Raw genomic sequence first — 57,671 nt, 5'->3', positions numbered from 1 at the left:
TATACTTTTTCCAGCCCTTCACTTGCTGCAAGCTTCAATAAAGCAAACATATGATTGATATGACTGTGTACACCGCCGTCAGACAAAAGGCCAAACAAATGAAGGCTTGTTCCTTTTGACTTGGCATGATTAATTGCATTCAGGAAGGTTTCATTCTTTTCAAATTCACCTTCGCGAATGGAAATATTCACGCGTGTCAAGCTCTGGTAGACAATACGGCCAGCGCCAATATTCAAGTGGCCTACCTCGGAGTTTCCCATCTGGCCTTCAGGAAGGCCTACCGCTTCACCGCTTGCTGTTAATTGAGCATGCGGGTATTTGTTCCAGAAGCGGTCAAAATTTGGCTTGTTTGCCTGGGCTACGGCATTTCCCATCCGTTCGCCCCTTAGCGCAAAGCCATCAAGAATAATTAAAGCGGTTGGTGACTGCTTACTCATTACTACCTGCCTCCAATAATTGCAAGAAGGAATCAGTCTCTAGGCTCGCTCCGCCAACAAGCGCACCATCGATGTCAGGCTGAGCCATGTATTCCTTGATGTTTCCTGGCTTTACACTGCCGCCGTACTGAATGCGGACAGCTTCTGCCACTTCCTGTGAAAACTCTTCGCCAACAACCTGGCGGATATAGGCACAAACTTCATTTGCATCTTCAGCAGTTGAAGATTTGCCTGTACCGATTGCCCAGATAGGCTCATAAGCAATGACCGTCTGTTTTGCTTGTTCAGCAGTCAGGCCTGCAAGGGCTTTTTTCACTTGGGAGCCTACAAGTTCATTCGTCTCGCCATTTTCGCGCTGTTCAAGTGTTTCCCCGCAGCAGACGATTGGTACAAGGTTGTAGTTGAATGCAGCAAGTGTCTTCTTGTTGACAGACTCATCAGTTTCATTGAACATTTCGCGGCGTTCTGAATGTCCGATGATGACATAGGTTACTCCGATGTCCTGTAATGCTTTCGGGCTGATTTCACCTGTAAAAGCACCACTCTCTTCAAAATGCATGTTTTGAGCGCCAATTTTAACAGCGGAATTTCCAGCTGCTTCAACAAGCTGTCCTAAAAATAAGGCAGGTGCACAGACTACTGACTCAACTTTATCAGCTGAAGGAACAAGTCCGTTGACATCTTCTAGAAATTTTTTGGCTTCTGGCAATGTTTTATGCATTTTCCAGTTGCCGGCAATAATAGGCTTTCTCATGGCTAACTTCCTTTCCATGGTCAATGATTTTTATTCTGCTTTCGAATGGTTCAAAACCCTTCCCGGGTGTTCGGAACATCTCTGCGAAAGATTCGAACCCCTTTGAGCGGTTCGGAACCTTCATCCGAATACTGATTATTTATCGTTCAGAGCAACTACGCCAGGAAGAGCTTTTCCTTCCATAAATTCAAGGGAAGCACCGCCTCCAGTTGAAATATGGCTCATCTTGTCAGCAAGGTCGAATTTTTCAACCGCTGCAGCAGAGTCGCCGCCGCCGATGACGGAATATGTATCCGAAGCATCTGCAAGCGCCTGGGCAACCGCTTTTGTTCCCTGAGCGAATTTATCAAGCTCGAATACACCCATAGGTCCGTTCCAGATTACAAGCTTGGAATTTTGGATGACATCTTTGTAGATTTCGCGAGTCTTTGGTCCGATATCCAATGCTTCCCAGTCTGCAGGAATTTCTTCAATTGCTACTACCTTTGTATTTGCTTGCTCACCGAAATCATCGGCAACTACAACATCAACAGGCATATAGAAATTAACGCCTTTTTCCTTGGCTTTTTCGATATAGGATTTAGCAAGGTCAATCTTATCCTCTTCTAGAAGGGATTTCCCGATTTCGTGGCCTTGTGACTTAACAAATGTATAAGCCAGGCCTCCGCCGATGATCAAGTTGTCAACCTTCTCAAGAAGATTCTCTATTACACCGATTTTATCCTTAACTTTTGCTCCGCCAATGATCGCGGTGAATGGGCGCTCTGGATCGGAAAGAGCTTTCCCTAATACATCAAGCTCCTTTTCCATCAGCAAGCCCGAAACCGCTGGCAGATGATGCGCGATTCCTTCTGTTGACGCGTGAGCGCGATGAGCAGCACCAAATGCGTCATTGACATAAAGATCAGCCAGTTCAGCAAATGATTTAGCAAGCTCCGGATCATTCTTTTCTTCGCCTGCATAGAAGCGAACATTCTCAAGAAGGAGGACATCTCCCTCATTCATGGTTTCGATTTCGGCTTTTACAGCTTCGCCATACGCTTCGTCCGTTTTCTTGACATCTTTTCCGAGCAGCTCGGAAAGTCTCTTGGCTACCGGAGTCAGACGGAGTTCTTCTACAGCCTGGCCTTTTGGACGTCCAAGGTGGCTTGCAAGGATAACCTTGGCGCCTTGTTCAGTTAAATACTGGATGGTCGGCAATGCAGCACGGATTCTCGTTTCATCCGTAACCTGACCGTCCTTCATTGGCACGTTGAAATCAACGCGGCAAAACACTCGTTTCCCTTTTACATCGACATCTTTGACAGATTGTTTGTTCAAGACAAAAACCTCCTTATTTTACGGTCCTATCGAACGCGGAAGCGCCTTTTGTACATGCCAGCCGGAAACAATTCCATATAACAGGCAAAGGGAGAGGGGACTGGTCCCCACTCCCCTTTTTTAATAGCATGGAATTGTATGCTTGCCTGTACATCCTCCATTGTAATGGAGAACATTCATTTTTTGAAATTAAAGGCCTTTTTGAGCGATGTAATCAACAAGGTCAACTACACGGTTTGAGTATCCAGTTTCGTTATCATACCAAGAAATTACTTTTACCATGTTGCCTTCCATAACCATAGTGGAAAGAGCATCGATAGTAGAAGAGTTTGTGTTGCCATTGTAGTCGCCAGATACAAGCGGCTCTTCGCTGTAGCCAAGGATTCCTTTAAGGTCGCCTTCAGCAGCTTCTTTAAGAGCGTTGTTGATTTCTTCAACAGTTACTTCTTTGTCAAGCTCAGCTACAAGGTCAACAAGGGAAACGTTTGGAGTTGGAACACGCATTGCTCCACCGTTCAGCTTGCCTTTAAGTTCAGGCAATACAAGAGAAACTGCTTTTGCAGCACCTGTAGTTGTCGGGATGATGTTTTCTGCAGCTGCACGTGCACGACGGTAGTCTTTGTGCGGCAAGTCAAGAATTTGCTGGTCATTTGTATAAGAGTGAACAGTTGTCATCATACCGCGGCGGATTCCAAATTTGTCGTTAAGAACTTTTGCAAATGGAGCCAGGCAGTTAGTAGTACAAGATGCATTAGAGATAACATGGTGGTTAGCTGCATCGTACTTGTCATTGTTTACACCCATAACGATTGTGATGTCTTCGTCGTTAGCTGGAGCAGAGATGATAACTTTCTTCGCACCTGCTTCAAGGTGTTTCGCAGCGTCTGCACGCTTTGTGAAACGTCCAGTAGATTCAACAACTACTTCTACACCAAGGTCTCCCCAGCCAAGCTGTGCAGGATCTCTTTCAGCGATAACTTTTACACGTTGTCCAGCAACAACAAGGTATTCGCCGTCAACTGTTACTTCCTCATTAAGAGTTCCGTGAACAGAATCATATTTTAAAAGATGAGCAAGCATTTGTGCATCTGTAAGGTCGTTTACTGCCACTACTTCAACGTTAGGGTTGTTTAGTGCTGCGCGGAAAACTACGCGTCCAATTCGTCCAAATCCGTTAATACCAACTTTTACTGCCATGATTTTTCCTCCTTTTAATCCTGAAACTGTGGTTTTTATATAAAGGGTAACCTAGAACCAGCGTTAGTTCTGACTGGGGAAGGCTTTAAAACCCTTGTACCAAATTTTTTGCTGCTCCTTCATCCGTGATCAGGATGGTCGAGCGCGGGGCCTGTTTCATATATGCCCGGATTGCCTTTGCCTTGGATGCTCCCCCGGCTACTGCAATGATTGTGTCAACCTCGGTAAGATCATCGAGCTGAAGCCCTATCGTAAGTACCTTATGGACAATCTCTCCAGCTTCATTGAAATAGTAGCCAAAAGCTTCGCCAACTGCATTCCTGCGGATGATTTTTTCCATATCCTCCGGAGAGGTGCTTCGGCGTTCCGCCATTGTAATAGCATCTCCAATTCCATGTAAAACCATGCTTGCCGATTTAATAAGACCAAGCACTTCATAGATGAGGGGCTCTTTTATAAATGATTCATAAATCTCGCTGCTGACTTGATCGGGTACATAGAATACGCGATGCCTGGAATTGGTTTTGTCCGCCATGATCGCACAGACCGTATTTGCCTGATTGTTGACATCCTCACCCAAGCCGCCTCTCGCCGGAACAAACAGCAGGTTTTTCTCGCCAAATTCAGGGGTAAGTGTTTCAGCAACAGCTGCCATTGTCGTCCCGCCGGTCACTGCAATGATATTGTCACTGCTCAGGCGATGTTTCATGCTTGTGGCACAGGCGTTCCCGAGCTCATTTTTTACCCATGGCGACACATCGCTGTCCCCTGGGACCACTACCACCCGGGCAATGCCCATTTCGGACTTTAACCGGGATTCTAATGTGCTTATACCCGTTAAATCACGCATTACTCTCTCAAGTCTTTCCAGTATATCTTTTCCTTCTTTGGTCATGCTCATTCCTTGAGCAGACATTTGAATCAGATTCTGGCTTTTTAAAAATTCGACCTCGCTTCGCAAAACGCGTTCCGTCAGTCCAAGGCTCATGCTGAGGTTCCTGCGTCCTACCGGCTGCATAGCATTTATGTATTGTAAAATCTGATATCGCTTCTGCATAACCTCAACGAGATCGGGCAATATTCTTTTTTGAATATCAAGCAAATCATCCATGATGATATTCCCCTTCAGTCAAAATGGTCATTTTATGTCCCGGCGTGACATATTATGTCCCACTTGTTCCAAAAAAAATCACCCCTGATACAATTTTTATTCTAACAGGAGTGATAACCTAATTCAACCAATAAAGTCGACGTTTTTCACTGAAAACGCTTCAATAATGAAATTTATGTTAATAATCCCCGCCTGGATTTCTTCTCCATCCAGGACAACCACCGGAATGGTGATGCCGTACCGTTCTGTCAGGTCATCATCCTTGTCTATATCCACTTCCAATAAATCAAACTGCCAGTTCCTCTGAAGCTCTTCAAGAAGCTCTTTTGCCTCCTCACAAAGGTGGCAGCGCTGCCTCATATATAATGTAACAGTCTTTTTCAATTGTTATCACCCTTTTAATTCCTTGCTGAGCACATGCAATAACTCAATCAAATCGTTTTCGTTTAGATGATGAAGGGATTCCCAGCTGTTCCCTGTATTTAGCCACTGTCCTCCTGGAGATTACGATTCCGGACTTAGCGGCGAGGACCTGAACAATATTCTGATCGGACATTGGCTTCTTCTTATCTTCCATTTTGATTAACTGCCCAATGGCGACCTTCACATGGCTGGATGAAGTCTGATCTTGTTCAGTAGTTGACAGGGAGCTCGTAAAGAATGATTTTAGTTCGTATGTACCAACAGGAGTTTGTATATACTTCTCCCGAACCGCCCGGCTAACTGTTGATTCATGGATCCCAAGCTCTTCAGCAATTTCCTTCATCGTCATGGGGTGCTGCAAAGAAGGTCCTTGCTCAAAAAAGTGCGGCTGCTTCTCCACGATTTTCAAGGCGACCCTCATTAAAGTTTCCCGCCGCTGTTCAAGGCTTTTGATGATCCATTGATAATCACTCTGTTTTTCCTGAAGAAAACGGGCTACCTCAGAATCCTGGTAGGATGCCAGCCGGCTGTAATAACCTTCATTAAAAGTAATCCTCGGCATTGTATCGTCAAACAGTCCGACAGTCAAGGTCCCGTGCTCCCGTCTTACCACTACATCCGGTACGACATATAGCGCCCTGTCCTTCTGGAACGCAGCTCCCGGCCTTGGATCGAGACACTGAACAAAATCAAATGCTTTCTGGATCTCTTTTATATCCGTTTTCATAAGCTTTGCCAGTGACTTCCACCGTTTTTCGGCAAATAAAATAAAATGTTCCGTAAGAATCGAAGCTGCCAGGTCCATTATGCCCTGAGGGTATTCCCTTATAATTGACCCGTTCCTTCGCTCCGAACTTCTTTGCCGATGCTGGTGGTATTCACGCCTTTCGAGCTGGAGGAGAAGGCACTCCTGCAGGCTGCGGGCACCGACACCCGCTGGCTCCATTCCCTGAAGAATGTTCAGGCTGTTTTCCACCTCATCTAAACCAAGACCAAGTTTTTGAGCAGTTTCCTCAATGCCGGCACCTAAGTAACCGTTTTCATCAATATGTTTAATTAATAAAACGATAACCCTTCGCTGATTGGCGGTAATTTTTAGCGTATTAAGCTGGAACAGCAGGTGGTCATGCAAGGTATCCGATGTCTCGCCTATTTGCTCGATCCAGTTTTTCTGGTCCCGCTCCCTCACCGTACTAGCTTTGTTCCTGATCCCCACGCAAGGGTCGATCGAGCGGATATTTTTAAAGTCTACCTGGATCAGCGGATTTTCAATCGCTTTCTCTTCTAGAAAAGCAGCAAGCTCATGAGCAGAGTACTGCAGTAAGGCTATTGCCTGGGTAAGCTCCTGTGTCATTGCGAGCTTAAGCGTCTGCTTTTGGAATAACCCGGCATTAAACTCCATCACGATTCCCTCCCCCTATTCGATTTTACACGATAAGCTGGCGTTGCGAAATGACTTAAAAATTGGATGGTCACAACTGAACCTAAAAATATCTGAAATGTTCCAAAAAACTTTATTACTACAGTATAAGGTCGGGGCTTTTCCGATATAACTGTTTTTTCACTCTAATGAACGTTTTTTCACCATGATAAAGCCCGGCTGCCCCAGCAAATCTCTTGAAAAGTCTCACCGCTCTCCGAACAAGCTCCATTCTTCACGCTTGGCCGCTTTTTCGTCCCGTATAACTTCTTTTCTTTTCGATAGAAATAAAAAAACTCCCGATCTAATTGATCAGGAGTTTCTTGGCAGCGCCCTCGGCAGGAATCGAACCCACATCTCAAGAACCGGAATCTTACGTGCTATCCGTTGCACCACGAGGGCCTATTTACTGATTATTATTCTGCAAAAGCAGATGTGCGGTACGAATATTAATTATAGGGCATGTTCCCACAGATTGCAAGCGTAAATTTGTTTAAATTTAGAATGAATGGGTAAGATGGAAAGTAGGCTTGCCAGAGTGCCTTTTTTTATAAGCCTTCCTGCTATAATACATACGGATTTGCTTTTGCAAGGACAGATTTAAAAGTTGAGGCTTCGGTCCGCTGGAGATGCCGAACCAATAAAATTGTCGAACACTTCATTCAATTTCGCTGAGTGATTTGTTTGACCTTTATTGACCATCAGTGTATCATAAAATTACATAGTCTTTAGCTGGTAAAGGGGCCGTAATCTTACGGACACCTCCTTCCAGAATACTTATGTAAAAAGGAGGAAACATTATATGAACTTGATTCCTACAGTTATTGAACAAACCAACCGCGGGGAACGCGCCTATGATATTTACTCCCGCCTTTTAAAAGACCGCATTATCATGCTTGGCAGCGGAATTGATGATAATGTCGCCAACTCGATTGTTGCCCAGCTTCTATTCCTTGAAGCAGAAAATCCTGAAAAAGATATTTCCATCTACATTAACAGCCCGGGCGGAAGCATCACTGCAGGCATGGCGATTTACGATACCATGCAATTCATCAAGCCTGATGTTCAGACCATCTGTATCGGAATGGCTGCATCCATGGGTGCATTCCTTCTTGCAGCTGGGACAAAAGGCAAGCGTTATGCCCTTCCAAATGCAGAAGTCATGATTCACCAGCCACTTGGCGGTGCACAAGGACAGGCAACCGAAATTGAAATTGCCGCTAAACGTATTTTGTTCTTGCGCGATAAGCTGAATAATATTCTTGCTGAGCGTACAGGACAGCCGCTTGATATCATTGAGCGCGACACAGAACGTGATAACTTCATGACTGCAGATCGTGCAAAGGAATACGGTCTTGTCGACCATATTGTGAACCGCAATCCAAATGAACCAAGCAAGAAATAATAAAAAAACTCGCTCTTTTTTTGAAAAGGGGCGAGTTTTTTTATTGATGTTCTTTTAACCTTCCTGCTGGATATAATCTCCCAGTGCAGTAAGCGCTTCTTTTTCATCTGTTCCATCAGCAATCAGTGTGAGCTTCGTTCCAACACCAACCGCAAGGCTCATAAGGCCCATGATGCTTTTAGCATTGACTTTTTTCCCATCTTTCTCAAGGAAAATATCAGAAGAAAACCGGTTGGCTTCCTGAACAAACATTGCTGCCGGCCGGGCTTGCAAACCCGTTTTAAGCTTTACTTCTACTTCTTTCTCCACCATTTCTGTTCCTCCTCTATTCTTTTTTATTTTTGTTCCACCATGTCCCCTGAACGGAGCTTTTCTGCAATTTCATCTATTTTTCTTAAACGGTGATTGATTCCTGATTTGCTGATCGCCCCACCAGAAACCATTTCACCGAGCTCCTTTAACGTTACATCCTGGTAAGCTACCCGCAGTTCTGCGATTTCCCGAAGCTTCCCCGGAAGAATGTGAAGGCCGACTGTTTCTTCAATATACCGGATATTCTCGACTTGCCTTAAGGCTGCACCAATGGTCTTGTTCAAATTGGCGGTCTCACAGTTGACAAGCCTGTTTACGGAATTCCTCATATCACGGACAATCCGAATATCTTCAAAGCGAAGCAGCGCATTGTGTGCCCCGATTACATTCAGGTATTCGGTAATTTTTTCGGCTTCCTTTAGGTAAGTAATAAACCCTTTTTTTCTCTCAAGTGTCTTGCTGTTTAAATCAAACTTATTCATTAGTTCACATAGAGATTCATTATGTTCCTGGTACAAAGAAAATATTTCAAGATGGTAGGACGAAGTTTCGGGATTATTGACTGACCCGCCTGCAAGAAAAGCCCCCCTTAGATAAGAGCGCTTACAGCATTTCTTTTTAATAAGGTCCTCCGAAATATCGTGGATCAGCGAAAAGTCTTCACCCAGAATTCTTAAATCTTCCAGTATTTTTCTGGCAGAGTCCTTTAAACGGACAATATACACATTGTTCTTCTTAAGACGCATTTTTTTCCTGACAAGAAGTTCCACCTGACTATCGTAATTCTTTTTGATCAGGGTATAAATCCGCCTGGCGATTGCCGCGTTCTCAGTCTGAATGTCTACAACCAGCTCGCGGTTCGAGAAAGACAGTGAACCATTCATGCGGATAAGGGCAGATAATTCCGCTTTGCTGCAGCAGCCCTTGACTTCAAGATTGGTTAATTCTTTCTTCGTTTCCGAAGCGAAAGACATCCCCCTCACCTCCTATATCACAAAAAGCGGTCAGTGAAACAATTCCTGCGGATCTATTTTTTGCCCGCAAAAATAACTGGCCACTTTACTACGCGTTATACCTGTTTTTAGTTTCATTTATTATGAGTGAATATAAAATTTCCGCCACTTTTTTTGTATCATGGCGAATGACGTTATTCTCAAGAGTCGCTATTTCCTCCTGAAGGACTTCTACTCCCAGCTCTTTTAGGCGATCAAGATCGAACTGGACGGGCCTTGCAAGCTCTTCTTTATAGCGAAGCTCCACCTCTGGCGGAATGCTTTCGTTGTTTACCAGAATCGTATCCAGAAAGCCGCACCCCATATGTGCATAAATGGCCTTAACGTGGTCGCTCGCCGTAAAATTATGCGTTTCCCCCGCTTGCGTCATCAAATTACATATATAGACCTTTCTGGCTTTCGCCTTGCATACCTCTCTCCCCAGCTTTTTAACGAGAAGGTTTGGGAGGATGCTGGTATACAGGCTCCCTGGACCAATGACAATCAGGTCGGCCTCTTGAATTTCATGGATGGTCTCGGGAAGCGGGCGTACGTCTTCCGGATCGAGGAAGACTTTTTTTATGCGTTTCCCGGAGTATGGAATTTTGGATTCCCCGCTGACAATCGTTCCGTCCTCCATTTCGGCATTTAAAACAACACTGCGGTTGGCCGCCGGAAGTACTTTTCCCCGGACATTCAATACCCTGCTCATCTCCTGGATCGCATGTGAAAAGTTCCCAGTAATGGAGGTCATGGCTGCAAGGATCAGGTTGCCCAGAGAATGGCCGGAAAGCTCATTTGTGGTTTTAAACCGATGCTGGAACATTTCCTCAATCAGCGGTTCAACATCCGACAAAGCCGCGAGTACATTCCGGATGTCCCCTGGCGGAGGGATCTGCATTTCATCCCTCAGCCGCCCTGAGCTTCCGCCGTCATCAGCGACCGTTACGATCGCTGTAATATCCACATCGTATTTTTTCATCCCCCTGAGCAAAACAGGGAGCCCCGTACCGCCGCCGATAATTACAATACGCGGCTTTGCCTCCACAGTCATGATTGGTTCCCTTTCCGCTTCTCGATATCACGATGGGTCACACGTGTGTCATATTCGTCCTGAAAATGCCTGGCGATATGCTCGGCAAGTGCAACCGACCGGTGCTGGCCGCCGGTACAGCCAATGGCAATAATCAGCTGGGCTTTCCCTTCACGTTTATAATGAGGAAGCATAAAGCTTAACAGATCAGTGACCTTTTCAAGAAACTTATGCGTTTCATTCCACTTTAGAACATAAGTGGAGACCTCTTCATCCAGCCCCGTTTTTGGACGCATATGGTCAATATAGTGCGGATTGGGCAGGAATCTTACATCAAAAACCAGGTCCGCATCGATCGGCAGGCCATGCTTGAACCCAAAGGACATCACATTTACCGTAAACGTTGATTTCTTGTTGACGGAAAACTCTTCAAGAATCTTCTCGCGCAGTTCCTTCGGTTTAATTCCCGATGTATTATAAATGATTTGCGCTCTTCCTTTCAGCTCCTCCAGCAATTCCCGCTCAAGCTTAATTCCTTCCAGCGGCAGCCCGGATGGAGCAAGCGGATGGAAACGCCTTGTTTCTTTGTAGCGCCGTACGAGAGTCGAGTCGTCTGCATTTAGATACAGGATTTGAGGAGTGACCCAGGAAGTCTCAGCCAGGTCATCTAGCGCCTTGAAGAGGGAATCAAAAAATTCCCGTCCACGCAAATCCATGACTAAAGCCACTTTATTCATCTTATTTCCAGATTCCTTCATCAGCTCAAGGAATTTGGGAAGCAGAGTTGGAGGCAGGTTGTCTACACAAAAGAATCCCAGATCCTCAAAGCTTTGGATTGCGACTGTCTTCCCAGCTCCTGACATACCTGTGATAATTACCATCTGGGTATCGTTTGTTGAACCAATACTCATTTCTATTCCCCCTGAAATGATCTATTTTTAAAAGACCCAAGAGCATGGGTCCCCGGAGATCGCGGTTTTTAATTTGGATCGAGCCTGTAATTGATCAATTCAAAATCCGGTGTATAGGTAAACGTTCCATAAATGATGCCTTGGCCATGAACCATATAATCAAGGATATGGTAATCGCCTGCAGCCATTGGAAGGTTTTTAATATCGTCTACATCGTGCCAGGCAAGTTCCCCTTCTTCTGAACGTTCAAGATGCACACCGGTTGATTCAGTTGCATTAAAAGTAAACATCATCCACTCGGAAGTAACCTGGTCCCCCTCCTTGATGACGAACGTGAAGATTCCTTTTATTTTAGGATTCAGCAGATAAATGCCTGTTTCTTCACGGTATTCCCTTATGCAAGAATCCTTGGCCGTTTCACCAGGCTCCATTTTGCCGCCCGGCGCTACCCACCACCCGCGGCGGGGCTTTTGTAGCAATAATACTTTATTCCCTTTTACCAACAGACAGTTTGTGACCCGCTGCATTGAATTTCACCTGCTTTTTCCGTTGAATGTTCGATATATATGGAGATAAGCCCACTTGACATGCGAACTTTGATTATTTTTTATTATACTATTTTTAGAAACCCGCCACAATGAATCCAAATTTTAATCTTTTGCAAACAAATATCCAGCTGCCATTTAGGTCAAAAATACTAGTGTTATAGTCCATTTGGAGTGGCTGTACTATATGTGCTGCGATAAAAAAAAGAGCACAGGCAAGCCTGTGCTGTCAAAGGATTATATTTTTAAAAGGGGGTCAATTTCTATTTCTATAATACCCGATTTTTATTTCACTACTGTTACAGAAGGGTTAATAAATAATTACGTTTGAAATTTCTTCCTCCCAAACTGTATTTTCCCAATTATTCTACCGGGGAGGAAAAAATTCTTGCTTACGCTTTCGCTTTGAGCTCTTCTTTGAGCTCTTCCACATAATGCTGGGCCTGCTGGGCAGCAATGCTTCCATCACCCGTTGCCGTAACAATCTGGCGAAGGGATTTCTCCCTGATGTCGCCTGCTGCAAAGATGCCGGCCACTTTTGTCTCCATTTTTTCATTCGTTTCAATATAGCCGTTGCTGTTCGTAATTCCCAGTGACTCAAACGGCTTGGTCAGCGGCACCATTCCGATGTAAATGAAGACACCGTCCGCCTTGAACTCAGTTTCCTCGCCATTTTTTGTGGAAACAAGTGTCACACTGCCGACTTTTCCGTCTTTTTCGTTGATTTCTTTGACCGTATGGCTCCAAATAAAATCAATTTTGTCATTGGCAAACGCCCGGTCCTGCAGGATTGGCTGCGCACGCAGCTCGTCACGGCGGTGAACGATTGTCACTTTGGAGGCAAAGCGTGTTAAATAGACACCCTCTTCAACCGCTGAGTCCCCTCCTCCGACAACGACCAGCTCTTTCCCTTTAAAGAAAGCTCCATCACATACTGCACAGTACGACACTCCGCGGCCGCCAAGCTCCTGCTCTCCAGGGACACCAATTTTTTTGTACTCTGCCCCTGCGGAAATGATAATCGCACGGCCTTTGTACTGTTTTGATCCGGCAACAACTGTTTTATAGTCTTTGCCGTCAATGATTTCCTTTACATCCCCATACGCATATTCAGCACCAAACTTTTTCGCGTGGTCAAACATTTTTGTTGAAAGATCCGGTCCAAGAATGTGGTCAAAGCCAGGGTAATTTTCCACTTCTTCCGTATTTGCCATCTGTCCGCCTGGAACACCACGCTCAAGCATCAGCGTGGATAAGTTTGCCCTTGAAGTATAAACAGCTGCGGTCATCCCCGCTGGTCCAGCACCGATGATGATGACATCATACACTTTCTCTTCTGACATGGTTTCACTCCTCATTTATTGGAAATCTGCAGTGATCACTCTTTTATAATATTAGTATTTCCTGCCTACCCCTATCCTATAAAACAAAGGCCTTTCCGTCCAAAAATTTGCCTCATCCAATGTCTGTATTGTAATTTATGTAGGAAAACAAAAATGGCCAGCAGGAGTTCCCGCTGACCAAGTATATTCGTTTTCTAATCCAGACAGCTATGCACCATTTTGACATATTTGCTGAGGGTTGAAACGGACAATCCGTATTTCTTGGCAATCGACTGCTTGGTTATTTTGCCTTCACGAAGCTTTTCCCAAACAAACTCCACAGCTGCCGCCCAGGCACGGTTATTTCTAAAGTCGAGCCCTTCCTTGACTGCTTCTTCGAAAACAGCAAACCATACAAGGTAGATGCCTTCACGGTCCATATCGATCGGCTTATGGAAATCATACAGGACAAGAGCTGTCTCATGAGCACCAAGAATGGTTTCCATCCCGGGCTTTCCGACGCCTGATTTCACATAGTGCAGATAATTCTTCTCCAGCCCTGACATTTTGTCCGTAATTTTGCTCGCAGACAGAATTTCTTCCTTCTTATTTGATACCGATGCAAGAAACAAAGCAAATAGCCGCTCTTCCGGGTACTCACTTTGGAACTTTTTGATGATAGAAGAGACCTGGTCACTCAGGGAAGGCGAGGAAGCCCACGGCTCGGTGCCCTCTTTTTCCGGATTAAATTCGAGCACTCGTTTCCAATAGCTCTTTGCCGCCTGCTCACGGCCGGTGTGAAAGGCGGAATACGAGAGCCAATAGTAAAACGGGCCGTCGCCTTCATGGCCATTTTTATATAGCCGCTTAAGCCATCTGTATCCAAGCTCATATTCCCCAACAAGCGAAAGTGTTGCTCCGAGCTTAAACTGCTGTTCCCAAAGCAGGGGCTGGATTTTTGCCAGCGTCTCTGTTAATTCCTTCACTTCTCCGGCATGATTCTGGTAATAGGCGAACACAAGCCTGTTGCAAAGTGCATGAAGATTGCCCGGGTTTTGAACCAGCACCTTCTCGAGGATGTCATTCGCAACCTTTGTTTCCCCGAGATAGAAATAAGCCAGCGCCAGGTTATTGTAGGCTGACCAGTATTCAGGATACTCCTTGACGAGCTCCTCGAATATCTCGATTGCTTGCGGGAAGTCCCCCTGTTCAAGCAAGGTCCTTGCTTCCTCCTGCTTGATGATCAGGTCATCTTCCTCATAAATGTCTTCGTCGTTCTCCTCTGCCTCAAGCATAATGAGATCCAAAAGCTCTTCGGCATCGTCTGCAAATTCTCCGTCACGATTCTGTTCCAGATAGAGATTGGCATGGTGGTATGCATCTTTAAACAAGCCCAAATGGGCATAATTATTCGCTAAGAAATATTGGCACTCTGCCATTTCTTCATCCATTTCTTCGAGGATCATGTGCAAAAGACGGATCGACTGCTGGTAATCTCCCATCTCCGTAAGGACAATGGCCAGCTGGCAGACAATCATTGGTTCCCCCGGCTCCAGCTGCATGGCACGGCTAAAATACTTGTGCGCCCGCTGCAGATCGCGCCTGTGATATGCTTTAATCCCCTTGGTGAAATAATATTCACCCGTTGGGACAAATGACAGTAGTTGCCCTTTTTGTTTGATTGCTTTAGAGTCTTCTCCCATTTTGTCCTCCACTTAAGGTTTTTTCCCAATAGGTTTTTAACCCATGTATTATATCATAGGGGGGCTCTAAAGGAGAAGGAGAAAGTAGCCGTTTAAGCCGGAGATCTACAGAGATATTGTGGTATTTTCTGTAAACGAAGAGTGAAACATCCATTGTAAAGAGCGGGAGGTTGTTTTTTCGAAGAAGAAAGGAATTGACAAATCCTATTTTTGGAGATTAATTTCCACAGACAATTAGCGCGGTGGGCTCTCAGTAAAGAAGCAGCCAAGGGCAATTCCCGGCTGCTTCTGACTATGCTTTCTTTCCCTCATGGCGCTGTTCTAGAACGCCCAATACGTCTTTCAACGGCAACTCCTGCTCACGCAAGAGCACAAGCAGGTGGTAAAGCAGGTCGGCCGCTTCCCATTTGAGCTCTTCATGGTCACGGTTTTTGGCCGCAATGATGACCTCGGAGGCTTCCTCACCAACCTTTTTAAGGATTTTATCCACGCCTTTTTCGAAGAGGTAGGTTGTATAGGCCCCTTCAGGACGTTCTTTTTCCCGGTCGCGAATTACTTCTTCCAGCCTCTGGAGGATTTTCAGATCATTGACTCCTGCTCCATCTAAAAATGCTTGTGCATCAGCTTGCTTTTTCTCCAGGAGGCTTTCAGTAAAGCAGCTTACCGTCCCATTATGGCACGCTGGACCAGCCGGTTTTACCAGTACAACGAGGGAATCTGCATCACAGTCATACTTGATGTCAGCAACCTTTTGGTTATTCCCGCTGGTTTCCCCTTTATGCCACAGCTCCTGGCGAGAACGGCTGTAGAACCAGGTTTCTCCTGTCTGAATGGTTTTGCCGAGGGATTCACGATTCATATAGGCCACTGTCAACACTTCAAAGCTGTCAGCATCCTGCACTACAGCAGGAATCAGCCCTCTATCATCAAACTTCAGATCTTCAATATTCATCGAACTTCCACTCCTTTTTCCCGGAGGTAGGCTTTCACTTCTGCCACCGATGTTTCCTTATAATGAAAAATAGACGCTGCAAGGGCTGCATCCGCCTTTGCGTCCATAAATGCTTCTGCAAAATGCCCGGCGTTGCCTGCGCCGCCTGATGCAATGACAGGAACCGGCACAGCCTCGCTTACAGCCTTTGTCAGGTTTACGTCAAAGCCTTTCTTTTCACCGTCACTGTCCATGCTGGTCAGCAGCAGCTCCCCTGCACCAAGGCGGACTGCCTGCCTTGCCCATTCAATTACTTCAAGGTCGGTTGCATTTCGGCCGCCATGTGTATACACCCGCCAGGATCCCAGCTCGTGATCAAACTTGGCATCAATGGCTAAAACTATGCACTGGGTACCGAAGAAATCTGCGCCTTCTGTAATCAATCCCGGGTTCAGGACAGCTGCCGTGTTCAGGCTTACTTTATCTGCACCAGAGCGCAGAATTCGTTTCATATCTTCAAGGGAATTGATTCCCCCGCCGACCGTAAAGGGAATCGCCAGTTCCGAAGCAACGGCTTTTACGACTTCCACCATGGTTTTGCGCCCCTCACTGGAAGCTGAAATATCCAGAAAGACAAGTTCATCCGCCCCTTGCTCATCATAAAAGCGGGCGAGCTCCACCGGGTCGCCAGCATCTCTAAGCTGGACGAACTGGATTCCCTTCACCACACGCCCATCCTTGACATCCAGGCACGGAATGATCCGTTTTGTCAGCATTACTCGCTCACCGCCTTCAATGCCTCAGAAACTGTAAAGCGACCTTCGTACAGAGCCTTCCCGACAATCGCACCGCTGACGCCCGAAGACAAGAGTTTTTGAAGAGCTGACAGGTCTTCAAGCCTGCTCACACCGCCGGATGCTATTACACTCTTGCCTGTTTCCTCCGCCATTTGCTGGATCGCCTCCACGTTTGGCCCGGAAAGCATTCCATCCGTTGCAATATCTGTAAAAATAAAGATTTCGGCCCCTGCATCGGCAAAGCGTTTTCCAAGCTCGACAGCCCGCACTTCAGAGGTGGACAGCCAGCCATGCGTAGCAACATAGCCATTTTTCGCATCGATACCGATGGCAATCTGCCCTGGATATTTCCGGACCATTTTCTCCGCAAATTCCGGATTGGACACAGCAATGGAGCCAATAATGACACGGGAAATCCCATTTTCGAGGTAATGGGCAATATCCTCCTCACTTCGGATGCCGCCTCCTATTTGCACCTTCGCCTTTAGATCGCTTGCCGCCTGGATTACATATGTATCATTGACACGCCTGCCGTCACGTGCACCGTCAAGATCCACCATATGGATCCAGTCGGCACCTGCCTCCGCAAACGTTTTGGCCATTTCAAATGGAGAGTCCCCATAGACAGTTTCCTTATCGTAATCTCCCTGAAGAAGACGGACACATTTGCCGCCTCTCATATCAATTGCCGGGTAAATGGTAAAACTCATCTCTCTGCACCTCTTTTCATTTTGAGCAGGGAAGCGTTCTAGAATGAACGGCCAGCTCCTGCGAGTTTCGTAAAATTGCTCAGCAGCTGAATGCCAGGGGTGCTGCTTTTCTCGGGATGAAATTGCATTCCTAGTACATTCCCCTTGCCGACAACAGCGGGAACTTCGACATCATATTCACTCACTGCAATCAGCACATCTCTGTCATTGCTTTTAACATAATAGGAGTGAACAAAATAAACGTGCCCTTCGTCCACATCTTCCGTCAGCGGGGATGGGTTAATGAACCTCAGTTTGTTCCAGCCCATATGCGGGACCTTGTAGGATTCACCGCTTTCAGTAACTCCCGGGAAGCGTTCCACCCTTCCTTCCAGAAGGCCAAGCCCCTTCGTTACCCCGTTTTCCATGCTTTCTTCAAACAGCAGCTGCATCCCAAGACAAATGCCTAAAACAGGCTTTCCAGTCTGTGCAAACTCCCTGATCATTTCCGTCAGGCCGGAGGAATTCAGGAGCTCCATCGCATCACGGAAGGAACCAACCCCCGGAACCAGCAACGCATCGGCATTTCGCAGCTCCTCTTTGTTTTCGGAAATAAAATAAGGGGCCTCCAGTCTTTCGAGTGCCTTGCTGACACTGAATAAATTCCCCATGCCATAATCGACAATCCCAATCATTTACAGCATTCCTTTCGAGGATGGAATCCCTTTTACACGCGGGTCGATCGTCGTTGCTTCATCAAGGGCACGCGCCATTGCTTTAAAAATCGCTTCAATGATATGGTGCGTGTTTTTTCCATAGTGAACGACCACATGGAGGTTCATCCTTGCCTCAAGGGCAAATTTCCAAAGAAATTCATGTACGAGCTCCGTATCAAAGGTCCCTACCTTCTGGGAAGGAAATTCACCGCGAAGTTCAAGATGGGGGCGGTTGCTGAGATCGACAACAACTTGCGCCAAAGCCTCATCCATTGGCACAAAAGCATTTCCGTAGCGCTTGATTCCTCTTTTGTCCCCGAGCGCCTCACGCAGTGCCTGTCCGAGGCAGATGCCGATATCTTCGGTTGTATGGTGGTCATCCACCTCGATATCTCCTTTTGCATCGACTTTTAAATCAAATTGGCCATGTTTGGCAAATAAATCGAGCATATGGGTTAAAAACGGGACACCTGTTTCGAGTTCTGAAAACCCTTCTCCGTCAATGCCCAGACTCAGCTGAATATTTGTTTCGTTTGTTTTACGGTCAATTGTTGCAATTCTCTCCATCATCATTCCTCCATCCTATCTTCCTGCCGCAGTGGTTATCATCGTTATATGGTACCTGGTTTCACTGTTTCTTCAATCTTGACTCAACAGCCCTCGCATGAGCCTCAAGTCCTTCGAGCCGGGCAAACTCGGCAATTTTGCTTCCATTGTCCCGGAGAGCCTGCTCGCTGTAGGAAATGATGCTCGACTTCTTTTGGAAATCATCGACGCTTAGCGGGCTTGAAAAACGAGCGGTTCCGTTTGTCGGCAGCACATGATTGGGCCCTGCAAAATAATCACCGACAGGTTCCGAACTGTACCTTCCGATAAAAATGGCCCCTGCATGGCGGATTTTTCCAAGCAGTTCCATCCCATTCGCGGTCATGATTTCAAGATGCTCGGGTGCAAGCTGATTAACGGTCTCAACCACTTCCTCCATGTTTGCGGCAACATAAATGGCCCCAAAATCTCTAATGGACTGTTCTGCGATTTCCCTGCGAGGCAATGCGGCACACTGAACTTCCACTTCCCGTTGAACAGCCTCAGCAAGTGCCATTGACGGCGTCACCAGAACAGAGCTGGCACGAACATCATGTTCCGCCTGGGAAAGGAGGTCCGCAGCCACTTCGTCAGCTTTGGCGGTGTCATCGGCCAGTACCGCAATTTCACTTGGCCCTGCAATCATGTCGATATCAACGTCGCCAAACACTTCCCGCTTTGCCAGAGCAACGTATATATTTCCCGGACCGGTGATTTTATCAACCGGAGCAATGGTCTTCGTTCCATAGGCCAGTGCAGCGATTGCCTGCGCACCGCCAACTTTATAGATTTCCTTGACTCCCGCAAGATCGGCAGCCACCAATACTCCTGCAGGAATGCTTCCGTCCTCACCAGGAGGAGATACCATGACGATTCGTTTTACACCCGCCACTTTTGCAGGGATAACGTTCATCAGGACAGAAGAGGGATATGCCGCCGTTCCTCCAGGTACGTAGACCCCGACCGAATCAAGAGGCGTCACTTTCTGCCCGAGGATAGTTCCATTTTCTTCTGTAGTAAGCCAGGATGGCCTTAGCTGTTTCTCATGGTAGCTGCGAATATTCGCCGCGGCCTCCTTGATGATTTCAACCAGTTTGGAATCAACATGCTGATAGGCTTCCTTGATTTCTTCCTGCTCGACCTGCAATGCCTCTAGCATTACAGAATCGAACTTTTCTGTATAGGCTTTTAGAGCGTCATCACCATTGCTCCTTACATTTGCGATGATTTCCTTGACAGTTTCACGCTGGGCCTCTGTCCCTCCGTCCACTGTCCGCTTTATGGTTACGTCACCGCTGACCTTGACAATCTTCAACTTTATCATCCTCTCAATATCGGTACCGCACTTTTAACTAAAGCACCTGAACAGCCAATTTAGGTTGATCCCGAATCTTTAAATGACCTTGCTCAATGCATTGACAATCTCGCTGATGCGTTCATCCTTAATACGGTAGCTTACCGGATTGACAATCAATCTTGAGGTGATGGCTGTAATGGTTTCATATTCAACCAGCCCGTTTTCCTTCAGGGTCCTTCCTGTTGAAACAATATCGACAATCCGGTCCGACAGGCCGATTAATGGCGCAAGCTCAATGGACCCGTTCAATTTTATGATTTCTACCTGTTCCCCCTGCTCACGGAAATAAGCAGCAGCTACATTGGGGTATTTTGTTGCGACTTTAGGTGCCACATCGTTCATTTTCGTGCCCGGCAGCCCTGCGACCGCCAAATAGCACCCGCTGATTTTTAAGTCGAGGACTTCGTAGACATCCCGCTCCTCTTCAAGGAGAACATCTTTGCCGGCAATCCCCAGATCGGCAACTCCGTGCTCAACGTAAGTCGCCACATCCATCGGCTTTGAGAGGATGAACCGGAAATTTTCTTCTTCTACATCTATAATCAGTTTTCGGGAATCATCAAATTCAGGCGGCAGCCGATACCCCGCTTTTCGCAGAAGCTCGGCTGCTTCCTGAAAAATCCGTCCCTTTGGCATGGCAATAGTTAATTGTTCTGTCATTGTGCCGGCTCCTTTCCTGCTTTCCCGATCAAAAAGGCCACGTCGGAGAATTTATTCGTGCAAGCGTCAAGGTTTTTGACCCCGCTGATATCCTGAAGGACTACCCGCTCCCCCGATGCCCGGCGTTCTGAAGCAAGCTGGTAGGCTTCCTTGCGACGCTCGGGACTGAACAGGATGCAGGCTGCCGGAATATTTCCGTCCAATTGTCCCAATGCCTCAAGCAGCCGGTCCAGGTTCAGGGCAAATCCAGTAGCACCTATTGATTTCCCGAATTTCTCAAGCAGGCCGTCATAGCGCCCGCCATTGCCGATCGGGAACCCGACCTTCCCTGCATATACTTCAAATAAAATGCCGGTATAGTAGCTCATATGGCTGACGAGGGTGAGGTCAAATTTTATGAAGCTTCCTTCTTCGAAATCCTGGACAACATCCCACAGCTCCTGCAGCTCAAGAACAGCTTCCTTCCCTTTTCCGTTTTCAATCAGCTCAAGGGCCATTCCAATCACCTCTGAACCTCCGCGCAGCTCAAGGAATGAGAGAAGGCGCTGAGTATCAATGGAGGACAGCGGCAATCCTTTTACATGCTCGCGGTAGCCTACATAGTTTTTTTCATATAAAAATCTTGTCAGCTCCCGGGCCCGTTCTTCATTTCCAAGAATCTCGATAAACAGCTCCTGAACAAATTTGGCATGGCCGACGGAAAGCTGGAAATTTTTTAATCCTGCTTTTTTCAGGGAGGAGATCGCCAGTGCAATCATTTCCCCATCCGCACTGACGGTTTCATCGCCGATGCATTCAACCCCTACCTGTTCGAATTCCGCAGGCCGTCCCCCTTCGCGCTGCTGCGCGCGGAAGACATTGGCGGAATAAGCCAGCCTGTTTGGCAGTTTTTCTTTCAGGAGCTTCGACGCCGCCACCCTGGCAATTGGCGCGGTCATGTCAGGCCGCAGCACAAGAGTGTGCCCTTCCTGGTCAAGAAGCTTGAAAAGCTGCTGGTCCAGGATGGCTGAAGCCGTCCCAACCGTCTCATAATATTCAAGCGTCGGAGTTTCAATAAATTGAAAGCCCCATCGCTTCATCTCGTCTTCAAGCACGGACCGGACATGGTGCTTGGTTTCATATAAATCAGGGAGAGTGTCTCTCATCCCGAGAGGTTTTTCAAACATAAATAATCGGCTCATCTTATTCATCCTTTTTTAGCAAGTTTCACTGGTGCTTGATCTTAATTACACAGTCCAGGATATCACCTTACACTTTAGTTCGCTAATATGCTAATGAAATGAAGTTATTAGTAGTTTAACCCTCCCCATTATTTTCGTCAATAAAAAAGTCTGTATTTTCAAATTTGCCTTTCACTAGCAAAATCCCTCCAAATTTCGTCATTTTTCTGTTGAAAAGGTTAAATATCGAAATATTATGACAGGTCCCAGCTTCATCTAAGGCCTTTCAGTGGTAAAAGCATCCAATGATTGTTATCCTATTTAAAGAAGGAGGGTCAGAGAGCTGGACGGAACGAGTCCAGACCTGCCCAGGGCAAAAGTGCGCGAACTATTTTTCCTAATTTCACAAAAGGTTTACCCCTCATGATAACGGGCCTGATGAACTGAGGCTCAGAAGCAGGGGGTTATTTTAGCTGCCGATGAAGCGGCAGGGCTGGTAAACTCCGGGCCATTTATAAGGATATGGTGAAAGGTGAAAGGTGAAAGATGAATGATGCCTGCCTCTCTACTCTTTCATGAGCATGACATGGAAGCCAAGAAGACTTGGGCCGTTTCCGGCATGAGAATGATGTCTCCACAGTGCTCTCACCTGTTGTTATAGTCTTTCCGGAGCGGCTGTCCCCAATCAAAAAGTGGACCACTAATCAAAGTTGTGAGGATACGAAAACTATTTCCTTTTGCCAAATTTCAGCTGGGTTCTACCTGTTTAATCTTAAAATCGCGTTGCTGTAAGCGGTCATACAGTTAAAACTGAATAAAATAATCCTTCAGGAAGATACTTTAGATGTGGATTATGACAACGGAGGGATTTGATGAAAAAACTGACGCCCGTTTTCACGGTTTCAGTTATCTTAACTGCATTGTTTATTATCTGGGGATTGATCCCAAAAGACATCCTGCCTAATGGCAACCTTGACGCCGTTACCGCCGCCATCCAAGGATTTATCCTTGAAAAATTCGGGTGGTTCTATCTGCTCGCGGCTTCCATATTCCTGATTTTTGCCGTCATTTTAATTTTTACGAAGTATGGAAATATCCGTCTTGGAAAAGACGACGACCGGCCGGATTTCGGCTATATTACGTGGTTCGCCATGCTATTCAGCGCCGGCATGGGCATTGGCCTGGTGTTCTGGGGGGTGGCAGAACCAATGTCCCATTATTACTCCCCTCCATTTGAGGAGGGCCAGACACCTAATGCAGCCCGGGCGGCCATGCGCTACTCCTTTTTCCATTGGGGTCTGCATCCTTGGGCCATTTATGCGGTAATCGGATTATCTTTGGCTTATTTTCAGTTCCGCAAAGGACATGCCGGGGTAGTTTCCTCCCTGCTGCGCCCATTGCTTGGTGACAGAGTGGACGGCCCGGTCGGAACCCTGGTGGACTGTATTGCTGTATTCGCCACTGTATTCGGCGTTGCGACTTCCCTCGGACTAGGGGCCATCCAGATCAGCGGAGGTCTCTCCCATTCGTTTAATGGAGTACAGAATAATTTCACGACTCAAATGATCATTATTATTGTTGTCACTGTCCTGTTTATGCTGTCAGCGCAAACAGGGCTCAACAAAGGGATAAAATATTTGAGCAACCTGAACATCATCCTGGCTGTTGCCCTTCTGCTGTTCTTGCTATTTGTAGGACCGACCAATTTTATCATGGACCTGTTCACCACAACATTAGGCTCCTACCTGCAAAATCTGCCATCGATGAGCTTCCGGCTTAGCCCCTTTGACCAGGAGATTACGTGGTTCCAGGACTGGACGATTTTCTATTGGGCCTGGTGGATTGCCTGGGCACCGTTTGTAGGAACCTTCATTGCCCGGATTTCAAAAGGGCGGACTATCCGTGAGTTTGTCATCGGCGTCCTCCTTGTTCCAACGATCTTTGGGGCGCTCTGGTTCTCAGTGTTCGGCGGTACAGGAATATACCTAGAATTCTTCGAACAGAGGAATATTATGGAGGTCATTCAGACCAGCGGAAGCGAAGTAGCCCTATTTACTGTGTTCAGCTATTTCCCGCTCTCAACCGTGCTTTCGCTGCTGGCCATATTCCTAATCAGCACCTTTTTTATCACATCAGCCGACTCAGCTACCTTCGTTCTGGGGATGCAAACAACCAATGGCAACCTGAATCCTCCCAACAGGATTAAGTTCATCTGGGGAATTATCCAGTCTGCTTCTGCTGCCATCCTTCTATGGAGCGGCGGGCTGGAAGCACTGCAAAGAGCCTCTATTATTGCGGCCCTGCCGTTTACGATTGTCATGCTGATGATTGTCTTTTCATTAATCAAGGCATTAAAAAAAGAAAATATTGTCACCGTAAAAACAGGAAAGGCAGCCAAGTAGGCTGCCTCGGACTGCAGACAAACTTGATAAAAACCAGGCTTGTCTGCAGTCTTTTTTTATTTGCACTATTAGTCAGTCTGTTTATTTTCGTCCGGAAGCTCAGCTTTAATCAGGGTGTGTAGAGCCACCGTGGCCATTGTATGGTTATGGTCTCCATGAAATGGCTCGCCCAACAGGGTTCGCACCTCCACTCCCATCAGCCTGGCGTTCAACTATACCTAAGCCGCAAAGAATAAACTTATGAAGACTGTTAAAAAAGATTCCATCCTATAGATTCCTTTAGAATAGGACGTTCTTGTTCGTCTCGTTCAATAACGCCTACTTCGGCTTAAGGTATGCGGGCCGGCTGATGATTTATCAGGCATCAGGTTTCTTTAGTGCTGCCTGGAAGAAGTCCATCCCTGCCAGCTCTACGTCATGAACCTTAAAGCACTTCGAAATGGCATGACGCAGCCTGCTTTCCACCAACTCTTTGATTTCAAAGTTTTTAACAGGAATTTCTATCAGGAACACCATTGCCCTGTTCCTAAAATCAATGAACCGGATATCAGGGGCAGGCTGCTCTAAAATCCCGTTTTCCCTTTCCTTCACGATTGAAACGGCTTCATGCAGCCAATGCTCCACCATCTCAGAATCCGTCCTATATGTGACGCTTACTTCTACTTGGGCCATCATCTCGGCACCCGTCCGATTTTTAACAATCTGTTCGATAAAATATTGATTGGGGACAATCAGGGTTCCTTCCTTCGCTGTCCGTACGACCGTTGACCTTAGGCGGATCTTTTCGACTCTCCCCACTTTATCCTGGACCTGGATGACTTCTCCTATTTTAACTGGCCTTTCAAATAAAACAATGATCCCTGAGACAAAATTCCCCGCGATATTTCTCAGACCGAAACCAAGGCCAATCCCAAGGGCTCCAAAAATGGCGCCAAGAGCAGTCAAATCAAGGCCAAAGTTTGTTAAACTGACGGCCAGCGCAGCAATCATCACTGTGTAATAAATGATTTGATTAAAAGTATATCCCAGGCTTTTATCAACATCGTAATATTCATAAAGATTTGTCAGCACGTATTTGGCAAATAGCTTCACAAGCCTGTGGGCAAGCGTCACAATCATGATGGCCACTATAATCAAAAACAGGGTGACTTGCTGCCCATCGACTGAATAAATAGGATAAAACAGCCATTGTGTTTTTGAAAAATAAAAGAGGAACAAAAGAAGGGCTCCATAAAAGCTCATCCAGTTAACCAGAGCCTGTATGGTTGGAACAAACCTTCTGGGGAGCTTTGCCGCTTTTCCGGAGAGGAAAGCGATAATCCCGCGGACCACGCCATTTGCAGCCAGAATCAGGAATAGATAGAAAGTGAACCAAAGGACATCTGCAAGCGTAATATTCTTGAACATCGAGTCAAACATTTTATCACCTTATCCTTGTTATACAAGCACTATTCCTGAAAACCCCTTTTACTAAACAGTTTCTTGCCATAAAAAATATTTTGGTTGGTGGACAAAAATTGGGCTGTTGATTTCCGTTCCAGTCGCTTCGCTTTCCGCGGGACTGGCGCAGTGCCTCCCTCGTCGCAAGCTCCTGCGGGATCTCACCTGTCCACCTGATCCCGCAGGAGTCTGCGCGCCTTCCACTCCAATCAACAGGTTTTCAAAAGTTCATCCAGCTGTGCAACCAAGCCTATTTTTAAATGGATACATATCTGGTTTGAGGTGATGAAGATGCTTCCATAACAATCCCATCCAGTGGGAGCAATTGAGATGAAACATAGAGGGATATTGCAAATATCAATCACTGAAGCATGTTTGCGGCACCTGCCCATTGTTAGCCGAAATTGTACAGAAAACTGGAATCATCAGAAGGTTGTCACCCGTCATTTATGGCAAGGGTTTGTGGAAGAAGCGGAACACTTGAGGCATAACCGAAGAAAAGACATATATATTTATACGTAAAGAAACCATCGAGTAGGTATTCTCTGATACAAAAATAAGGCATGCAGACATTGGACAACCCCAGGAGACTAAAAAATTGTCCATGCAGGCGATATTTAATTTGCTGCCCTGAGCCCGAAAAAGATGGCCGACTGGACATGGAGGAGTCCGGAAACGGCCTAAATGTAGTATGAAGACCTTTTTCACAGAGTTTCTTCCTCGGTTTGGCCTTCATCCCCTATATGAAGACCTTTTCCATAGAGTTTCTTCCTCGGTTTGATCTTCATCCCCTGTAAGAAGACCTTTTCCATAGAGTTTCTTCATCGGTTTGACCTTCATCCCCTGTATGAAGCCTTTTTCACAGAGTTTCTTCATCGGCTTGGCCTTCATCCACTGTGAAGACCTTTTCCATAGAGTTTCTTCCTCGGTTTGGCCTTCATCCCCTATATGAAGACCTTTTTCACAGAGTTTCCCCGGTTTGGCCTTCATCCCCTGCATGAAGACCTTTTCCATAGAGTTTCTTCCCCGGTTTGGCCTTCATCCCCTGCATGAAAGTATAGTTGAACGAGCCTGATTTCCCATGAAAATCCCATACTAACTAAAAAGGGGTTCGGAATGAGAACATTCCGAACCCCTTTTGTCGACAGCCTGAAACCCTGCTGCTGCAAGGTTTATTTTTCACCATAGATCGGGTCATCGGCCCAGCGGTTGTCCATTTCTTCTTTTGTATAAATTACTTTCATTGGGTTTCCTCCAACAAAAGCACCAGCAGGAACGTCTTTATGAACAAGGGTGCCCGCAGACACAAAGGCCCCGCTTCCAATCGTCACTCCGGGGAGAATGGTCGTGTTGGCGCCAATCATGACTTCATCACCGATGACCACATCTCCCAGGCGGTATTCCCTGATCAGGTATTCATGGGCAAGAATGGTTGTATTATAGCCAATTACTGTATTGCGGCCCACGCTGATCTTCTCCGGAAACATGACATCCAGCATCACCATTAAAGCGAAGGAAGTCTGTTCGCCGACCTTCATTCGCAGAAATGTCCTGTACAGCCAGTTTTTAACGCCTAAAAAAGGAGTATAGCGGGCCAGCTGGATGACGATAAAGTTTTTTACGACCTTCCAAAAAGGAACGGTTTTATACACGTGCCAAAGGGAATTGGCCCCCTTCACTGGATACCTTTCTGTCTTCCTCATTTTCACACTCCAAGGATTGGCAGTATATCAGGCATTTTTTCAAGGATGTAATCTGGATGCGTGGCAGCAAGATGCTCCCTGCCCTTAATGGACCAGGATACACCGACTGTTACAGTTCCGGCGTTTTTCCCGGCCAGAATGTCATGGTGATTATCTCCGACCATCATGGCTGTATCGGCTGTAGAGTCCAGCAGGCCCAGAGCTTTATTGATTGGCTCAGGATCCGGCTTGGCATTCTGTACGTGATCCAGTGCTACAATAACCTCGAAGAACTCGTCAAGCCCTGTAAGCTTCAATCCCATCGCCACGACATCGGAAAGCTTTGTGGTGACGATTCCAAGCTTGAAATTTTCCTCTTTAAGTTTTCGGACTGTCTCTTTGACACCTTCAAACTCCCTGACAAGAAGGTCGTGGTTGGAAAGATTGTATTCACGGTATGTTTTGATCATTTCTTCATAGCCTTGCGGATTCAGGGCTTCAAAGGTTTCTTTTAAAGACGGCCCCAAAAATGGCAGGACATCGGCCCGCTGGTAGCGTCCTGGATAGTAATGTCCAAGTGTATGGAGAAATGAAGAAATAATTAATTCGTTTGTATCAATTAATGTGCCATCCAGATCAAATAGAACGGTGTCGATTTTGCGGTTCATATACAGCTCCCTTTCTTTGTGCAAGCTCGGTGCGATTCCAGATAAATGCTACTGCCACTGTCAGGAGTACAGCGACACAGATACGGATCAGGAGCAGCGGTACTACCGGTATTCCGAGGGGGATGAAGATTAGTGTATCTTCAATGACAGCATGGCAGGCAACCAGGAAAATAAAAGCAAGAGTAGCATCCTTTTTACTGACACCATCTTCCTTCACGGCCTGGATCATTACTCCTGCCCCCATCGCAAGTCCGATCAGCAAACCGGTGGCTACCGTCAATGAGGCATTCTCTTTCATTCCCAAAGCCCTGACGGCAGGGGAAATCAAGCGGGAAATCACATCAAGCCATTTTAAATCCTTTAAGATCTGGATCCCAATCATCAGGGGAATGACGATCATGGCGAGCTGAAGGACTCCCATCCCGGCTTTTTCCAGTCCCTCGAGGATCATCGCAGTCCAGCCGGCAACCTGCTCTTCCTTCGCAGGAATAAAACCATATTGAGCAAGCTCTGATCCTCCATGCCAGACGAGATTGATAACGGCAGCCGACAGGAAAGCAAGTCCCAGGCGGACGACCAGGACCACCCAGAGTTTGACTCCCACCTTCAGCGCGACACCTGTTTCAATGAAAAGGTTATGGGAAAAGGAGAGCATGACGGCAATAATAAAGACTTCTTTTACAGTCAAATCCAGAGATAAAATCGCGCCGATTGCGGCATAGAGATTAAGGAAGTTTCCCAGAACTATCGGGATTGCCGCGTCCCCTGACAAGCCCAGCAATGCCATCAGCGGGGTAATCGCCTTGATGACCCATGGCAGGACAGGGGTGTGCTGCAGGATGGAGACAAGGAGGGTCACTGGAAAAATGATCTTTCCCAGTGTCCAGGTTGTCTGCAATCCAACTAAACTTCCCTTCTTAAGTGAGCTAATCATTGTTGCATCTCTCCCGAATCGTATTTCAAGCAGCTAATTGGTTCATTCACTAGTTTCCAAGTATCTGATGTTTGCATAGCCTTTCACTCGCCTGTAGATCCAAAGGACAATGGCGAGAACAATCAATGCAATCGAAATGGTCTGGGCCATCCTTAAAGATTCAGTCAGCATCAGGCTGTCGGTCCTTAAGCCTTCAACAAAGTAACGACCAACGGAGTACCAGATAATATAGCTTAGGAAAATCTCTCCCCGGCCAAGATTCACCCTACGCAGCAAAATCAGTAGCACGAACCCAAGAATATTCCATATGGATTCATAGAGGAAAGTTGGGTGGTAATAGGCTCCGTTAATATACATTTGGTTGATGATAAACTCAGGCAGATGAAGGTTTTCCAGGTATGCCCGGGTAACTTCTCCTCCATGTGCCTCCTGGTTGATGAAATTGCCCCAGCGGCCAATGGCCTGCCCAAGGATGATGCTTGGTGCAGCAATGTCTGCCAGCTTCCAGAAAGAAATGTTTTTCTTTTTAGCAAACACATAAGCAGTTGCGACCGATCCAATCAATGCACCATGGATGGCAATTCCGCCATTCCAGATGCTCAGGATCTCGGACGGATTCTGGGAATAATATTCCCATTGGAAAATCACATAATAAATCCGGGCAGATAAAATGGCGATGGGAATTGCCCATAGCATTAAGTCGGCAAACAAATCTTTATCAAGTCCGCGCCTGTCTGCTTCGCGCATTGCCAGCCAGAGGGCAAGAGCAATTCCGGCCCCGATGATAACTCCATACCAATGCACCTGGATGGGTCCCAGCGAGAAGGCAATCGGATCGATCGGCTGAATAGTTTCTTCCATTTATTTTCTCCTTTTACTCGACTCTCTCTTATTTATTAAAAAAATTTACCGGCCATTCTTAAAGCATCCATTTACAGTCCTGGATGAAGAATTCTCTTTTTAACGATCGTCCACATCTCCATCCTCAATCACATCGGCAAGCCTGTTTGTGAATTGCTCGGCCGCGTTCATGCCCATCCGCTTCAGACGGAAATTCATGGCCGCTACCTCAATAATGACGGCCAGGTTTCGGCCCGGACGGACTGGCACTGTTAGCTTGGTAATATCGGTATCGATGATTTTCATTTTCTCCTCATCAAGTCCCAGGCGGTCATAGGTCTTATTTTTATCCCAGATTTCAAGATCAATATTCAGGGAGATCCGTTTATGGGTGCGGACAGCCCCTGCCCCGAACAAGGTCATCACATTGATGATTCCCAGGCCGCGGATTTCGAGAAGATGCTCAATCAGTTCGGGTGATGTACCCACAAGTGTATCCTGGTCCTCCTGGCGAATTTCAACGCAGTCGTCCGCAACAAGGCGATGGCCCCGCTTAACAAGCTCTAGTGCCGTTTCACTTTTACCGACGCCGCTTTTCCCTGTAATCAGGACACCAATTCCATAGATATCGACAAGAACACCATGGACCGCCGTTGTCGGCGCAAGCTTGCTCTCAAGGTAATTGGTCAAGTGGCTGGAAAATCTGGTAGTCTTCTGCCTTGACCGCATGACTGGAACCGACTCCCGCTCCGCTGCTTCCAGCAGCTCTGCCGGGACTTCAAGGTCCCTGGTCACAATGATTGCAGGAGTCAGGTCGGTACAAAGCTGCTCCAGCCGCATTTGCCTGTCCCTTTCAGTAAGCTTTTCAATGAACGTAAGCTCCGTTTTTCCCAAAAGCTGAACCCGTTCAGCTGGATAATACTCAAAGTAACCCGCCATTTCCAGCGCCGGACGTGATATATCACTTGTCGTAATCGGGCGGTTCACCCCTTCTTCTCCGGCCAGGAGCTCCAGATTAAATTTATTAATAATATCGATAGTTCGGACTTTAGCCAATGAGGTGTCCTCCTTCTTTCTCATAGAGTTCAGTGACGCTTATACAATACCTCCTATTTTAGCACTATTTAGAACGAAACAAAAAGGACGTTTTGCTTAAATTTTCTTCCATCCGCGAGTCACCTTAATTTTCCCGGCAGACTTCGGTTCCCCTCAGTTTGGCATTATAATAAAAAGATAGACGAAAGGAGATTGATTTAAAATGAATACACAAGAATTTAACCTGAACAAAGAACAAAAGGATGAAATGTGTGCCCAAATCAGGCAGTTTTTTCTGGAGGAACGCGGAGAAGAAATTGGCGACCTTGCAGCGCTCATGGTTTTGGAATTCTTTACAGCTAAGCTCGGTGCCCATTTTTATAATCTGGGCGTGCAGGATTCTTACCGGTATATCTCGCTAAAACTGGAAGATCTATTTGAAATTGAAAAAAAGTAGCCCTTTTGTTGAAATGCAGGTTCGATGACCATGTCCTTTTTCCTTATAGGTTCATATTATACAAGTGAGCATAAACTTTAAGGAAGGAGTGACAGTATGAAAATCATGCTTGATGCAGGCCACGGTTACTCAACTCCCGGAAAACGCAGTCCCGATGGAATGAGAGAATACGAATTTACCCGCTCTGTTGCGAACCATGCCAGGAGCCTGCTGAATAACTATAGAGATGTAACAGTCTACTTCGCCCATTCCGACCAGGAGGATGTTCCGCTTCAAGAGCGTACCAATAAAGCAAATTCCCTCAAGGTTGACGCCTACGTCTCCATTCACGCCAATGCTTTTGGCAGCGGAGGATGGACCAGCGCCAGAGGCATCGAAACCTTTGTTTACCTCACCAGGCCTACAGGCAGTAATCAGCTTGCCCAAAAAATCCAACGGAACCTGATTGTCTCAACCGGTCTTGAGGACCGCGGTGTAAAGACAGCTGATTTCCATGTCCTTCGCGAAACAAACATGGATGCCGTCTTGATTGAAGCAGGCTTTATGACCAACCGGGAGGAAATCAAGCTCCTCCGTTCAGATGCCTATCGAAAAGCCATAGCAGAAGCCATTGTCAAGGCACTGGCGGACCAGTACAATCTCAATAGAAAACCGTCAAAGCCTTCACAGCCTGTCAAACCTGCTCCCTCTCCCACTAGAACAAGTCCCATGGGCTTTTATAAAGTCCAGGCTGGTGCTTTTAAAAATAGAAAAAACGCTGATGAACTAGCAGAGAGTCTGCAAAAGGATGATTACTCTCCATATGTATACAAGCAGGACGGATTTTATAAAGTCCAGGCTGGTGCTTTCAAAGACAAGGAAAATGCCGAAGAACTGGCGGAAAAGCTTCGCAGAGACAAGCTCAACCCATTTATTTACTTTGAATGATGGTAATGGGACCAAGCCCACAAGAAAAGCCGGACATCCTTATGATGCCGGCTTTATTCATCTCGGAACCCAGTTTTTGCTCCATTCCTCTATTTCCTGAGCAGAGTATTTTGGATGATGAGGCTGGCAATGGACATGATGACCGCAGTCAGGAGCGCCATCCCAAAGCCCTCAATTTTAAACGAACTGCCCATAAGGCTGTCTGTCACCATGAGGGTGAAAGCATTAATGACAAACAAGAAAAGTCCGAGGGAAAGAACCGTCACTGGCAATGTCAGAATAATCAGGACCGGCCGGACCAGGATATTCAGGACAGACAGGATGAAGCTTGCCCCCAGCGCCGCCCCGAAGCCTGATACATAAAACGCTTCATCAAAGTAGCCCGAGATGGCTATGAACAGCACTCCATTGATGAGGATTCCCAGCAGCCATTTCATAATGTCTTTTTAAGCGCGACAGAGCCCGTTTTGCTGTCCGCATAAATCCGGGCTAGTTTCTGGCTTTCAGTCCTGGATGTAAACCGGAGAGATTTTTGTACCATCTCGCTTTTTTCCTCCATTACTTCAACGTCCTCCAATTCCATCTTAAAGCCGCCAAGATTGGATCGAAGCTCTCCCTTAACAGGCAATTCTTCCGGGACATACAGCTCTATGCTGCCCGTAGCCCCTTTCGCTTCAATGCTTTCACAATCCTGATTGGAAATCGTGCAGGAAATATGGCCGCTGAACGATTGAAGGTCTGCATAACGGAAAGCCCCGTCCGCATTGATTGCCCCATTGATCGTTTCTGCCTCCAGCTCATCGATATGGCTCCTTGAGATTTGAATCTGTCCGTTTGCCGTTTCTGTTTCTGCCTTCCTGCATTCAAGGCTGTCCAGAGTAATCTTCCCGCTTGCCGTTTTTGCTTTTAAATCTTTCACCGTTAATCCTTCACTTTTGATGGAACCGTTGAAAAGTCTAATTCTTGTATGTTCGTAATCAGCTGCCGGAATGTAAATGGATGCATTGACCTTCATCCATTTCTGCTGGTTGGATAAACGCAGCTTCTGCCCTTCAACGGCAAACGTTGTTTCTTCGAGCAGTTTTCGCCGTGCCTGATCCTGGGAATCGACCCGATAGACTTTCGCCTCGCATTCCACCCGGACTTCATCCTTATCCCAGGGGAGCAATTGAACAGAACCATTTGCCAGGTCAATGTCCACCTGGTTCAGGTACACACCGCTTTGCTGGAAGATATGGTTAATGTCTATCGAGGGGCCAAAGTTCAAATCAAGGTCAACATCCTTAATTTTTTTAAAAGCAGTGTCCATAAAATCAACCACTTTGTCCATCGCAAACTGAAATTTATGGCCTGCCGACTCGTCTTTTTTTGGTTCCTTGTTCCATTCCCCTCTATGGACAGTGGTTGAAAGCTCCGTTATAAGCTCCGCTTTCTTCTCATCCACTTCCTTTTCCCTCTTATCCAGCTCCTCGATGAGAAATAATGCCTCATTGACACCAAGTTTCCCTTCTTCGACCATCTTAAGGATTTTCATTCTCTCTTCCTTCATTCCAAACTCCTCCTCATCTCTATATGTTTAACATTTAACACGGGCATAAAACCTTGAAAGACAATAAAAAGCTTGAATGGTGATGCAGATACAGCTGTGGAGAATAACACAGCCGAAGAACTCACGTTTTTTTGGAGCACAGCAGAACTGAATGCGGGAACAGCGGATTCTCTGCTCCCCATTTCCTTCTTCCCCGCTGGGAGAAAAGGTCACAGGTCTTTTTTACATGATCCAGCTCTATTTCCCCTCAGGAATAATTACGCAGAAAAACCAAAGAAGTTTCATGAGGAATCCCAATCTCTGTAAAATTATCTTTTTCTATTACTCTTTCACACTCTGAAATTGATTAAAACAGGAGAAAGATAATCGACAAATTTTGTAAAAAATAATCTAGCTAAATTCAAATATATGAATTAAAATGAATCTCGGCTAAGTGATTCGTTACATATCTGTAACAGGACTGTCATTAAGATGAAACAGCATGTATCGTTATGCTGATCGGAACGGAAGCCCGGGCACGGTGATGCACGGAGCTAACTGGACCCAGACATTAAACGGTTTTCCGCCTTCGTTTGAGGGCTTGAGAGAAATGATAATAACCATAGGAGGCAGGATTGTGAAGAAAAAAGGGGAAAAATTAAAATGTAAAATCATGGGCTACTTGCCTTTTCTTCTTGTCTTGTTCATCTCCACCTCCGTTGTTTCGATTGACGCAGCCCAGATGAAAAACACTTCGCACCAAGAGTCTCCATCCTCCCAATCCTACCATTCCATTATGCCGGGAGTATTTTCTGACATTCAGTTAAAAACCACTAGCCATTTAGAGCGGTTCCGGAAAGCTCCTTCCCTGCCTGAAAAAACAGTCTACTTAACGTTCGATGACGGCCCCCATCAGGCATCAGAAGAAATCCTGGCTGTTTTAGCCCGGTACGATGCAAAAGCCACCTTCTTCATGCTTGATGGCAATATAAAAAACATCCCAATGCCGTAAGAAAAATGGCAAAGGAAGGGCATGCGCTGGGAATGCATGGTGTAACACATGATAAGAAAAAAATCTACCAATCTCCGAAAACAGTGATTAACGAAATGGATCAGGCCCGGAAAACGATTAAAGCGGTAACTGGCGTGGATACCCTCCTGATACGCACGCCCTATGGAAGTGTTCCTTATATGAAGGCTGACTACAAAAAGGCCGTCAAAGATCATGGCTATATCCTGTGGGACTGGAACATCGACAGCATGGACTGGCATTACCGGGACCAGCGCTTCATTGACAATGTCCTTGCTCAACTGGCAGCCCAGTCCTCAAGCTCCCAGCCGCCCGTCATTCTCTTGCATGAACGGGAGGAAACAGCCGCAGAGCTGCCAAAACTGCTGGAGTACTTAAGCAGGAACCGGTACGAAATGAAATCACTCGATCCCTCCATGACGCCAATTCATTTAAAATAAATGTTCTTCCCGAAAATGTAAAAAGGGCTGAATCGAAAAGTGGTATACTTTTCGGTTCAGCCCTTTTTTAGTTTTCTGCAGTGCTTCCCTCTTCACAGAAGCACTGGTGAAGCGGCCGCAATTTACTTGTTTCCATAACACCCATTCAGAATTGATCTTTTGCAGATTAGGCATTGCTGGTGCTTTTCTCTCGTTCCTCGACTTGCTGCTTCATCCTCATTCGGTCCCGCTCAAGAACCGGTTTAAGGTATTTCCCCGTATAGGACTCCGTTACCTCGGCAATTTGTTCCGGTGTTCCGGAAGCCACAATAGTACCGCCGCGGTCTCCTCCTTCCGGGCCAAGGTCGGTAATATAGTCGGCAGCCTTGATGACGTCAAGGTTATGCTCGATTACAAGCACTGTATCACCATTCTCGACAAGACGTTGAAGGACCACAAGCAGCCGGGAAATATCATCGACATGAAGCCCGGTTGTCGGCTCATCCAGAATATACAGGGAACGTCCTGTCGAGCGGCGGTGCAGCTCGGAAGCAAGCTTGACACGCTGGGCTTCTCCTCCTGAAAGCGTGGTCGCCGGCTGTCCAAGCGTGATATAGCCTAATCCGACATCGGCAATCGTTTGAAGCTTACGCTGGATTTTCGGGATATTGCTGAAAAATTCGTTCGCATTCTCAACGGTCATATCAAGGATGTCCGAGATATTCTTCCCTTTGTATTTAACTTCCAGTGTTTCTCGGTTGTAGCGTTTCCCGTGGCACACCTCGCAAGGGACATACACATCCGGAAGGAAATGCATTTCAATCTTGATGATTCCGTCCCCGCGGCACGCTTCACAGCGGCCGCCTTTTATATTAAAGCTGAAGCGCCCTTTTTTATAGCCTCTGACTTTTGCTTCATTGGTAGACGCAAACACATCCCGGATATCGTCGAACACACCTGTATAAGTTGCCGGGTTGGACCTCGGCGTCCGGCCGATTGGCGACTGGTCGATATCGATGACCTTGTCGAGATGTTCGACCCCTTTTATCTCCCGGAACTCGCCCGGCCTGCTTTTGGCTCTATGAAGCTTCATGGCCAGGGATTTATGCAGGATCTCGTTTATGAGCGTACTTTTGCCCGACCCTGAAACTCCTGTCACGGCGATGAACGAACCTAATGGGAACTTGACGTTCACATTTTTAAGGTTGTTTTCCTTTGCCCCTTTAATTTCGATAAAGCGTCCATCGGCTTTGCGGCGTTCCAATGGGAGCGGTATGAACTTTTTACCGGAGAGATACTGGCCTGTGAGCGACGCAGGATCATTCATGACTTCTTCAGGAGTTCCCTGTGAAATAATTTCCCCGCCGTGGACTCCAGCACCCGGGCCGACATCGATCAAGTAATCGGCAGCCACCATCGTATCTTCATCATGCTCGACAACTATCAGGGTATTTCCGATATCGCGCATATTCTTTAGCGTTTCAATCAGCCTGTCATTATCGCGCTGGTGGAGACCGATGGAAGGCTCATCCAGAATATAGAGAACTCCTGTCAGCCTTGAGCCAATTTGCGTAGCCAGCCTGATCCGCTGGGCTTCCCCGCCCGACAAAGTGCCTGCCGAACGGCTCAGCGTAAGGTAATCAAGGCCGACATTGATCAAGAATCCAAGGCGCTCTTTTATTTCCCTGAAGATCAAATTGGCAATCTGCATTTCTTTTTCAGTAAGCTGAAGGCTGTCAAAGAATTGGTGTGCCTCCTCTACTGACAGCTCCGTCACTTGGCCGATATGGCGTCCGGAGACAAGGACCGCGAGAGTTTCCCGTTTCAGCCTGTAGCCTTTGCAGGTTGGGCAGGGATTCTCGGCCATATATTTCTCCATCTGCTCGCGGATATAATCCGAGCTAGTCTCTTTGAAGCGGCGTTCGACATTTTTCAGGACACCCTCGAACAGGATATAGTTCTCCCTGATTTGGCCAAAATCATTTTCATACCTGAAATAAATTCGGTCATTGCCTGAACCGTAGAGAATTTTGTCCATTTGGTCCTTCGGCAGGTTTTTTACCGGAACATCCTGGTCGATTCCATAATGGCTGCAGACCGCATCGAGCAGCTGCGGGTAATACTGGGAGCTGGTCGGCTCCCATGGTGCAATGGCATGCTGTTTCAATGTCAGCTCCTTGTTAGGGACAACAAGGTCCGGATCGATATTTAGCTTGACCCCGAGTCCATCACAATCCGGACAGGCGCCGAAAGGACTGTTGAAAGAGAACATCCGCGGCTCCAATTCTCCAATCGAGAATCCGCAGACAGGACAGGCATGGTTCTCACTGAACATCAGCTCTTCCTCGCCGATCACATCAATGATGACCTTACCTTCCCCCAGCCTCAAGGCTGATTCAAGTGAATCGGCGACCCTTGCAGAGATTCCATCCTTGACCACAATCCGGTCAATGACGACTTCGATGGAATGTTTCTTATTTTTCTCCAGGGAAATTTCTTCACCTAAATCATTCATTTCACCGTTAATCCGGACACGGACAAACCCTTGCTTTTTAATGTCCTCGAGCGTTTTGGCATGCGTCCCTTTTCTTCCGGAAACAATAGGCGCCAGGATCTGCATTTTTGTCCGCTCGGGAAATTCGAGAATCCGGTCCACCATTTGTTCTATCGTCTGCGAAGAAATTTCAATATGATGGATTGGACAGACAGGACGGCCGACCCTTGCGAACAACAGGCGTAAATAATCATAGATCTCAGTCACGGTCCCCACAGTGGAGCGGGGATTCCGGCTTGTTGTTTTCTGGTCGATTGAAATCGCCGGGGACAGCCCCTCGATTGCATCGACATCAGGTTTGTCCATCTGGCCCAGGAACTGGCGGGCATAGGCAGACAGTGATTCCACATAGCGCCGCTGTCCTTCCGCGTAAATCGTGTCAAAAGCAAGCGAAGACTTTCCTGAACCGGAAAGCCCTGTTAAAACAACTAGCTTATCACGCGGAATGGTGACATCGATATTTTTTAAATTATGGGCTCTGGCGCCTTTTACAATCAGTTTATCCATCGCCATGTTTTTGTCATCCTTCCGCTTTTATCTCTAGAATAAGATCACGCAGCTCGGCAGCCCGTTCGAAATTGAGGGCTTTGGCTGCTTCCTTCATTTCTTGTTCCATATTGGCAATTACGTGGTCCCGGTCTTTCTTTGACAGCTTCTTCAAGCCTTCAGAGGGGTTGTATTCTTCCTGCTCTTCCGCTGCAAAAGTTGCACGGATTGCATCCCGGATTTCCTTTTGGATTGTCTGCGGTGTAACGCCGTGCTGCTCATTGTACTCTTCCTGGATAGACCGGCGGCGTTTCGTTTCAGAAATTGCCAGCTCCATCGAATTGGTAATCCGGTCGGCGTACATGATGACATGGCCGTTGGCATTTCTCGCTGCACGGCCAATTGTCTGGATCAGCGAGCGTTCCGAACGGAGGAACCCTTCTTTGTCCGCATCCAGGATTGCAACGAGGGAGACCTCCGGAATATCAAGCCCTTCCCTCAGAAGGTTGATTCCAATGAGCACGTCATATTTTCCCAGCCGAAGCTCACGAATGATTTCAATCCGCTCGAGCGTCTTGACCTCCGAGTGAAGGTACTGGACCTTTATTCCGATTTCCTTCAGATAATCGGTCAGATCCTCCGACATCTTTTTAGTCAGGGTGGTAACCAGCACACGTTCATTGCGCTTGATCCGGTCATGGATTTCTCCTATCAGGTCATCAATCTGCCCTTCAATCGGACGAACATCGATGGTTGGATCCAGCAGGCCGGTCGGACGGATGATCTGCTCAATCATTTGCGGTGTGTGTTCGATCTCAAAAGGACCAGGAGTAGCAGAAACATAGATTGCCTGGCTGACGTGCTTTCCAAATTCATCGAATGTCAACGGGCGGTTGTCAAGGGCTGAAGGCAGCCGGAAACCGTGCTCAACAAGGACATTCTTCCTGGCCTGGTCACCATTATACATTCCCCTGATTTGAGGCAGCGTAACATGCGACTCGTCGATTACGAGCAAAAAATCTTCCGGGAAGTAATCAAGCAGGGTATAAGGTGTTGATCCCGGCGGCCTTAACGTCAGATGGCGGGAGTAGTTCTCAATCCCTGAGCAGAAGCCCATCTCCCTCATCATCTCGAGGTCGTAGCGGGTCCGCTGTTCAAGGCGCTGCGCTTCAAGCAGTTTATCCTCCGCCCTCAGCACTTCAAGCCGCTCTTCCAGTTCTTTTTCAATGTTCTGGACCGCAATCCGCATTTTTTCTTCGCGGGTTACGAAGTGGGAAGCCGGGAAGATGGCGACATGGTCCCGTTCACCGATAATTTCCCCGGTCAGTGCATCGACTTCGCGGATCCGATCGATTTCATCCCCGAAAAACTCCACCCGCATGCAGTGCTCATCTTTTGAAACCGGGAAGATTTCGACGACATCTCCGCGCACGCGGAAGGTCCCGCGCTTAAAATCAATATCATTCCGTTCATACTGGATATCCACAAGGCGGTGCAGAAGCTGATTCCGTTCGATTTCCATCCCGGTCCTCAGCGAGACAACCATTTCCCTGTACTCTTCCGGCGAACCGAGGCCGTAGATGCAGGAGACGCTGGCAATGATAATGACATCTCGCCGTTCAAACAGGGAAGATGTTGCGGAGTGACGAAGCTTGTCAATTTCATCATTGATGCTCGCGTCCTTTTCAATGAATGTATCTGTCTGCGGCACATAGGCCTCGGGCTGGTAGTAATCGTAATAACTGACAAAATACTCAACTGCGTTGTTCGGAAAGAATTCCTTGAACTCGCTGTAGAGCTGTCCAGCCAATGTTTTATTATGGGCGATGACCAGCGTTGGCTTGTTTATTTCTTTGATTACATTGGAAACAGTGAAGGTTTTTCCCGTTCCTGTCGCACCAAGCAGGGTTTGATGCTGCTTCTTTTCCTTTATCCCCTGCACAAGCTGGGCGATTGCCGCTGGCTGATCCCCTTGAGGGGAATATTTTGAGACTAATTCAAACTGGTTGTTCACCACATCAAAGCCTCCTAGCTTATAATCTTCCATTTATATTTAAGGATGCGCTGCAGGGTATCGGCCCGCTGATCCCATTATAGACAAAATTTCCGTACCATCATTTTACCATAAAGAAGGGGCAATAAACCAACAAAACGCAAACGAATGTTCCTGTATTTTTCAGTCAGACCTCTCATCAGTATCGCCAATCTTAACGAAATAATGATCCAGCTCTTTCAAAAATTTTAATAGCAATTAATAATAGAAGGCATTGTTTAAAACTGTGGACCGCTTGTTTACAGAATGCAGCAAAAGGGAGGGCAGGCTTTAACAGGGGTTGCCAAGGGGAGGAAGCGGCTTAAAGAAACAAAGCCGCGCCAATTTTTCATTGTGCGCGGCTCTATTGGTTCCTGGTTTTTTGAACCATTCGATTGGCAAAATAAAAGCCCAGTGTTAAGGAAAAAGCATCAATCACAATTAACAGCAGCGAATCGGTATATCCCTTGTAAACCGATGCTGCAATTAAAGCCACCGTCAATACAAGCCCAAGGACATGGTTATAAGCTACTCTTGTGAAAAATACAACTAATATGCCGGGCAGCAAAAGGGCAAAAAAGTATTTCATTACCAACGCATACACCTCTCTGGATCAGGCTTGACGGATGCGGACGCAAGCCTGTGATTCGTTACCTTTTAGCATAGCTGTTTTCCCATGTCCAGACAAGTGATAATATTTGCCTCCCTGATTCGCAGAGGAGCCTTTTTGAACAACCGCCTTTACAGTTTTTCATAAAAAATGGAGGCTACCGATCCCCCTATGAAAATGGTCAGCACCGAAAAAAGAAGGCTTTCTGCCCCCAGGGCTTTAAAGCCGATTAAGACGACCAAACCATCAATCAGGAAAATAGCTGTTCCCAGATTCATAGAGGATGCTTTTTGAATCATATAAGCCAGCAGGTCTGTCCCGCCCGTGCTTGTCTCAAAACGCAGCATCAGGCCAACACCGGTTCCAATCAATACTCCGCCAATAATCGAACTCAGCCATATTGGAAGGAGAAATTCACTCTTTAATGGAGACAGCCAATCAATAAAAAAGGAAGTGGCAATCAAGCCCTGGAAGCTGCTATAAAAGTAATTTCTTTCCTTGAACCAGGCATACACGCTGAGCGGGAGGCTCAATACAGCCATCCACAATCCTGTTTTTACATCAAGGTAATAATGAAGAATAAGGGCGATCCCAATAATCCCTCCGTCGAGCAAGTGATGCGGGACCAAAAATCCATTTATGCCAGTGCCGACTAGGAAGCCTCCTATTAAAGCAGCGGCCAGTTTTGTAACGAACCCGCTCACCTTCAGCCCCCTTTCTAAATTCCCCATCCATAAGGACATTACCTTCTAAACTATGGTGGATAAGCCCATATTATGCGAAAAAAAAGGGGTCAGGCACCCGTCGATGCGTTAATGCATCAACGGGTGCCTGACCCTCTATTGGTAGTACTTTTCTAACGCGACAATGGCGGCGCCCATCCGCTCTTCTTCCGGGACGACGATTCGTTCAACCCCTGCGTCCTTCAAAGCAGCCCCTGTCACCTTGCCGACCGCTACGACCACGACAGGGCCCGCAAATGCAGCTAGCACGTCATCAAGAAGTCCCTTTTCCTCCGCGTAGCCAAACAGGAACCTTACTTGAGGTGTGGATGTAAAATTAACCGCATCTACTTTTCCCTTAAGGATTTCGTTCACCAGCTGATCCAAAACCTCCGGATTAGGCGGAATATGCTGATACGGCAAAATCTCCTTGGACTCTGCCCCTTGTTCTTCTAAGAATTCCATTAACTTTGGTGCCGGATCGCCATGCAGCTGAAGCGCCACTTTGGCATTGGCAAAGGAATGCGAAGATAGTGACCTAAGCAATCCGGCCATGCTTCCATCGTCATCCCTGACAGCCGGAGTTATGCCAAGGCGCTTTAACCCATTCACTGTTTTGTACCCCCGGGCCGCAACTCTTGCCTGCTGGATGGCCTGGACAAACCCTTGTGCCTGGCCCAATTTCTCAGCCGTTTTATACAATGTTTCAAGGCCAATTCCTGTTGTAAAAATAAACCAGTCATACTTGCCTGCCACAAGCTCGCGGATATCGTCCTCAATAGAGGAGTCATCTAAAAAGACCGTTCCCTGCGCCGGACGGACAACGGGAACTCCGCCCATATTTGTAATGATTTTGCTGATTTCCTCGAGTTTGCGGGATCCAGCCAGCGCTATTACCTTTCCCTCTAAACGCTTCATCCTTATAACCCCCATTCCAATCTTCTCTTTGAAGCTACTATATCATTTTTTGGCAGGAGTTAGGGCTATTTAATAATCTTCTATTATAAGAGCCCACTTCCGTATCTTAAACAACCATAAATTTAATATAGTTTACTTTTTTTAATTACTTAAAGGTTAATTAAATTAATTAATCTATATTAAATGTTCACAAAATTTTAACATATTAATAATTCACTTTATTGAAATCGTTTCCAAAATACTAGTTTCAGGAGGGATAGAATGAGAATAAACTTTAAAAGCCTGACAACTCAAGTCATTTTAGGTATTTTTCTAGGGATTCTGACAGGATTTGCATTTCCGGAAATAGGGTCACAGTTAAAAGTAATAGCCGATATTTTTATCAAACTCGTAAAAATGGTGATTGCCCCCATCATTTTCCTGACAATCGTCATCGGGATCGCTGGCATGGGGGACTTGAAAAAGGTAGGCAAGATTGGCGGAAAAGCTCTCCTTTATTTCGAGATTGTCTCTACCGTTGCTTTGGCTATCGGAATCATTGTCTCTAATTTTTTCAAGCCTGGAAAAGGCATTGATGCCGAAGCAGGGCAAGGGGATATCTCACAATACACAAAAGCAGCGGAAGAAACCAGCCATGGATTCATGGATTTTCTTTTATCCATCATTCCTGACAGCTTTATCGGAGCTTTTGCGAGCGGCGAACTTCTGCCGGTGCTCCTGCTCGCGATTTTATTTGGAATCTCCCTTGCACACTTAGGTTCCAAAGGCAAACCAATCATCGACTTTTTTGAAAAGGTTACAGAGGTGTTCTTCGGCATCGTAAACATCATTATGAAGGTCTCCCCTTTCGCAGCTTTCGGCGCCATGGCCTACACGATCGGAGAATTCGCCCTGGAGTCACTCGTTTATCTCGGGAAATTGATGGGCTCTGTTTACCTGACAATGGCTCTGTTCATCGTCTTCGTTCTCGGAGGCATTGCAAAGTTCTACGGATTCAGCATTTTTAAATTCATTAAGTATATTAAAGAAGAAATTTTACTTGTTATCGGTACGTCATCTTCAGAAGCCGCACTGCCAAAGATGATGGAAAAGCTTGAAAAATACGGCTGCTCCAAGCCGGTCGTAGGGCTGGTTCTTCCAACCGGATATTCTTTCAACCTAGATGGAACGTCCATTTACCTCTCAATGGCCGCCCTGTTCATTGCGCAGGCCTATGGTGTAGATTTAACCATCTTGCAGCAACTTACGCTCCTTGGAGTATTGATGCTGACTTCCAAAGGTGCAGCCGGGGTTACAGGTTCAGGCTTTGTTACGCTTGCTGCAACACTGGCTGTCTTTCCTTCCATCCCAGTTGAAGGAATGGCGCTTATCCTTGGTGTGGACCGATTCATGTCGGAAGCCCGGGCCATCACCAATCTGATTGGAAATGGCGTTGCTACCGTCGTGATCTCCAAAACGGAAGGCGAATTTAATCCTGTCCAGGAAGCGGGTACAGAAAAAGGCAAAAAGATTACAGCATAACAAGAAGAAAGCGAACCAAACCGGTTCGCTTTTTCTTGTTTATTTTTCGCCCTTCCACTTGTACAAGTAGACTGGCCTTCCAATTCCATAAGTCAACGACTCCTCAAGGATGTTCTCTTCCGTAAGGAATTTCAGATATTTACGGACGGATACTTTGGAAATTCCGGTATCCTCAGCCAGTTCATCGGTTGAAAAGGGAGTGCCGCCCCGCTTCTGAATCACTTGGATGACCGATTGAAGAGTACTTTTTGTCAGGCCCTTTGGCAGGACCTCCGATCGATCACCTTGCTCTCTTTGTTCAGGTCCCAGAATCTTTTCATCGAGCTCTTTTTGCATCACACTTGTATTTTGCTGAAAAAAATCACGCTTTTCTTTATACTTGCTGAGTGCTTGCTGGAACCGTTCAAACTCAAAAGGCTTTATCAGGTAATCTGCGGCTCCGTACCTTAGGGCCGTCTGTATTTTCTCAGCATCGGACGCTGCAGTTATCATAATCACATCGACCTGAAGCTTCCTTTCCCTCACATAGGTGAGGAATTCAAGACCATTTCCGCCAGGCATATAGACATCCAGCAGGACTAAATCAATGCTTTCTCTGTTGATAAACTCAATGGCTGCCTCTGCCGTCTCAACGCTTCCGCCATGAAGAAACCCCTCTACTTCCATAAGATAGCGTTTATTGAGCTCTGCAACCATTGGATCATCTTCAACAATCAGGACCTTGATCATTTCACTCCCCCCTTTGGAATATATGGGATAACAACAGTGAAGAGGGTTCCACCGCTGGCTGTTGATTCAATTTGAGAAGTGCCATCCAGCGTCTCTATACTCTTTGAAACTAAATACAGCCCATAACCCCGGTTTTGTCCTTTTGTCGAGAACCCCTTTTCGAAGATTTTTCCCATAGGCCCCCCCAGAATCCCCTGGCCTGAATCTTTAACAGAGACCGAGAGCCTTCCGGCAGCATAATTCAGGTGGACTTTCAGTTTTCTCTCTTTTACTACATACATTGCTTCGATTGCATTATCAATCAGATTGCCCATGATGGTAATCAATTCATGGGTGATCAGCGGGTCTTCAGGCTCGGGAATGACCGTTTCACTGACCACTGACATGTCCACGTTTTCTTCCCGGGCAAAGCTTAATTTCCCCATCATAAAACCTGCGAGGGCAGGATCCTTTATACTGGAGGTAATTTCGGTCATTTCCCGTTTCCGGTGATCGACGATTCCATGGATAAATTGAGAGAGTTCCTCGTACATTTCCATCTTGACCATCCCTAATATGACATGAAGCCGGTTCATGAATTCATGGGACTGGGCCCGGAGCGCTTCCGCGTAGGCTTTAACTCCTGTTAGCTGCTCTGCCAGCAGATTAACCTCCGTTTTATCCCGAAAGGTTGAAATCACCCCGACAACCTGTCCTTTGACGACAAGGGGAACATGATTGACCAGGATGGACAATCCATTGATTCTTTGCTCTTCATCAAGCCTCATCTCCCCCGTTGTCAGCACTTTCTCCAAGCCTGCCGAGGGCATGTAATCATGAAGGTTTTTTCCGATAGGGGACATGGAAAGACCTGCTTTTCGAAATAATTGAATCGCCGATTTATTTACAAGGGTGATTTTTAAATCAAGATCGACCGCGACAATTCCTTCATGAACAGACTGCAGCATGATGCTGCGCTCTTCAAAGATCCGTGCAATGGCAATAGGCTCAAGCCCGAGCAAAGTCCTTTTTAAGTATCTGGCCAGCAAAACAGCCCCAAGGCCGCCGACAATCAGCCCAATGAAGGTCCCGGTGAGGAAATTGCGCTGGCTATGGGCGAGTGCCCTGTCCACTTCCTTCAACGAGATTCCCACAGCAACAGCGCCCACTTGTTCTCCCTGGCTAGTAAATACTGGGGTAAAAGCCCGGAGTGATTCGCCTAACGTTCCTTTAGAACTCGAGATATATTCTTTCCCTGAAGGACACCCTCTTCATCCCCGCCGACAAAAGGCTTGCCGATCTGGTTTGGGGTTGGATGGGATCTTCGAATACCTTCCATATCCATGACAACAACAAACAGGACATTTGTTGCAGCTTGAATTTCCTTCGTAAAGGTCTGGATCCCCTGTGACCCATTCTCACTGTTTTCCAGACCATCGATTACCACATCGGAGCTCGCTACCGTTCGCGAGACCATCTGTGCTTTTTCCCCCTGGGTCTTTCGAATATCCTCCGTTACATTTTGACTGATCAGCAAATCCGTAATTGTTAGCGACAGCAGGACCACCAGGGATACAAAACAGAAAATAATCGTACTCAGCTTAAACCTTTCCTGTTTCAGTCCCCTCACCCCAAAACCTAAATGTTTATATAAAAATACTATAACACAACAAAGGGGTCAGGCACGCCGCAGCACTTTAAAGTGCTGCAGGGTGCCTGACCCCCGAATGGTTGGTTAATAGATTAAATAAACGTCGTCTCCCTCAATAGCCGTCTGAAAGGTTTTGACACAGCCATGGTCCGGCTCTTGCACTTTGCCGTCATCGAGGCAGATTTTCCAGTCATGCATCGGGCAGAAAACGAATTCGCCGCTGACCATTCCTTCACTCAGGACCCCGCCTTTATGTGGGCAGCGGTTCTCGACCGCCCTGACGCCTCCGTTTGATAATTTAAAAACGGCAATTTCCGTTGTGCCAATCCTCACCGTTTTCCCAAGCCGTTCTGGCAGTTCATCCATTTTCCCAACAAAAATCTTCGTCTCCAGCTGATTCAGCATTTCCTCGACTCCTCCCTCACACTTATGACTTTACCAGGGTACCGAATAGGTCATTATTTACTTTATTGTCCTCCAGAATTTCCTTCCACGGATCTTTATAAGTGGAGAGAGCTTCCTCCATTCGGCCACAAAGGTCTTTCCGTGTTTCCAGATCATCGAGGACCTCTTTTACATGCTGTAAACCAACCCGCTCGATCCAGGCAGATGTCCGCTCCAGATAATTGGCCGTCTCACGGTAGTACTGCAGATAAGCGCTTGTGATTTCGATTACTTCTTCATCTGTCTTCACCTTATACAGAAGATCTGCCGCACGGAGATGCGTCCCGCCATTGCCGCCTACATATATCTCCCAGCCGCCGTCGATGCCAACGACACCTAGGTCCTTGATTCCGGACTCGGCACAGTTCCGCGGGCAGGCAGAGACGGCCATTTTTACTTTATGCGGAGTCGCAAGGCCTTCATATTTTTTCTCGAGCGCAATCCCCAATGAGATCGAATCCTGGGTCCCGAAGCGGCAGAATTGTTCTCCCACACAGGTTTTTACCGTACGGAGCGATTTTCCGTAGGCAAATCCGGATGGCATATTAAGGTCTTCCCATACCTTTGGCACATCCTCTTTCTTCACACCAAGCAAGTCGATGCGCTGGCCCCCGGTCATTTTTACAAGCGGAATGTCATATTTGTCAACAACGTCTGCAATCTTGCGCAGATCCTTCGAGTTTGTCACGCCTCCGTACATCCTCGGCACAACCGAGTAGGTCCCATCCTTCTGAATATTGGCATGCATCCTTTCATTGACAAACCGCGATTCGCGTTCGTCCTGATATTGGATTGGATTGACCATCCCTAGGTAATAATTCAGGGCAGGCCGGCATTTCGAGCAGCCTTCCTCTGTTTCCCAGCCAAGGACATTCATGACTTCCTTCACATGGGTGAGGCCTTTCTCCCTGATTTCCGCCACTATCTCATCCCGTGATAATGTTGTACAGCTGCAAACAGCTTCTGTTTTGGCCTGGCCGTCGAATTCGGCGCCAAGTGTATGCTGCAGAAGATCAGCCACAAGCGGTTTGCATCCGCCACATGAGCGCGAAGCACTTGTACAGGCTTTGATGGCATCAACAGAGGTACAGCCCTTTTCCTGGATGGCCTGGACGATGGTCCCTTTTGAAACACCGTTGCATCCGCAAATAATATCATCGGCTGACATGGCTGCCACAAGGCTTTCTTCTGCCTCGCCGCCGACAGGCTGGAGAATCGCGACCTTGGAGGTATCGGAAATATCCGATTGCTTCTGAATCATCGAGAACAGCCTGTTTCCATCCTTGCTGTCCCCGAACAGCACTGCCCCGACAATCTGGTTGCCGCGCAGCACGATCTTTTTATAGACGCCTTCCTGCTCATCGAATACCTTAATTGATTTTTTCGTTTCATCTTCCATAAAATCGCCCGCCGAGAACACCTCGACTCCGGACACCTTTAATTGCGTAGATAAAACAGAGCCTTCATATGGCTTGGCAGCCTTCCCGCAAATATCAGCGGCCAACGCTTTCCCTTGCTCATACAGCGGAGCAACCAGCCCATAAACGATTCCGCGATGCTCTGCGCATTCGCCAACGGCATAGACGTTCGAAATCCCAGTCCGCATGTAGTCATCCACCACAATCCCCCGGTTGACCGGAATGCCGCTTATCTTTGCCAGCTCCACATTCGGCTTGATTCCCACCGCCATGACGACAAGGTCGGCTTCCAGGAAGGAACCGTCTTTAAATTTCAGCCCTTCCACCCGGTCTTTTCCCACGATTTCCTCCGTGTTCTTTTCGAGCAGGAAATTCATGCCCTGTTTCTCCAATTCCGTCTGAAGCAGTTTTGCAGCTGTCGGATCCAGCTGTCGCTCCATCAAATACGGTGCGATATGGATGACGGATACTTCCATCCCGAGGTTCAGCAGCCCCCGCGCTGCTTCCAGTCCGAGGAGCCCGCCGCCGATAACCGCTGCTTTTTTAAATTTTTTGGAAGCATCCAGCATAATATCGGTATCCCTGATATCCCGGAAGGCCGTGACTCCTTCTTTATCCGCTCCGGGAAGCGGGAGCATAAATGGAAGAGAGCCCGTTGCCAAGATTAATTCATCATAAGGCTGAGTTCTACCGGAATCGGTAGTGACAACCTTATTTTCGGAATCAATGCCGGTGACCGTTTCTCCGGTATACAATTCAATATTGTTCTCCCGGTACCAATCCCAGTCATTCAGCGTAATATCGGTAACTTTTGTATCCCCTTGTAACACTTTGGATAAAAGAATCCTGTTATAGTTAGGGTGCGGTTCACTTCCGAAAATCGTGATTTCGAATTCTTCTGCCGACACCTTTATAATTTCCTCGATTGTTCGAACTCCGGCCATTCCATTCCCAACAAGAACAAGCTTTTTCTTTTGCACTTGACTTCCTCCTTAAGAAGTTTCCTAAAGATTATCACAGGATTTAAGTTTGTATAATAATCACGTGAGGTTTCCTGACATGATTTTCGTATTTCAGGTATTAAGCCCTAGTTCCCTCAGCAGACAGCGGGGACACTTTCACGGCACTGACTTTAAATCCAGGCATCCGGCAGGACGGATCCAGGTCCCCGGCAACCAGCAGGTTCACATTTTGGGATTCTGCCCAGTGAAAAGGAACGAAGACTGTATCCTCGCGAATCTCTTTGGACACTTTGCTTCTTACGATAATGCTCCCCCTTCTCGATTCAACCTTTACCAGCTCATGGTCCTCGACCCCAAATTTCCTGGCCGTTTTAGGGTGAATTTCCAGGTAGGACTCGAAATTCCTTGCCGCAAGGGAGGGGCTCTTTCTCGTCTGCACCCCCGTCAAGTAATGCGACACTACACGCCCTGTCGTCAGCAGAAGCGGGTATTCCTGATCAGGGTTCTCCTTTGGAACAACGGGATGATTGGACACAACAGCCATCTTTGCCCGGCCGTCCTCATGGGCAAAGGCTGTTTCGAACACTCGCGCAGTACCTTCATGACCCGGCTCGGGGCACGGCCACAATATCCCGCCCTCTTTCCGAAGCCGTTCATAGGTGATGCCATAATAATCGGCCAGGCCGCCTTTGCTGGCCACTCTCAGCTCATTAAAAATGTCCTCTGGCATCGTGTAGGAGAAATAGTCTCCGTGACCCAGCACTCTTGCAATCTCGCAAATAATTTCCCAATCATGCTTTGATTCCCCAGGGCACGGCCTGCTCGCTTCTCTTAACGTCACGCGCCCTTCCAGATTGGTCATCGTGCCTTCATCCTCCAAAAAGGACGAGGCCGGCAGGATCAGGTCGGCCAGTTCCGCTGTTTCCGAAACGAACAAATCCACAGCAACGAGGAACTTTAATTTCTTTAAGGCTCTTTTTACTAGATTTGCATTCGGATTGGAGACAATCGGATTGGAACAAAGCAGCAGCAGGCCAGTGATTTCACTCTGGTCCATTTTCTCGATCATTTCATAGGCTGACACGCCTTTCCCGGGCAGCTCCTCATGGTTCACTCCCCAGACATCCGCGATATATTTCCGGTGTTCCGGGTTTTCGATGGAACGGTATCCTGGCAGCTGGTCGGCCTTTTGACCGTGCTCCCTGGCTCCCTGCCCATTGCCCTGGCCGGTAATGGCCCCGTAGCCGGAAAAAGACTTTCCGATTTTCCCGGTTGCAAGCAGAATATTCAAGAGGTTGCGGACTGCTGCCGAGCCGTCTGTCTGCTGCTCGACACCTCTCGCGGTAAAAATCATTCCGGATTCCTCGGCACCAAACTTCCTTGCCGCCCTCCTTATCTGCTCAGCCGGCACCCCGGTAAGATTCTCGATTTCTTGTATATCCAGGGAGGTTACATATTCCTTCACTTCTTCAAATCCGGAAGCCCTCTCCCTGATAAAGGCTTCATCGGCATAGCCTTCCTCGATCAGGACTTTTAACAGGCCATTGGCTAAGGCAGCGTCCCTCCCCGGCCTTACTTTTAAATGCAAGTCTGCGAGTTTGGCAGTGTCCGTTTCCCGTGGGTCTATGACAATGATATAGGCACCATTTTCCTTAGCCCGTTCAAAGTAAGGAACGATGGTCGGCTGGCATTCTGCAATATTCGTCCCGGCCAGAATGATGACTCTTGTATGAGGGATTTCCCCAAGAGTATTGGTAAACCCCCGGTCCATCCCGAAGGTCTGGCTTGCGGCGCTTGCAGCAGCCGACATACAGAGGCGCCCATTATAATCAATATGCCTTGTTTTTAGTGCGACACGGGCGAACTTCCCCAGCAGATAGGCTTCCTCATTCGTAATCGAAGCACTTCCATAGACGGCAACAGCGTCCCGCCCATCTTCTCTCTGAATCTCTTCAAAACTGCTTTTAATCTTTTGAAGAGCGTCTTCCCAGGAAATCCGCTGAAACTGGCCATTAACCTTCAGCAGCGGGTAAAGAACACGGTCCTTATGGATGGCATGCTGGTAAGCATTTTGCCCCTTGACGCAAAAGCGGCCTTCAGATGCCGGATTATCAACCCCCATCATGTAGTATTGCTTTCGCGACAAGTTTGATTGTTCAACAAGCTTTAGCTTGCATTGAACGCTGCAGAATGGACATTGTGTCTGATACACCTTCTGAGGCTGAACCTTTTGCTGTTTTTCACGGAAATATTTTAAAAATAATTCAGTCAATTTGTCCTCATCCTCTTTTTTGTTTCATCACTACTTTTACTGAACCAGGCTTTCGGCACTGTTTGCCCCGCTTTGCTGTTCTCTTTCGGATTCCAGCCGCTTGAGCAGCAGCATGCGGATATCCTGGTCAAAAAGGATCTCCCGGATATGGATCAGACCTAGCCGTTCCACCCATTTCCAGGTTGGTTCAAGGTAATTAGCTGTTTCCCGGTAATATTGAATCAGACCCAGAGTAATCTCAAAGATTTCCTCCGGCGACCCTGTTACATAAAATAAAGCCCCGCCGCTGACATTCCTGTATGTCTGCCCGCCAACATACACCTCCCAGCGGCCCTGCGCATGGATTAAGCCAATATCCATCGCTGTCGCCGCGGCATCACAATGCTGGCAGGGGGAAATTCCAATTTTCAAGCTGGCAGGCATGTTGAGAGATTCGGTTTTCCGTTCCAATTCGGCCGCCAGCTGAACAGATTCATTCCTGCTGCAGCCGCAGGTCTGGTCGGCAACAAAGGTTTTCAGGCTTGCGTTCCCCCATGGAACAGAGCTAATGGACCTCTTTGGGTTTTCAGCCGGTACCAGGATGTCAGTCAATTCCCTCAGGACCTCGTCTAGAATCTCCTCCTTGATTCCTGCCAATTGAATCCGCTGCCCGCTCGTAAGCCGAACCTCTGGAATGTTATATTTTTCAATCACTTGAGCAATCCCCTTTAGCTGATTGGCATCTGTAACTCCGCCGTACATCCGGGGAACAACCGAATACGTGCCATCGTCTTGAAGGACTGCGTTGATGCCAGGGCTACTGGCAGCCTTGCATGCAGATGCCTTGTACGCCGGATGAACCATGCCCAGGTAATACCTCAGGGCAGGCACACAAATACCACAGCCCCTTGGGTTGTTCCACCCAAGCTTTGCCATCGCCTGCTCTGTACTCTGAAGATTGTCTTCCTGTATTTGCCGGACAATTTCATCCTCGGTTAAATTTGTACAGGAACAAAGGGAGCCGACAACAGCCGGTTCATCAAATTCATCGCTGTGGACGTAGTCAAGAAGATCAGCGACGAGCGGACGGCAGCCTCCGCAGGAGCCGGACGCTTTTGTACATTCCTTTACCTGTTCTACGGTGGCAAGGTTCTTTGAAAGGCAGGCTTCCACAATCGTTCCTTTGGACACTCCATTGCAATTGCAAATCACATCAGTAGGGGGCATCCCTGCAGTTGTATACCCTTCATGCTGCGCCGAAGACAGGAGAAGCCCTTTCTCCAGGTCCTCGACATCCTTTCTCTTGACGATCAGCTCAAGCAAGCGGCCGCTTTCGGTTGTATCGCCATACAGCACAACGCCAACCAGCTTATTTTCCTGGAAGACCATTTTTTTATAAACTCCATCCACCGAGTTGAAAATGGTGACAGCCTTCCCCTCTTCCCCGCCATCCAGCTGTCCGATGGAGAAAACATCAACACCGGAAATCTTTAATTGGGTGGAAAGGACAGAGCCCTTGTATCCATCAGAGGCGATTCCGCATAGGTGCTTTGCCAGAACCTTCCCCTGTTCATACAGAGGTTTGACGATTCCATACACGATCCCGTTGCTTTCGGCGCATTCGCCTACTGCGTAAATGGCCGGATCGCTGCTCTGCATGTATTCGTTAACGATAATTCCTCGATTGACGGCAATTCCATGGTCCCTGGCAAGCCCCACATTGGGCCTGACTCCCACAGCCATCACCACCAGTTCGGCATCGATTCCGGTGCCATCGGAAAATTGAATCCTTTCCACACGGTCCTTGCCGGCAAATTCCTGGGTATGTTTTTCAAAAATAAAGCTCATTCCCTGACGTTCCAGCTCAGCCTGCAGCATCTTTGAGGCCGTTTCGTCAAGCTGCCTTTCCATCAGAAACGGAGCCTTGTGGATTACCTGAACCTTCAGCCCCAGATTCAATAATCCTTTAGCAGCCTCCAGCCCCAGCAGCCCTCCTCCAATCACGGCTGCGGCTTTGCAGCTCCTGGATTCAGAAAGTATTCTTTCACAATCCTCAATGGTCCGGAAACTCCGGACACCTTTTTTGTCCACTCCCTTAATCGGCAGGATGAAAGGAGACGACCCTGTAGCCAGGATCAGCTTGTCATAGGACACCTCCCTGCCCTGGTCGCTCCTGACCGTTTGCGACGGGGGATCAATGGAAACGACCGTCTCCCCTTTAAAAAGCCGAATTCCCCTCTCTTGATACCAGGCTTCCTGCTGCAGGATGATTTCGTCGATTTCCGCATTTCCCTGCAGAACTGAAGACAACATAATCCGGTTATAATTCCCATGATTCTCGCTTCCAAAAATCGTAATTTCAAATGCATCGGCATCATGCTTGAGGATTTCCTCGATGCATCGGACACCCGCCATTCCGTTCCCGACTAAAACCAACCTCTGCTTACGCACGTATAACCCCCCGAAAATTGTGTAGTATCGTTTGAGTTCATGTACTGTATTATTTCATAGATAGAGATTTAGATATTCAGTTATGTAAAGAAACCTTACATAGTTTTTAATAAGAATGGCTTCGTACCGGCTTTTCCGTCTATTTTTTGAAAGCGGTTTTTTAGATTTAACATTTTTTTGCATTTGCATAAAATCCCCCTACAGTCACGCTTTTGTAATCCAATTTCTGTGTAAGGTTTCCTAACAGAAATCTTCCGTCCTTCCAATCCTGCTTATATAATGACACTGATTTTGAAAAAGCAGATTTCAAGAATTCTTGCCTTTTTCTCAATACTAATTTTGTAAATGGAAGGGGAATATCATAGTGAAAATTGCAGAACTACGAACCAGCGGCCATCCCAAAACTTTGTTGTCGTCTTTTTTGTATTTTGATGTCAGTTTTATGATCTGGGTGATGCTGGGGGCCTTAGGGGTTTATATCTCGCAGGATTTTGGACTTTCTCCATCTGAACAGGGACTTGTCGTTGCAATCCCGATTCTTGCCGGCTCCTTTTTCCGGATTGTCCTCGGAATTTTGACTGACCGGATCGGTCCAAAGAAAACAGCGACAATCGGAATGTCCGTTACCATGCTGCCTCTATTATGGGGAATGTTTGCAGGTGAAACTTTGACAGAAATCTATGCAATCGGAATTCTGTTGGGGGTGGCTGGTGCCAGCTTTGCTGTAGCCTTGCCAATGGCAAGCAGATGGTATCCACCCCATTTACAGGGAACAGCCAACGGAATTGCCGGCGCAGGCAACAGCGGTACACTGTTTGCTACCTTATTTGGCCCACGGCTGGCGGAGGCTTACGGCTGGCATGCCGTCATGGGAATCGCCATTATTCCGCTGGCGATTGTATTTGTCTTTTTCCTTCTAATGGCAAAGGATGCTCCAAGCCAGCCTGCCCCTCAGCCGCTGGTTAACTATTTAAAAGTGTTCAGCCACCGGGATACCTGGCTGTTCTGTCTGTTATACAGTGTGACGTTCGGCGGATTCGTCGGATTGACCAGCTTTTTAAGTATTTTCTTTGTTGACCAGTACGGGCTGAGCAAAGTCCAGGCAGGCGATTTTGTCACTTTGTGCGTCGCTGCCGGAAGCTTCTTCCGTCCCGTAGGCGGAATGCTGGCCGATAAAATAGGCGGCGTCCGGGTGCTGTCGTTTTTATTCATCGGTGTTTGCCTCTGCATGATAGGGGTGAGCCAGCTGCCAACGATCTTCCTGGTGACAGCCCTTCTGTTTACAGGGATGATGTGCCTCGGAATGGGAAATGGAGCAGTCTTCCAGCTGGTTCCGCAAAGGTTCCAAAAGGAAATGGGCATGGTGACGGGGATTGTCGGGGCTGCGGGCGGAATCGGGGGTTTCTTCCTTCCAACCCTGCTGGGAGTCCTGAAAGAAACCACCGGAACCTATGCCTCCGGATTTCTGACATTTGCGGTAATTGCGATTGCAGCCTTTGGGATTTTGTCGCTCGCGGGTCTTGCATGGAAGAAGAAATGGAATGTCGGCAGGGAAGCAGCGAAAATTTAAGCCACGACCAAAAGGACCTTTCATTGATCAGAAAGGTCCTATACTTATGGGATAGGGGAGTTTAGCGCTTTAAAGCATCCGGGGTCTGACCCCCTTTAGTGGGTTGAAGGGTTGCGTTGCAGATAGGCGATTAGATTCTTTCTTTGTCTTTTTGCTGGACCAGGGATTCGAATATGGCTAGCGGCAAGTTCAGCCTGGGATTTTCCTCATTATGTACAAGGACTTCATCCTCTTTGTTTTTTTCTTTTACAATGTTGATTTCATTATTGAGCCGCTCCATTTTTAGGTCGAGCTCGGTTGCAGAGGTGGCTGCATCCTTTAGCTCCTGAAGCAGGCTCAGGGGAACATCTTTATTATATTTGTAAAATATTTTATGCTCCAGGCTGGCCCAAAAATCCATGGCGATTGTCCTGATCTGGATTTCTACGGGAATTCTCTCTTCCCGGTCGGACATGAAAATCGGGATTTCAACAATCAGGTGCAGGCTGCGGTATCCATTTGGCTTTGGATTCTTAATATAGTCCTTGCACTCCACAACTGTGACGTCCTTTTGACTTTGCAGCATTTCACTGACTTTGTAAATATCCGAAATAAAGGAACAGGTGATTCTTATCCCGGCGATATCCCGGAGGTTTTCCTTGATCGAATTCAAATTCAGCTCCATGTTTTTCCGGGAAACCTTTTTAGCGATACTTTCGGGCGACTTCAGCCGGGATTTTACATGTTCAATCGGATTATAGTCATGAATATATTGGAACTCTTCCTTGAGTATGTTGATTTTAGTGTTCATTTCATCCACAGCGAATTTATAGGCCATCATGAATCTGGTCAATTCTTTTTTTATACTTTTAAGGTCATTTAGGTTAAAGTTTTCGAACATTTCTCTTCCTCTTCTCTAGTGCGGGTGAGTTTTTTATCATTCCTTATTTTATTATATACCTTCTTAAAAACATAAAAAAATGTAAAAAGGACGACAAAGATTGCCCCAATGACAAACTGATCTCCTTCCAGGGATAATAAACCAGCGGGGATGAGCGAGAGGACGAAAAAGTAGAGGAAGTTTCCATAGATGGTCCCAAGCAAAAAGTGCCTGAATGTAATCGTGCTTAATCCTGCTAAAATATTCACCAGACTGGTTGGAATAAACGGAAAAATCCTCCCCCGAAAGACGTAGGCAAACCCTTCTCGTTCTACCCTTTCCACCAATTCCGGATGAAACCTTTGAGTTAATTTGCTTTGAAACAGGTATTTCACAGAGATAAAAATAAATACGGCTGCGACCACGGAGGTCATCCAGCTCCATAAAAAGCCATTCCAAAATCCAAATAAACCTATATTCAGCGAAATAACAAGGAGCAGAGGAATGATCGTAAACGAATTTTGAACCACCATCACGATGAACATGACCAAATAGGCATATGCTAAATTCTCTTCCAGTAAAACTAAAAGCTGCTCAATATCTCCATGTACCATCAAATCAAACAAATTTTGATTAGAGTTCCACAGGACCATTGCACCGAACAGGAAGATGGAAATCAGCATCACTTTTATAGACCTATCTTTAAACCATACGAAACCTGGATTGGCCCAGTACTTTTTCATAGTCACCATCCACTCAGTCAAGACTGCCGGTGAACGGCGGTCTTATTAAAAGTTTTTTACCAAAGGAAGCCAAAGGGCCTTTCCTATTATACGAAATGGAAGTGTTAAAGTTCCGGGCCTTTTTCCCACGGCTGTGAAGTTTTACTCGCTGCCAAAATAAAAGGAGAGGCCCCTCACGGCCTCTCCCAATCGATTTACTGACGCAACGTTTTTAATGCCTTGCTCCAGTCGTTTACTTCGTCCAGCATTGCATTGACATTTGTCAGATGCAATTCAGCCGGCTTGAACTCTGTCATGTTTTCAAAGTCTGTAAACAAGGAAAGCGTTGGATGTGTGCGAACATCCGCCACCTTCACTTCGCCGAGGATTCCACGCAGATGCTCAGCCGCACGCGCTCCTCCTGTTGAACCGTAGCTGACGATTCCGGCTGCCTTGTTGTACCATGCTTCACGCGCAAAATCGATGGCATTTTTCAATGCACCGGTAATGCTGTGGTTGTATTCCTGAACAATGAAGACGAAGCCATCGAGGCTAGCCAGCTTTTCATTCCAGGCTGCGATTCCTGGTTCTGTTCCATCCGTTGTGCCAAGGAACGGTAATTGATAATCTGCAATATCGACGATTTCATA

General features: G+C 47.0%; 50 protein-coding genes, 1 tRNA gene and 2 pseudogenes (2 of these 53 only partly in view). 7 read left to right on the top strand and 46 right to left on the bottom strand.

Features of this window, described 5'->3' with window-relative positions; genetic code table 11:
* The 8 genes from gpmI to EV146_RS06365 all read right to left on the bottom strand — a co-directional run.
* On the bottom strand, positions 1-437 hold the 5' end (the start) of the coding sequence (gene gpmI, locus EV146_RS06400) for a 2,3-bisphosphoglycerate-independent phosphoglycerate mutase (protein ID WP_132003508.1). It extends 1,102 nt beyond the left edge of the window; the window shows 437 of its 1,539 coding nt (coding positions 1-437); it begins with the start codon at positions 435-437; the stop codon falls past the left edge of the window.
* A complete protein-coding gene (gene tpiA / locus EV146_RS06395; protein WP_132003505.1) occupies positions 430-1,191 on the bottom strand; it encodes a triose-phosphate isomerase in 762 nt (253 codons plus the stop codon). Before tpiA ends, gpmI begins: the two co-directional genes overlap by 8 nt.
* Positions 1,192-1,326: 135 nt before the next feature.
* Positions 1,327-2,511 (bottom strand): phosphoglycerate kinase, encoded by a 1,185-nt coding sequence (locus tag EV146_RS06390; RefSeq protein WP_132003502.1) that lies wholly within the window; start codon positions 2,509-2,511, stop codon positions 1,327-1,329.
* A gap of 189 nt (positions 2,512-2,700) precedes the next feature.
* Entirely contained in the window at positions 2,701-3,708 is a 1,008-nt protein-coding gene (gene gap / locus EV146_RS06385; protein ID WP_121611082.1) for a type I glyceraldehyde-3-phosphate dehydrogenase, read from the bottom strand.
* Positions 3,709-3,793: 85 nt separating this feature from the next.
* Positions 3,794-4,819 carry a sugar-binding transcriptional regulator gene (locus EV146_RS06380; RefSeq protein ID WP_132003499.1) on the bottom strand — a complete coding sequence of 342 codons (1,026 nt, stop codon included), beginning with the start codon at positions 4,817-4,819 and terminating at the stop codon, positions 3,794-3,796.
* Positions 4,820-4,942: 123 nt separating this feature from the next.
* Positions 4,943-5,203 carry a glutaredoxin family protein gene (locus tag EV146_RS06375; RefSeq protein ID WP_241993831.1) on the bottom strand — a complete coding sequence of 87 codons (261 nt, stop codon included), beginning with the start codon at positions 5,201-5,203 and terminating at the stop codon, positions 4,943-4,945.
* Positions 5,204-5,246: 43 nt separating this feature from the next.
* Positions 5,247-6,644, bottom strand: a complete 1,398-nt coding sequence (gene rpoN / locus EV146_RS06370; protein ID WP_132003762.1) for an RNA polymerase factor sigma-54 — start codon at positions 6,642-6,644, stop codon at positions 5,247-5,249.
* A 348-nt stretch (positions 6,645-6,992) separates the two neighbouring features.
* Positions 6,993-7,064 (bottom strand) — tRNA-Arg (locus EV146_RS06365).
* Between the two features lie 400 nt (positions 7,065-7,464).
* Here EV146_RS06365 and clpP point away from each other — a divergent pair.
* On the top strand, positions 7,465-8,067 hold the full coding sequence (clpP, locus tag EV146_RS06360; RefSeq protein WP_121611079.1) for an ATP-dependent Clp endopeptidase proteolytic subunit ClpP: 603 nt from the start codon (positions 7,465-7,467) through the stop codon (positions 8,065-8,067).
* A 54-nt stretch (positions 8,068-8,121) separates the two neighbouring features.
* Here clpP and EV146_RS06355 read toward each other — a convergent pair whose 3' ends face one another.
* From EV146_RS06355 to EV146_RS06285, 15 genes are all read right to left on the bottom strand, one after another.
* The gene (locus EV146_RS06355; protein WP_121611078.1) at positions 8,122-8,379 is read right to left on the bottom strand and encodes an HPr family phosphocarrier protein; all 258 of its coding nucleotides are present in this window, start codon (positions 8,377-8,379) and stop codon (positions 8,122-8,124) included.
* A 23-nt stretch (positions 8,380-8,402) separates the two neighbouring features.
* Positions 8,403-9,353, bottom strand: a complete 951-nt coding sequence (gene whiA / locus EV146_RS06350; RefSeq protein ID WP_121611077.1) for a DNA-binding protein WhiA — start codon at positions 9,351-9,353, stop codon at positions 8,403-8,405.
* A gap of 88 nt (positions 9,354-9,441) precedes the next feature.
* Positions 9,442-10,425 (bottom strand): gluconeogenesis factor YvcK family protein, encoded by a 984-nt coding sequence (locus tag EV146_RS06345; protein WP_121611076.1) that lies wholly within the window; start codon positions 10,423-10,425, stop codon positions 9,442-9,444.
* Positions 10,422-11,315 (bottom strand): RNase adapter RapZ, encoded by an 894-nt coding sequence (gene rapZ, locus EV146_RS06340; protein ID WP_121611075.1) that lies wholly within the window; start codon positions 11,313-11,315, stop codon positions 10,422-10,424. Before rapZ ends, EV146_RS06345 begins: the two co-directional genes overlap by 4 nt.
* A 68-nt stretch (positions 11,316-11,383) precedes the next feature.
* Complete coding sequence (locus EV146_RS06335) at positions 11,384-11,842, bottom strand: NUDIX hydrolase (protein ID WP_121611074.1); 459 nt, start codon at positions 11,840-11,842, stop codon at positions 11,384-11,386.
* A gap of 410 nt (positions 11,843-12,252) precedes the next feature.
* A complete protein-coding gene (trxB, locus tag EV146_RS06330) occupies positions 12,253-13,203 on the bottom strand; it encodes a thioredoxin-disulfide reductase (protein ID WP_121611073.1) in 951 nt (316 codons plus the stop codon).
* 194 nt (positions 13,204-13,397) lie between these two features.
* A complete protein-coding gene (locus tag EV146_RS06325) occupies positions 13,398-14,885 on the bottom strand; it encodes a tetratricopeptide repeat protein (protein ID WP_132003495.1) in 1,488 nt (495 codons plus the stop codon).
* A gap of 292 nt (positions 14,886-15,177) precedes the next feature.
* Complete coding sequence (gene hisIE / locus EV146_RS06320) at positions 15,178-15,837, bottom strand: bifunctional phosphoribosyl-AMP cyclohydrolase/phosphoribosyl-ATP diphosphatase HisIE (protein ID WP_132003492.1); 660 nt, start codon at positions 15,835-15,837, stop codon at positions 15,178-15,180.
* Positions 15,834-16,592 carry an imidazole glycerol phosphate synthase subunit HisF gene (hisF, locus tag EV146_RS06315; RefSeq protein WP_132003489.1) on the bottom strand — a complete coding sequence of 253 codons (759 nt, stop codon included), beginning with the start codon at positions 16,590-16,592 and terminating at the stop codon, positions 15,834-15,836. Before hisF ends, hisIE begins: the two co-directional genes overlap by 4 nt.
* Positions 16,592-17,323 carry a 1-(5-phosphoribosyl)-5-[(5-phosphoribosylamino)methylideneamino]imidazole-4-carboxamide isomerase gene (gene hisA, locus EV146_RS06310; protein ID WP_132003486.1) on the bottom strand — a complete coding sequence of 244 codons (732 nt, stop codon included), beginning with the start codon at positions 17,321-17,323 and terminating at the stop codon, positions 16,592-16,594. Before hisA ends, hisF begins: the two co-directional genes overlap by 1 nt.
* A gap of 38 nt (positions 17,324-17,361) precedes the next feature.
* Entirely contained in the window at positions 17,362-17,997 is a 636-nt protein-coding gene (gene hisH / locus EV146_RS06305; RefSeq protein ID WP_132003483.1) for an imidazole glycerol phosphate synthase subunit HisH, read from the bottom strand.
* A complete protein-coding gene (gene hisB, locus EV146_RS06300; RefSeq protein ID WP_132003759.1) occupies positions 17,998-18,585 on the bottom strand; it encodes an imidazoleglycerol-phosphate dehydratase HisB in 588 nt (195 codons plus the stop codon).
* A 61-nt stretch (positions 18,586-18,646) separates the two neighbouring features.
* Entirely contained in the window at positions 18,647-19,918 is a 1,272-nt protein-coding gene (hisD, locus tag EV146_RS06295; RefSeq protein WP_132003480.1) for a histidinol dehydrogenase, read from the bottom strand.
* Positions 19,919-19,996: 78 nt separating this feature from the next.
* A complete protein-coding gene (hisG, locus tag EV146_RS06290) occupies positions 19,997-20,620 on the bottom strand; it encodes an ATP phosphoribosyltransferase (protein ID WP_132003477.1) in 624 nt (207 codons plus the stop codon).
* Positions 20,617-21,801 (bottom strand): ATP phosphoribosyltransferase regulatory subunit, encoded by a 1,185-nt coding sequence (locus EV146_RS06285; protein ID WP_132003474.1) that lies wholly within the window; start codon positions 21,799-21,801, stop codon positions 20,617-20,619. The genes hisG and EV146_RS06285 overlap by 4 nt, the downstream gene beginning before the upstream one ends.
* Before the next feature lie 851 nt (positions 21,802-22,652).
* On the opposite strand from EV146_RS06285, the gene EV146_RS06280 reads away from it, so the two are divergent.
* A complete protein-coding gene (locus EV146_RS06280) occupies positions 22,653-24,182 on the top strand; it encodes a glycine betaine uptake BCCT transporter (RefSeq protein ID WP_132003471.1) in 1,530 nt (509 codons plus the stop codon).
* A gap of 357 nt (positions 24,183-24,539) precedes the next feature.
* Here EV146_RS06280 and EV146_RS06275 read toward each other — a convergent pair whose 3' ends face one another.
* The 7 genes from EV146_RS06275 to hprK all read right to left on the bottom strand — a co-directional run bounded on the left by EV146_RS06275 (position 24,540) and on the right by hprK (position 30,802).
* Positions 24,540-25,589 carry a mechanosensitive ion channel family protein gene (locus EV146_RS06275; protein ID WP_241993830.1) on the bottom strand — a complete coding sequence of 350 codons (1,050 nt, stop codon included), beginning with the start codon at positions 25,587-25,589 and terminating at the stop codon, positions 24,540-24,542.
* 765 nt (positions 25,590-26,354) lie between these two features.
* A complete protein-coding gene (locus tag EV146_RS06270) occupies positions 26,355-26,636 on the bottom strand; it encodes a hypothetical protein (RefSeq protein WP_132003465.1) in 282 nt (93 codons plus the stop codon).
* A 158-nt stretch (positions 26,637-26,794) separates the two neighbouring features.
* Positions 26,795-27,325 carry an acyltransferase gene (locus EV146_RS06265; RefSeq protein WP_121611061.1) on the bottom strand — a complete coding sequence of 177 codons (531 nt, stop codon included), beginning with the start codon at positions 27,323-27,325 and terminating at the stop codon, positions 26,795-26,797.
* A 2-nt stretch (positions 27,326-27,327) separates the two neighbouring features.
* Positions 27,328-27,972 carry a pyrophosphatase PpaX gene (gene ppaX / locus EV146_RS06260; RefSeq protein WP_132003462.1) on the bottom strand — a complete coding sequence of 215 codons (645 nt, stop codon included), beginning with the start codon at positions 27,970-27,972 and terminating at the stop codon, positions 27,328-27,330.
* Positions 27,941-28,906, bottom strand: coding sequence for a nucleoside recognition domain-containing protein (locus EV146_RS06255; RefSeq protein WP_132003459.1), 966 nt, complete (start codon positions 28,904-28,906; stop codon positions 27,941-27,943). Before EV146_RS06255 ends, ppaX begins: the two co-directional genes overlap by 32 nt.
* A gap of 42 nt (positions 28,907-28,948) precedes the next feature.
* On the bottom strand, positions 28,949-29,767 hold the full coding sequence (gene lgt, locus EV146_RS06250; protein ID WP_121611058.1) for a prolipoprotein diacylglyceryl transferase: 819 nt from the start codon (positions 29,765-29,767) through the stop codon (positions 28,949-28,951).
* Positions 29,768-29,866: 99 nt separating this feature from the next.
* A complete protein-coding gene (gene hprK, locus EV146_RS06245) occupies positions 29,867-30,802 on the bottom strand; it encodes an HPr(Ser) kinase/phosphatase (RefSeq protein WP_132003456.1) in 936 nt (311 codons plus the stop codon).
* 202 nt (positions 30,803-31,004) lie between these two features.
* On the opposite strand from hprK, the gene EV146_RS06240 reads away from it, so the two are divergent.
* Complete coding sequence (locus EV146_RS06240; RefSeq protein WP_121611056.1) at positions 31,005-31,238, top strand: DUF2164 domain-containing protein; 234 nt, start codon at positions 31,005-31,007, stop codon at positions 31,236-31,238.
* 96 nt (positions 31,239-31,334) lie between these two features.
* Entirely contained in the window at positions 31,335-32,165 is an 831-nt protein-coding gene (locus tag EV146_RS06235; protein ID WP_132003453.1) for an N-acetylmuramoyl-L-alanine amidase, read from the top strand.
* 89 nt (positions 32,166-32,254) lie between these two features.
* Here the strand turns inward: EV146_RS06235 and EV146_RS06230 are convergent, their stop codons facing one another.
* Positions 32,255-32,602, bottom strand: a complete 348-nt coding sequence (locus tag EV146_RS06230; protein WP_132003450.1) for a phage holin family protein — start codon at positions 32,600-32,602, stop codon at positions 32,255-32,257.
* Entirely contained in the window at positions 32,599-33,714 is a 1,116-nt protein-coding gene (locus EV146_RS06225; protein WP_132003447.1) for a DUF4097 family beta strand repeat-containing protein, read from the bottom strand. The genes EV146_RS06230 and EV146_RS06225 overlap by 4 nt, the downstream gene beginning before the upstream one ends.
* A 481-nt stretch (positions 33,715-34,195) precedes the next feature.
* Here EV146_RS06225 and EV146_RS28355 point away from each other — a divergent pair.
* Positions 34,196-35,163: pseudogene (locus tag EV146_RS28355) on the top strand (polysaccharide deacetylase family protein).
* A gap of 166 nt (positions 35,164-35,329) precedes the next feature.
* Here the strand turns inward: EV146_RS28355 and uvrA are convergent.
* The 5 genes from uvrA to EV146_RS06190 form a co-directional block, all read right to left on the bottom strand.
* Positions 35,330-38,209 carry an excinuclease ABC subunit UvrA gene (uvrA, locus tag EV146_RS06210; RefSeq protein WP_132003438.1) on the bottom strand — a complete coding sequence of 960 codons (2,880 nt, stop codon included), beginning with the start codon at positions 38,207-38,209 and terminating at the stop codon, positions 35,330-35,332.
* Between the two features lie 7 nt (positions 38,210-38,216).
* Positions 38,217-40,196 carry an excinuclease ABC subunit UvrB gene (gene uvrB, locus EV146_RS06205; RefSeq protein WP_132003756.1) on the bottom strand — a complete coding sequence of 660 codons (1,980 nt, stop codon included), beginning with the start codon at positions 40,194-40,196 and terminating at the stop codon, positions 38,217-38,219.
* A gap of 382 nt (positions 40,197-40,578) precedes the next feature.
* Positions 40,579-40,803, bottom strand: a complete 225-nt coding sequence (locus tag EV146_RS06200; protein WP_373566050.1) for a CsbA family protein — start codon at positions 40,801-40,803, stop codon at positions 40,579-40,581.
* A gap of 152 nt (positions 40,804-40,955) precedes the next feature.
* A complete protein-coding gene (locus tag EV146_RS06195) occupies positions 40,956-41,528 on the bottom strand; it encodes a YitT family protein (RefSeq protein ID WP_241993829.1) in 573 nt (190 codons plus the stop codon).
* 135 nt (positions 41,529-41,663) lie between these two features.
* Complete coding sequence (locus tag EV146_RS06190; protein ID WP_132003428.1) at positions 41,664-42,464, bottom strand: uroporphyrinogen-III synthase; 801 nt, start codon at positions 42,462-42,464, stop codon at positions 41,664-41,666.
* Between the two features lie 261 nt (positions 42,465-42,725).
* Between EV146_RS06190 and dctA the strand changes: the two genes are divergently transcribed.
* On the top strand, positions 42,726-43,985 hold the full coding sequence (gene dctA / locus EV146_RS06185; RefSeq protein ID WP_132003425.1) for a C4-dicarboxylate transporter DctA: 1,260 nt from the start codon (positions 42,726-42,728) through the stop codon (positions 43,983-43,985).
* Positions 43,986-44,024: 39 nt separating this feature from the next.
* Here the strand turns inward: dctA and EV146_RS06180 are convergent, their stop codons facing one another.
* The 6 genes and pseudogenes from EV146_RS06180 to nirB (EV146_RS06155) form a co-directional block, all read right to left on the bottom strand.
* The gene (locus tag EV146_RS06180; RefSeq protein ID WP_132003422.1) at positions 44,025-44,714 is read right to left on the bottom strand and encodes a response regulator; all 690 of its coding nucleotides are present in this window, start codon (positions 44,712-44,714) and stop codon (positions 44,025-44,027) included.
* A pseudogene (gene dcuS, locus EV146_RS06175) lies at positions 44,711-46,170 on the bottom strand (DcuS/MalK family sensor histidine kinase). The gene EV146_RS06180 and the pseudogene dcuS overlap by 4 nt, the downstream one beginning before the upstream one ends.
* 258 nt (positions 46,171-46,428) lie before the next feature.
* A complete protein-coding gene (nirD, locus tag EV146_RS06170) occupies positions 46,429-46,749 on the bottom strand; it encodes a nitrite reductase small subunit NirD (RefSeq protein ID WP_132003419.1) in 321 nt (106 codons plus the stop codon).
* A gap of 22 nt (positions 46,750-46,771) precedes the next feature.
* Complete coding sequence (gene nirB / locus EV146_RS06165; protein ID WP_132003416.1) at positions 46,772-49,186, bottom strand: nitrite reductase large subunit NirB; 2,415 nt, start codon at positions 49,184-49,186, stop codon at positions 46,772-46,774.
* 100 nt (positions 49,187-49,286) lie between these two features.
* Positions 49,287-51,440, bottom strand: a complete 2,154-nt coding sequence (gene nasC / locus EV146_RS06160) for an assimilatory nitrate reductase catalytic subunit NasC (RefSeq protein ID WP_132003412.1) — start codon at positions 51,438-51,440, stop codon at positions 49,287-49,289.
* A gap of 36 nt (positions 51,441-51,476) precedes the next feature.
* A complete protein-coding gene (gene nirB, locus EV146_RS06155; RefSeq protein WP_132003409.1) occupies positions 51,477-53,870 on the bottom strand; it encodes a nitrite reductase large subunit NirB in 2,394 nt (797 codons plus the stop codon).
* A gap of 364 nt (positions 53,871-54,234) precedes the next feature.
* On the opposite strand from nirB (EV146_RS06155), the gene EV146_RS06150 reads away from it, so the two are divergent.
* Positions 54,235-55,440: a nitrate/nitrite transporter gene (locus tag EV146_RS06150; protein ID WP_132003406.1), complete on the top strand. Its 1,206-nt coding sequence runs from the start codon at positions 54,235-54,237 to the stop codon at positions 55,438-55,440.
* 130 nt (positions 55,441-55,570) lie between these two features.
* Here EV146_RS06150 and EV146_RS06145 read toward each other — a convergent pair whose 3' ends face one another.
* The 3 genes from EV146_RS06145 to EV146_RS06135 all read right to left on the bottom strand — a co-directional run.
* A complete protein-coding gene (locus tag EV146_RS06145; RefSeq protein ID WP_132003403.1) occupies positions 55,571-56,320 on the bottom strand; it encodes a GTP pyrophosphokinase in 750 nt (249 codons plus the stop codon).
* On the bottom strand, positions 56,299-57,042 hold the full coding sequence (locus EV146_RS06140; RefSeq protein ID WP_241993828.1) for a TVP38/TMEM64 family protein: 744 nt from the start codon (positions 57,040-57,042) through the stop codon (positions 56,299-56,301). The genes EV146_RS06145 and EV146_RS06140 overlap by 22 nt, the downstream gene beginning before the upstream one ends.
* A gap of 194 nt (positions 57,043-57,236) precedes the next feature.
* Positions 57,237-57,671, bottom strand: the 3' portion of a protein-coding gene (locus EV146_RS06135) for an NADPH-dependent FMN reductase (protein WP_132003400.1). 165 nt of this gene lie beyond the right edge of the window; only the last 435 of its 600 coding nucleotides appear in the window; its start codon lies beyond the right edge, outside the window; its stop codon occupies positions 57,237-57,239.

Source organism: Mesobacillus foraminis (assembly GCF_004340465.1).
Lineage (GTDB): Bacteria > Bacillota > Bacilli > Bacillales > Cytobacillaceae > Mesobacillus_B > Mesobacillus_B foraminis.
The sequence above is the reverse complement of the archived record's forward strand: the minus strand, read 5'-3'. Positions and strand labels throughout refer to the sequence as shown.

Excerpts from the sequence above, each read along its gene's own strand:
- gap (WP_121611082.1), bottom strand. The coding sequence starts at position 3,708 with ATGGCAGTAAAAGTTGGTATTAACGGATTTGGACGAATTGGACGCGTA.
- EV146_RS06225 (WP_132003447.1), bottom strand. The coding sequence starts at position 33,714 with ATGAAGGAAGAGAGAATGAAAATCCTTAAGATGGTCGAAGAAGGGAAA.
- EV146_RS06145 (WP_132003403.1), bottom strand. The coding sequence starts at position 56,320 with ATGTTCGAAAACTTTAACCTAAATGACCTTAAAAGTATAAAAAAAGAA.
- EV146_RS06190 (WP_132003428.1), bottom strand. The coding sequence starts at position 42,464 with ATGAAGCGTTTAGAGGGAAAGGTAATAGCGCTGGCTGGATCCCGCAAA.
- nirD (WP_132003419.1), bottom strand. The coding sequence starts at position 46,749 with ATGCTGAATCAGCTGGAGACGAAGATTTTTGTTGGGAAAATGGATGAA.
- EV146_RS06285 (WP_132003474.1), bottom strand. The coding sequence starts at position 21,801 with ATGAGCCGATTATTTATGTTTGAAAAACCTCTCGGGATGAGAGACACT.
- EV146_RS06235 (WP_132003453.1), top strand. The coding sequence starts at position 31,335 with ATGAAAATCATGCTTGATGCAGGCCACGGTTACTCAACTCCCGGAAAA.
- trxB (WP_121611073.1), bottom strand. The coding sequence starts at position 13,203 with ATGTCAGAAGAGAAAGTGTATGATGTCATCATCATCGGTGCTGGACCA.
- EV146_RS06240 (WP_121611056.1), top strand. The coding sequence starts at position 31,005 with ATGAATACACAAGAATTTAACCTGAACAAAGAACAAAAGGATGAAATG.
- EV146_RS06325 (WP_132003495.1), bottom strand. The coding sequence starts at position 14,885 with ATGGGAGAAGACTCTAAAGCAATCAAACAAAAAGGGCAACTACTGTCA.
- uvrA (WP_132003438.1), bottom strand. The coding sequence starts at position 38,209 with ATGGCGATGGATAAACTGATTGTAAAAGGCGCCAGAGCCCATAATTTA.
- ppaX (WP_132003462.1), bottom strand. The coding sequence starts at position 27,972 with ATGAACCGCAAAATCGACACCGTTCTATTTGATCTGGATGGCACATTA.
- EV146_RS06275 (WP_241993830.1), bottom strand. The coding sequence starts at position 25,589 with ATGTTCAAGAATATTACGCTTGCAGATGTCCTTTGGTTCACTTTCTAT.
- clpP (WP_121611079.1), top strand. The coding sequence starts at position 7,465 with ATGAACTTGATTCCTACAGTTATTGAACAAACCAACCGCGGGGAACGC.
- whiA (WP_121611077.1), bottom strand. The coding sequence starts at position 9,353 with ATGTCTTTCGCTTCGGAAACGAAGAAAGAATTAACCAATCTTGAAGTC.
- hisF (WP_132003489.1), bottom strand. The coding sequence starts at position 16,592 with ATGCTGACAAAACGGATCATTCCGTGCCTGGATGTCAAGGATGGGCGT.
- EV146_RS06270 (WP_132003465.1), bottom strand. The coding sequence starts at position 26,636 with ATGGAAAAGGTCTTCATGCAGGGGATGAAGGCCAAACCGGGGAAACTC.
- EV146_RS06180 (WP_132003422.1), bottom strand. The coding sequence starts at position 44,714 with ATGATCAAGGTCCTGATTGTTGAAGATGATCCAATGGTTGCAGAGCTC.
- lgt (WP_121611058.1), bottom strand. The coding sequence starts at position 29,767 with ATGGAAGAAACTATTCAGCCGATCGATCCGATTGCCTTCTCGCTGGGA.
- hisB (WP_132003759.1), bottom strand. The coding sequence starts at position 18,585 with ATGGAGAGAATTGCAACAATTGACCGTAAAACAAACGAAACAAATATT.
- hisG (WP_132003477.1), bottom strand. The coding sequence starts at position 20,620 with ATGACAGAACAATTAACTATTGCCATGCCAAAGGGACGGATTTTTCAG.
- dctA (WP_132003425.1), top strand. The coding sequence starts at position 42,726 with ATGAGAATAAACTTTAAAAGCCTGACAACTCAAGTCATTTTAGGTATT.
- tpiA (WP_132003505.1), bottom strand. The coding sequence starts at position 1,191 with ATGAGAAAGCCTATTATTGCCGGCAACTGGAAAATGCATAAAACATTG.
- EV146_RS06335 (WP_121611074.1), bottom strand. The coding sequence starts at position 11,842 with ATGCAGCGGGTCACAAACTGTCTGTTGGTAAAAGGGAATAAAGTATTA.
- hisH (WP_132003483.1), bottom strand. The coding sequence starts at position 17,997 with ATGATTGGGATTGTCGATTATGGCATGGGGAATTTATTCAGTGTCAGC.
- EV146_RS06255 (WP_132003459.1), bottom strand. The coding sequence starts at position 28,906 with ATGATTAGCTCACTTAAGAAGGGAAGTTTAGTTGGATTGCAGACAACC.
- EV146_RS06355 (WP_121611078.1), bottom strand. The coding sequence starts at position 8,379 with ATGGTGGAGAAAGAAGTAGAAGTAAAGCTTAAAACGGGTTTGCAAGCC.
- EV146_RS06230 (WP_132003450.1), bottom strand. The coding sequence starts at position 32,602 with ATGAAATGGCTGCTGGGAATCCTCATCAATGGAGTGCTGTTCATAGCC.
- EV146_RS06200 (WP_373566050.1), bottom strand. The coding sequence starts at position 40,803 with ATGAAATACTTTTTTGCCCTTTTGCTGCCCGGCATATTAGTTGTATTT.
- rapZ (WP_121611075.1), bottom strand. The coding sequence starts at position 11,315 with ATGAGTATTGGTTCAACAAACGATACCCAGATGGTAATTATCACAGGT.
- rpoN (WP_132003762.1), bottom strand. The coding sequence starts at position 6,644 with ATGGAGTTTAATGCCGGGTTATTCCAAAAGCAGACGCTTAAGCTCGCA.
- EV146_RS06345 (WP_121611076.1), bottom strand. The coding sequence starts at position 10,425 with ATGACTGTGGAGGCAAAGCCGCGTATTGTAATTATCGGCGGCGGTACG.
- EV146_RS06280 (WP_132003471.1), top strand. The coding sequence starts at position 22,653 with ATGAAAAAACTGACGCCCGTTTTCACGGTTTCAGTTATCTTAACTGCA.
- EV146_RS06140 (WP_241993828.1), bottom strand. The coding sequence starts at position 57,042 with ATGAAAAAGTACTGGGCCAATCCAGGTTTCGTATGGTTTAAAGATAGG.
- hisIE (WP_132003492.1), bottom strand. The coding sequence starts at position 15,837 with ATGAATATTGAAGATCTGAAGTTTGATGATAGAGGGCTGATTCCTGCT.
- EV146_RS06265 (WP_121611061.1), bottom strand. The coding sequence starts at position 27,325 with ATGAGGAAGACAGAAAGGTATCCAGTGAAGGGGGCCAATTCCCTTTGG.
- EV146_RS06380 (WP_132003499.1), bottom strand. The coding sequence starts at position 4,819 with ATGGATGATTTGCTTGATATTCAAAAAAGAATATTGCCCGATCTCGTT.
- hisA (WP_132003486.1), bottom strand. The coding sequence starts at position 17,323 with ATGAGTTTTACCATTTACCCGGCAATTGATATGAGAGGCGGCAAATGT.